At 44.3% G+C, this 57,671-nt stretch carries 53 protein-coding genes, 3 pseudogenes and 1 riboswitch (2 of these 57 running past the window's edge); of the genes and pseudogenes, 39 read left to right on the top strand and 17 right to left on the bottom strand.

Annotated elements, in window-relative coordinates; genetic code table 11:
• From K7399_RS14435 to K7399_RS14485, 11 genes are all read left to right on the top strand, one after another.
• Positions 1–210 carry the 3' end of an amidohydrolase family protein gene (locus K7399_RS14435; RefSeq protein ID WP_028976877.1) on the top strand. It extends 1,137 nt beyond the left edge of the window, so 210 of the gene's 1,347 nt are visible here — the last part of the coding sequence; the start codon falls outside the window, past its left edge; the stop codon is at positions 208–210.
• A gap of 23 nt (positions 211–233) precedes the next feature.
• Entirely contained in the window at positions 234–1,439 is a 1,206-nt protein-coding gene (locus K7399_RS14440; RefSeq protein WP_028976878.1) for an aconitase X catalytic domain-containing protein, read from the top strand.
• A complete protein-coding gene (locus K7399_RS14445; protein WP_028976879.1) occupies positions 1,436–1,843 on the top strand; it encodes an aconitase X swivel domain-containing protein in 408 nt (135 codons plus the stop codon). Before K7399_RS14440 ends, K7399_RS14445 begins: the two co-directional genes overlap by 4 nt.
• A gap of 14 nt (positions 1,844–1,857) precedes the next feature.
• Positions 1,858–2,625, top strand: coding sequence for an SDR family NAD(P)-dependent oxidoreductase (locus K7399_RS14450; RefSeq protein ID WP_128165950.1), 768 nt, complete (start codon positions 1,858–1,860; stop codon positions 2,623–2,625).
• A gap of 187 nt (positions 2,626–2,812) precedes the next feature.
• On the top strand, positions 2,813–4,090 hold the full coding sequence (gene hisD, locus K7399_RS14455) for a histidinol dehydrogenase (RefSeq protein WP_128165951.1): 1,278 nt from the start codon (positions 2,813–2,815) through the stop codon (positions 4,088–4,090).
• Positions 4,091–4,127: 37 nt separating this feature from the next.
• Positions 4,128–5,093, top strand: coding sequence for a C-terminal binding protein (locus K7399_RS14460; RefSeq protein ID WP_028983188.1), 966 nt, complete (start codon positions 4,128–4,130; stop codon positions 5,091–5,093).
• A 34-nt stretch (positions 5,094–5,127) separates the two neighbouring features.
• A complete protein-coding gene (locus K7399_RS14465) occupies positions 5,128–6,141 on the top strand; it encodes an ABC transporter substrate-binding protein (RefSeq protein ID WP_028983189.1) in 1,014 nt (337 codons plus the stop codon).
• Between the two features lie 66 nt (positions 6,142–6,207).
• Positions 6,208–8,244 (top strand): urocanate hydratase, encoded by a 2,037-nt coding sequence (locus tag K7399_RS14470; protein WP_028976884.1) that lies wholly within the window; start codon positions 6,208–6,210, stop codon positions 8,242–8,244.
• Positions 8,237–9,478 (top strand): imidazolonepropionase, encoded by a 1,242-nt coding sequence (gene hutI, locus K7399_RS14475; RefSeq protein ID WP_128165952.1) that lies wholly within the window; start codon positions 8,237–8,239, stop codon positions 9,476–9,478. Before K7399_RS14470 ends, hutI begins: the two co-directional genes overlap by 8 nt.
• A gap of 31 nt (positions 9,479–9,509) precedes the next feature.
• On the top strand, positions 9,510–10,322 hold the full coding sequence (locus tag K7399_RS14480; protein WP_172969032.1) for an ABC transporter permease: 813 nt from the start codon (positions 9,510–9,512) through the stop codon (positions 10,320–10,322).
• 15 nt (positions 10,323–10,337) lie between these two features.
• A complete protein-coding gene (locus tag K7399_RS14485; protein WP_028976887.1) occupies positions 10,338–11,129 on the top strand; it encodes an ABC transporter ATP-binding protein in 792 nt (263 codons plus the stop codon).
• 173 nt (positions 11,130–11,302) lie between these two features.
• Here the strand turns inward: K7399_RS14485 and K7399_RS14490 are convergent, their stop codons facing one another.
• The 3 genes from K7399_RS14490 to K7399_RS14500 all read right to left on the bottom strand — a co-directional run bounded on the left by K7399_RS14490 (position 11,303) and on the right by K7399_RS14500 (position 13,480).
• The gene (locus K7399_RS14490; protein ID WP_028983191.1) at positions 11,303–12,499 is read right to left on the bottom strand and encodes an Acg family FMN-binding oxidoreductase; all 1,197 of its coding nucleotides are present in this window, start codon (positions 12,497–12,499) and stop codon (positions 11,303–11,305) included.
• Positions 12,496–13,149, bottom strand: a complete 654-nt coding sequence (locus tag K7399_RS14495) for a TetR/AcrR family transcriptional regulator (RefSeq protein WP_128165953.1) — start codon at positions 13,147–13,149, stop codon at positions 12,496–12,498. The genes K7399_RS14490 and K7399_RS14495 overlap by 4 nt, the downstream gene beginning before the upstream one ends.
• A gap of 154 nt (positions 13,150–13,303) precedes the next feature.
• Positions 13,304–13,480: an aspartyl-phosphate phosphatase Spo0E family protein gene (locus K7399_RS14500; protein WP_164875448.1), complete on the bottom strand. Its 177-nt coding sequence runs from the start codon at positions 13,478–13,480 to the stop codon at positions 13,304–13,306.
• A gap of 256 nt (positions 13,481–13,736) precedes the next feature.
• Between K7399_RS14500 and sigW the strand changes: the two genes are divergently transcribed.
• The 6 genes from sigW (at position 13,737) to glmS (ending at position 20,851) form a co-directional block, all read left to right on the top strand.
• Positions 13,737–14,315 carry an RNA polymerase sigma factor SigW gene (sigW, locus tag K7399_RS14505; protein WP_128165954.1) on the top strand — a complete coding sequence of 193 codons (579 nt, stop codon included), beginning with the start codon at positions 13,737–13,739 and terminating at the stop codon, positions 14,313–14,315.
• On the top strand, positions 14,312–14,695 hold the full coding sequence (locus K7399_RS14510) for an anti-sigma factor family protein (protein ID WP_028976891.1): 384 nt from the start codon (positions 14,312–14,314) through the stop codon (positions 14,693–14,695). Before sigW ends, K7399_RS14510 begins: the two co-directional genes overlap by 4 nt.
• A gap of 162 nt (positions 14,696–14,857) precedes the next feature.
• Complete coding sequence (gene cdaA / locus K7399_RS14515) at positions 14,858–15,676, top strand: diadenylate cyclase CdaA (protein ID WP_010024497.1); 819 nt, start codon at positions 14,858–14,860, stop codon at positions 15,674–15,676.
• The gene (locus K7399_RS14520) at positions 15,669–17,027 is read left to right on the top strand and encodes a CdaR family protein (protein ID WP_164875449.1); all 1,359 of its coding nucleotides are present in this window, start codon (positions 15,669–15,671) and stop codon (positions 17,025–17,027) included. Before cdaA ends, K7399_RS14520 begins: the two co-directional genes overlap by 8 nt.
• Positions 17,028–17,137: 110 nt before the next feature.
• Positions 17,138–18,493 carry a phosphoglucosamine mutase gene (gene glmM, locus K7399_RS14525; protein WP_128165956.1) on the top strand — a complete coding sequence of 452 codons (1,356 nt, stop codon included), beginning with the start codon at positions 17,138–17,140 and terminating at the stop codon, positions 18,491–18,493.
• A 552-nt stretch (positions 18,494–19,045) separates the two neighbouring features.
• The gene (gene glmS, locus K7399_RS14530; RefSeq protein ID WP_028976893.1) at positions 19,046–20,851 is read left to right on the top strand and encodes a glutamine--fructose-6-phosphate transaminase (isomerizing); all 1,806 of its coding nucleotides are present in this window, start codon (positions 19,046–19,048) and stop codon (positions 20,849–20,851) included.
• A gap of 431 nt (positions 20,852–21,282) precedes the next feature.
• Here glmS and K7399_RS14535 read toward each other — a convergent pair whose 3' ends face one another.
• The gene (locus tag K7399_RS14535) at positions 21,283–21,801 is read right to left on the bottom strand and encodes a TetR/AcrR family transcriptional regulator (RefSeq protein WP_051575171.1); all 519 of its coding nucleotides are present in this window, start codon (positions 21,799–21,801) and stop codon (positions 21,283–21,285) included.
• Between the two features lie 180 nt (positions 21,802–21,981).
• Between K7399_RS14535 and K7399_RS14540 the strand changes: the two genes are divergently transcribed.
• Positions 21,982–23,259 (top strand): YhgE/Pip domain-containing protein, encoded by a 1,278-nt coding sequence (locus K7399_RS14540; RefSeq protein WP_028976894.1) that lies wholly within the window; start codon positions 21,982–21,984, stop codon positions 23,257–23,259.
• Between the two features lie 154 nt (positions 23,260–23,413).
• Here the strand turns inward: K7399_RS14540 and K7399_RS14545 are convergent, their stop codons facing one another.
• The 5 genes from K7399_RS14545 to K7399_RS14565 form a co-directional block, all read right to left on the bottom strand.
• The gene (locus K7399_RS14545) at positions 23,414–23,971 is read right to left on the bottom strand and encodes a hydrolase (RefSeq protein ID WP_128165957.1); all 558 of its coding nucleotides are present in this window, start codon (positions 23,969–23,971) and stop codon (positions 23,414–23,416) included.
• A 12-nt stretch (positions 23,972–23,983) separates the two neighbouring features.
• Positions 23,984–25,195, bottom strand: a complete 1,212-nt coding sequence (locus tag K7399_RS14550; protein ID WP_128165958.1) for a multidrug efflux MFS transporter — start codon at positions 25,193–25,195, stop codon at positions 23,984–23,986.
• Between the two features lie 89 nt (positions 25,196–25,284).
• Complete coding sequence (locus tag K7399_RS14555) at positions 25,285–26,109, bottom strand: AraC family transcriptional regulator (RefSeq protein WP_028983196.1); 825 nt, start codon at positions 26,107–26,109, stop codon at positions 25,285–25,287.
• Positions 26,110–26,194: 85 nt separating this feature from the next.
• Positions 26,195–27,352: a tRNA epoxyqueuosine(34) reductase QueG gene (gene queG, locus K7399_RS14560; protein ID WP_028983197.1), complete on the bottom strand. Its 1,158-nt coding sequence runs from the start codon at positions 27,350–27,352 to the stop codon at positions 26,195–26,197.
• A 180-nt stretch (positions 27,353–27,532) separates the two neighbouring features.
• The gene (locus K7399_RS14565) at positions 27,533–28,813 is read right to left on the bottom strand and encodes an MFS transporter (RefSeq protein ID WP_028976899.1); all 1,281 of its coding nucleotides are present in this window, start codon (positions 28,811–28,813) and stop codon (positions 27,533–27,535) included.
• 604 nt (positions 28,814–29,417) lie between these two features.
• Between K7399_RS14565 and K7399_RS14570 the strand changes: the two genes are divergently transcribed.
• Positions 29,418–30,296, top strand: coding sequence for a DMT family transporter (locus K7399_RS14570; protein ID WP_128165959.1), 879 nt, complete (start codon positions 29,418–29,420; stop codon positions 30,294–30,296).
• Positions 30,297–30,479: 183 nt separating this feature from the next.
• Here K7399_RS14570 and K7399_RS14575 read toward each other — a convergent pair whose 3' ends face one another.
• The gene (locus K7399_RS14575) at positions 30,480–31,730 is read right to left on the bottom strand and encodes a hypothetical protein (protein WP_223362363.1); all 1,251 of its coding nucleotides are present in this window, start codon (positions 31,728–31,730) and stop codon (positions 30,480–30,482) included.
• 231 nt (positions 31,731–31,961) lie between these two features.
• On the opposite strand from K7399_RS14575, the gene K7399_RS14580 reads away from it, so the two are divergent.
• The 12 genes and pseudogenes from K7399_RS14580 to K7399_RS14635 all read left to right on the top strand — a co-directional run bounded on the left by K7399_RS14580 (position 31,962) and on the right by K7399_RS14635 (position 39,933).
• Positions 31,962–32,669 (top strand): response regulator transcription factor, encoded by a 708-nt coding sequence (locus K7399_RS14580; protein ID WP_028983201.1) that lies wholly within the window; start codon positions 31,962–31,964, stop codon positions 32,667–32,669.
• Entirely contained in the window at positions 32,666–34,090 is a 1,425-nt protein-coding gene (locus K7399_RS14585) for a sensor histidine kinase (protein ID WP_028983202.1), read from the top strand. Before K7399_RS14580 ends, K7399_RS14585 begins: the two co-directional genes overlap by 4 nt.
• The gene (locus K7399_RS14590) at positions 34,077–34,277 is read left to right on the top strand and encodes a hypothetical protein (protein ID WP_028983203.1); all 201 of its coding nucleotides are present in this window, start codon (positions 34,077–34,079) and stop codon (positions 34,275–34,277) included. Before K7399_RS14585 ends, K7399_RS14590 begins: the two co-directional genes overlap by 14 nt.
• A gap of 267 nt (positions 34,278–34,544) precedes the next feature.
• A complete protein-coding gene (locus K7399_RS14595) occupies positions 34,545–34,721 on the top strand; it encodes a hypothetical protein (RefSeq protein ID WP_164875451.1) in 177 nt (58 codons plus the stop codon).
• An 83-nt stretch (positions 34,722–34,804) separates the two neighbouring features.
• Entirely contained in the window at positions 34,805–35,038 is a 234-nt protein-coding gene (locus tag K7399_RS14600) for a DUF2933 domain-containing protein (RefSeq protein WP_223362364.1), read from the top strand.
• 88 nt (positions 35,039–35,126) lie between these two features.
• Positions 35,127–35,711, top strand: a complete 585-nt coding sequence (locus tag K7399_RS14605; protein WP_128165962.1) for a YdhK family protein — start codon at positions 35,127–35,129, stop codon at positions 35,709–35,711.
• A gap of 213 nt (positions 35,712–35,924) precedes the next feature.
• Positions 35,925–37,025 (top strand): murein hydrolase activator EnvC family protein, encoded by a 1,101-nt coding sequence (locus tag K7399_RS14610; RefSeq protein WP_051575172.1) that lies wholly within the window; start codon positions 35,925–35,927, stop codon positions 37,023–37,025.
• Positions 37,026–37,179: 154 nt separating this feature from the next.
• Positions 37,180–37,551 carry an iron chaperone gene (locus tag K7399_RS14615; protein WP_128165963.1) on the top strand — a complete coding sequence of 124 codons (372 nt, stop codon included), beginning with the start codon at positions 37,180–37,182 and terminating at the stop codon, positions 37,549–37,551.
• Between the two features lie 284 nt (positions 37,552–37,835).
• Positions 37,836–38,084, top strand: a complete 249-nt coding sequence (locus K7399_RS14620) for a hypothetical protein (protein ID WP_028976903.1) — start codon at positions 37,836–37,838, stop codon at positions 38,082–38,084.
• Entirely contained in the window at positions 38,081–38,455 is a 375-nt protein-coding gene (locus tag K7399_RS14625; protein WP_128165964.1) for a retropepsin-like aspartic protease, read from the top strand. Before K7399_RS14620 ends, K7399_RS14625 begins: the two co-directional genes overlap by 4 nt.
• Positions 38,456–38,689: 234 nt before the next feature.
• A pseudogene (locus K7399_RS14630) lies at positions 38,690–38,932 on the top strand (hypothetical protein); the annotation flags it as partial.
• A 128-nt stretch (positions 38,933–39,060) separates the two neighbouring features.
• Positions 39,061–39,933, top strand: coding sequence for an AraC family transcriptional regulator (locus K7399_RS14635; protein ID WP_128165966.1), 873 nt, complete (start codon positions 39,061–39,063; stop codon positions 39,931–39,933).
• A 91-nt stretch (positions 39,934–40,024) separates the two neighbouring features.
• Here K7399_RS14635 and K7399_RS14640 read toward each other — a convergent pair whose 3' ends face one another.
• Both K7399_RS14640 and K7399_RS14645 read right to left on the bottom strand, forming a co-directional pair.
• Positions 40,025–41,032, bottom strand: a complete 1,008-nt coding sequence (locus K7399_RS14640; RefSeq protein WP_128165967.1) for an SDR family oxidoreductase — start codon at positions 41,030–41,032, stop codon at positions 40,025–40,027.
• Positions 41,033–41,630: 598 nt separating this feature from the next.
• Positions 41,631–42,317, bottom strand: a pseudogene (locus K7399_RS14645) (transposase); the annotation flags it as partial.
• 108 nt (positions 42,318–42,425) lie between these two features.
• Between K7399_RS14645 and K7399_RS14650 the strand changes: the two are divergent.
• A complete protein-coding gene (locus K7399_RS14650; protein ID WP_128165968.1) occupies positions 42,426–43,424 on the top strand; it encodes an IS30 family transposase in 999 nt (332 codons plus the stop codon).
• A gap of 9 nt (positions 43,425–43,433) precedes the next feature.
• Here K7399_RS14650 and K7399_RS14655 read toward each other — a convergent pair.
• Positions 43,434–44,207, bottom strand: a pseudogene (locus K7399_RS14655) (transposase); the annotation flags it as partial.
• Positions 44,208–44,554: 347 nt separating this feature from the next.
• Between K7399_RS14655 and K7399_RS14660 the strand changes: the two are divergent.
• Positions 44,555–45,844, top strand: a complete 1,290-nt coding sequence (locus tag K7399_RS14660) for an IS91 family transposase (protein WP_081791805.1) — start codon at positions 44,555–44,557, stop codon at positions 45,842–45,844.
• Positions 45,845–46,130: 286 nt separating this feature from the next.
• Here the strand turns inward: K7399_RS14660 and K7399_RS14665 are convergent, their stop codons facing one another.
• The 3 genes from K7399_RS14665 to K7399_RS14675 all read right to left on the bottom strand — a co-directional run bounded on the left by K7399_RS14665 (position 46,131) and on the right by K7399_RS14675 (position 47,879).
• On the bottom strand, positions 46,131–46,979 hold the full coding sequence (locus K7399_RS14665; protein WP_028976906.1) for a DUF1129 domain-containing protein: 849 nt from the start codon (positions 46,977–46,979) through the stop codon (positions 46,131–46,133).
• Positions 46,976–47,311, bottom strand: a complete 336-nt coding sequence (locus tag K7399_RS14670) for a PadR family transcriptional regulator (protein ID WP_028976907.1) — start codon at positions 47,309–47,311, stop codon at positions 46,976–46,978. The genes K7399_RS14665 and K7399_RS14670 overlap by 4 nt, the downstream gene beginning before the upstream one ends.
• Before the next feature lie 478 nt (positions 47,312–47,789).
• Complete coding sequence (locus K7399_RS14675) at positions 47,790–47,879, bottom strand: putative holin-like toxin (RefSeq protein WP_223362365.1); 90 nt, start codon at positions 47,877–47,879, stop codon at positions 47,790–47,792.
• A gap of 516 nt (positions 47,880–48,395) precedes the next feature.
• Between K7399_RS14675 and K7399_RS14680 the strand changes: the two genes are divergently transcribed.
• Both K7399_RS14680 and K7399_RS14685 read left to right on the top strand, forming a co-directional pair.
• Positions 48,396–48,785, top strand: coding sequence for an ArsR/SmtB family transcription factor (locus K7399_RS14680; protein ID WP_028976908.1), 390 nt, complete (start codon positions 48,396–48,398; stop codon positions 48,783–48,785).
• A gap of 18 nt (positions 48,786–48,803) precedes the next feature.
• Positions 48,804–51,206, top strand: a complete 2,403-nt coding sequence (locus K7399_RS14685; RefSeq protein ID WP_128165969.1) for a heavy metal translocating P-type ATPase — start codon at positions 48,804–48,806, stop codon at positions 51,204–51,206.
• 51 nt (positions 51,207–51,257) lie between these two features.
• On the opposite strand, the gene K7399_RS14690 is transcribed toward K7399_RS14685, so the two are convergent.
• Positions 51,258–51,950, bottom strand: a complete 693-nt coding sequence (locus K7399_RS14690) for a tyrosine-protein phosphatase (RefSeq protein ID WP_010023336.1) — start codon at positions 51,948–51,950, stop codon at positions 51,258–51,260.
• A 122-nt stretch (positions 51,951–52,072) separates the two neighbouring features.
• On the opposite strand from K7399_RS14690, the gene K7399_RS14695 reads away from it, so the two are divergent.
• The 4 genes from K7399_RS14695 to K7399_RS14710 all read left to right on the top strand — a co-directional run.
• Complete coding sequence (locus K7399_RS14695) at positions 52,073–52,579, top strand: hypothetical protein (protein ID WP_010023334.1); 507 nt, start codon at positions 52,073–52,075, stop codon at positions 52,577–52,579.
• 119 nt (positions 52,580–52,698) lie between these two features.
• A riboswitch (cyclic di-AMP (ydaO/yuaA leader) is annotated at positions 52,699–52,846 on the top strand.
• Positions 52,847–52,970: 124 nt separating this feature from the next.
• Entirely contained in the window at positions 52,971–55,022 is a 2,052-nt protein-coding gene (locus K7399_RS14700; RefSeq protein ID WP_028976911.1) for a KUP/HAK/KT family potassium transporter, read from the top strand.
• Between the two features lie 280 nt (positions 55,023–55,302).
• Positions 55,303–56,664 carry an amino acid permease gene (locus K7399_RS14705; protein WP_028976912.1) on the top strand — a complete coding sequence of 454 codons (1,362 nt, stop codon included), beginning with the start codon at positions 55,303–55,305 and terminating at the stop codon, positions 56,662–56,664.
• Between the two features lie 743 nt (positions 56,665–57,407).
• A protein-coding gene (locus tag K7399_RS14710; RefSeq protein WP_128165970.1) for a pyrroline-5-carboxylate reductase family protein crosses the window boundary here: on the top strand, positions 57,408–57,671 show its beginning. 546 nt of this gene lie beyond the right edge of the window; the window shows 264 of its 810 coding nt (coding positions 1–264); the start codon lies at positions 57,408–57,410; the stop codon falls past the right edge of the window.

The raw sequence follows: 57,671 nt of genomic DNA on the forward strand, positions 1-57,671 counted from the left end.
GATCTATCGATGCAGCCGATTTCGGATACGCATGAACAGGTACTCCCCAATATCGTTTATGCCATGCAGCCGACCGCTGTTGATTATGTTGTGGTTAATGGAAAATGCACTGTTGATCATGGCAATCTGACAATGGTGAATGAGAAACAGGTCATCCATAAAGTTCAGAATCTTATGAATGGAATTGACAAAGAAGCTTCGAAGTCATGAAAAATTTGTGAGGAGGCGATTCTATGCAGCTAACAGTTGAAGAACAAGAAATGTTGGATGGAAAATACGGCAAGGGTACACAGATTGCAATGAAAATCCAAGTTGCACTCGGCGAAGTTTTCGATGCACCGAAAATGGTCCAGGTCAGCCGGACACATGTTGCACTGAGTAATCAGGAAGCAGATCTGTGGTTTGTTGAGAAACTTGTGAATGCAGGAGCTACATGCCGGGTATCGCCAACGGTCAACCCGGGCTTTAATCTTGAATATTTTCAGTGTATTACGACCATTTCGAAGGAAGATGAACAAACAATTCGCCGAACCAGACAGGCTTATAAAGAAATAGGCGCTACACTGACTTTTGATTGTACGCCTTATCTTGAAAAGAATGTGCCACGGTTTGGTGAAATCACTGCTTTCTCTGAATCGAGTGCAACACCATTTATCAATTCGGTTTACGGTGCAAGAACAAACCGTGAATCGGCACAAAGTGCACTGTGTGCTGCGATAACCGGCAGAACGCCGCTCTACGGCTTTTTGCTTGATGAGAATCGCAAAGGGCAGGTGCTCGTCGATGTTCAAGCCGACGTGAAAAACGATTTTGATTATCAGCTGCTTGGCTATGCTGTTCCGAAGAAGCTTCAGTTTAAAACACCGGTTTTTGTCAATCTGCCGACAAATCCCTCTCCAGCAGCTTTGATGAATCTTGGTGCTCAGCTCAATACGGCAGGCAATGTACCGATGTATCATATTGTCGGAGTCACTCCTGAAGCGCGGACTATTGAAGATGCATTTCAAGGGGATGAGCCCGAACGTATCATTACGATCACACAAGAAGACTTGGATCAAGTACATGCAGAGATTACTGATCCGGTTGGGAAAATTGATTTTGCCCTATTTGGTTGTCCGCACTTCAATTTGAATCAAGTGGCACAGGTTGCAGAGTTGGTTAAAGGGAAAAAGCTTAAAGTAAAGCTTTGGATCATGACATCGTCTTTGACAAAAGAATTGGCCACGCGTATGGGCTATCTTGAAACATTGCAGGCCGCTGGCGGAGATATTGTTGATGATACCTGCATGGATCAACCATGCTGGGAATTCCTTTACGGGAAGAAAGGGGTCACTGACTCGCCGAAATGTGCTTACTACACGAAAAGACGGAATATGCAGTTTGTGATTCGGAAGGTGGAAGATTGCATTGAAGCTGCTATGAGAGGTGAAGTGTCATGAGTGAAACCTATGCATGCCATAAAGTATCTGAAGGCGTCATTGAAGGGGAAGTCCTGCTTTCAACCGACGATTTCTGTTTTTACCTTGTCGATCCGAAGACCGGTATCGTCATTGAGAAAAATCATTGTCTGGAAGGTCAGTCCATTGCCGACAAAATTCTTGTTTTTCCAAGTGGAAAAGGGAGCTCGGTTGTCCAGGCGGACGGTATGTATCAGTTGAAAATGAGTGGGAAAGGGCCGAAAGCTTTAATCATCAAATATCCGGATACGGTACTTGTTGCCAGTTCAATTATTATGGAACTGCCTGTTGTTGATCGTGTGCCGAAGGACTTCTATGAACATGTCAAGAATGGCAATCAGATCCGTGTCGATGCCGATCATGGTCAATTAACCATTCAATCCTGAACGGAGATGGGGGCATGAATGAATTATCGCTTTTTCGAATTAAAGGAAAAACAGCGCTGGTTACCGGTGCCGGAAGGGGACTTGGCAGAGGGTATGCGATTGCACTGGGACGCGCCGGATGCAAATGTATCTGTGTTGGGCGGTCGCTGGATGATCTGATTGAAACAAAACAGATCATTGAACAGGAACAGGGTGATGCGGAAGCAGTGGTTCTTGATGTCACACAGTTCAACCGACTGAAGGCAGCTGTCGATCGAATTGAGGAATGCTTCGGAGCCATCGATGTACTTGTAAATAACGCTGGAACTGAGATTGCCGAACCTTTTCTCGAGGTAACCGAGGATCATTACGATGCGATTATGGACGTCAATTTAAAAGCTGTTTTCTTTCTGACACAAGCCGCAGCAGGAAAGATGAAGACGAGAAAACAAGGCAAGATAATTAATATCGGATCACTCGGTAGTGTCATCGGCCTTCCGGGGTCATCTGTCTATTGTTCCTCGAAGGGTGCAATTACTCAGCTGACCAAAACGGCTGCGCTAGAACTCGCGCCATACGGCATACAGGTGAATGCTATTTTCCCTGGTTATTTTTTGACAGAAATGACGCAACCCTTCTTCAATGATCCTGAGCACAAAGCGTGGATTGAAAATAAAATTCCGCTTGGACGGATCGGCACGGCTGATGATCTAGTAGGAACTTTGTTGTTTCTTGCCGCACCTGCTTCTGACTATATTACCGGTCAATCGCTCAGTGTCGATGGCGGCTGGACAGCAGGATGAGAGATGAGTGACCTGTGAAGCATTAAGAAATTATGGATTAGGGATGTTCGGGTTGTTTAGGCTGATGTACTGTTTGGTGAAGCCAAACGGATTACACATATTGTTCCGATCGAGGATGCTCCGCTTTTTATGAGCCATTGTCCCAAGGTATTTCAACGATAACTATGTATGAGAGGGTCGGTCTTTAATGGAGTGGATCAAGAAAGCAGCTAAGAAAACCTATGAACGCGATCAGCAACTGATGGATTTAGTTTCCGGAATCATAAGCAATGTACGTTTGCACGGAGATCAAGAATTAATTAAGCTGGCTGAACAGTTCGATCATGTTTCGCTTGAATCGGTCAAGGTAAACGAAGAAACCATAAGTGAAGCCTATAAAAAGGTTGAACCTAAAACGCTCGATGCATTGAAATTTGCAGCAAAAAATATTCGTTTCTATGCTGAAAATCAATATCAATGTTTAAAAGCAATGGGAGGCTGCAACCCGGTTCCTGGCGTTACTCTAGGACATCGTCTAATCCCGGTAGAGCGTTGCGGAGCGTACATTCCAGGTGGGCGTTATCCGCTGCCCAGTTCTGCACTGATGTCTATACTTACAGCTAAAATTGCTGGAGTGAAAAGTGTTGCTGCCTGCTGTCCTCCGGCTAGGGACTATGGCACCATACACCCGGCTGTACTCGTAGCTATGGACATCGCCGGTGCAGATGAAATTTATGCGATCGGCGGCGCTCAGGCCATTGCGGCTTTGGCCTATGGGACGGAAACCATTCCGAAGGTCAATATGATCGTTGGCCCTGGGAACCGTTTTGTAACCGAAGCGAAACGTCAGGTACTGGGAGATGTAGGCATAGACAGTTTTGCCGGTCCGAGTGAAGTACTGATTCTTGCAGATGAAGCATCAAATCCTAATTTTGTTGCCATTGATTTGCTCGCCCAAGCGGAACATGATCCGAATACTAAGACCATCCTTGTCTGTACGGATCGGAAAATGATCGAGGCGGTGCAGCAGTCGCTTGAGAAGTATTCAGACGAGCTGTCAACCAATCGGATTGCCAGCCAGTCTTGGAAGGATAACGGTCAAATTATTCTTGCTGATCATTTAGAAGAAGCGATTGCGATTGCCAATGAGATCGCGCCGGAACATCTGGAAGTGCAAACCAGGAATGCTAAGAAAGTCAGTACTAAACTGATTAACTTCGGCTCACTCTTTATTGGCGCGAATGCTCCGGTAGCATTCGGCGACTATGTCTCAGGCACCAATCATATTTTGCCGACAATGGGTACAGCTAAATATTCGAATGGCGTTTGGGTAGGAACTTTTATTAAGACGTCATTTTATCAAGAAATCACCGAAGAGGGCTGCCTGAATTTATCTGAGGCTTGCATGCAGCTTGCAAAAGTGGAAGGCTTGCATGCGCATGGAAAGTCCGTTTCTGTTCGCTTAAAGGCGTTTGATGAAAATTAACAGAATAAAAAAACAACTAATTTGGGGAGGTGATGTCTTGAAACCGTTGATTTGGATTATTGATGAGGAATGGTCGGATTACACCATTGAACAGGAACGACTGAAACAGGCTTTTCCAAACTGTGTCATTAGGTATTCGGGAAATGATTATCAAAAGGATCTTGTAGATTTTGGTCGATATGCCGACGCGATTCTTTGTCAAGTTTATGTCACCATCGGGAAAGAGACTATTGAGAAATTGGAGCATTGCAAGATCATTGCTATTTATGGGGGAGGGTATGATCGAGTAGCGGTTGATGCAGCAAAATCCAAAGGGATAACGGTTACCTATGTTCCTGGTTACTGCGTTGAGGATGTCTCTGATTATGTGATTTCTGCCATTTACTTCTTTAACAAGAATTTGCCTTATTATTTAAAAATTGCGAATGACGGCCCGTGGGGAGCGCAAGCTGCATCCGCACTCACTCCACGCATTGCTTCATCGACGCTGTTGATTATTGGTTTTGGACGAATTGGTCAAAAGGTCGCGGAAAAGGCGCAAGCGGCTCATATCCGTGTGCTTGTTCATGATCCACGCCTGAACGGTTCGGATGCCCTTGATCATGGGGTGAGGAAAGTCACACTGCAAGAGGGGTTGTCGGAAGCAGATTATGTAACGCTGCATACGACGTATACACCTGAGACCGACGGATTGCTGTCGATGCCTGAATTTAAGCTGATGAAGCCGACTGCACATGTTATTAATACTTCACGTGGGCGTGTTCTGAATGAAGGAGATTTGATCGAGGCGGTAAAAAATAAAGACATTGCTGGGGCCATGCTGGACGTGATCGCAAACGAGCCACCGAAAGGCAGTGAAGCTGTTTTTTCCTGTCCAAATATTTACGTCACTCCGCATGTTTCCTATTTATCGATTGAATCGCTGACGACGCTCAAGGCGCGCGCGGTTGCGAATGTCATTACTGTGATAAATGGCGGACACTCTAAAGATGCAGTTATCTAAATTAATAGAATCATTTGATATTGGAGGGAATTATATGAAAAAGTTCGTTGTGCTCATTCTTGTCGGCCTCATGTCCGCAGCCTTGCTCCTTTCCGGCTGTTCCTCATCATCAAAAAGCGGGAGCAGTAAAAGCGGCAAAAATCAGTTTAAGGGAACCGTGAAGCTCGGCATTTCATCCTGGATCGGTTTCGCACCGATGTATCTTGCAGAGGAAAAAGGGTTTTTTGAGAAAAATGGTGTGAAAGTGAAGTTGCAGACCATTCAGAGTGCAAGTGATCGGCGCACCGCGATGGCTGCAAACCGAATTCAGGGCTTTTTTACAACGGTCGACACACATGTCATGACAGCAGCTGCTGATATCCCTGTTTATCAAGTATTGGCTTTGGATACGTCGAGCGGCGGTGATGGGATTGTTGCCAAGAAGGATATTAAATCGTTCGCAGACCTTAAGGGGAAAAAGGTTGCCATTGATACAAGCGGTGGGGCAAGCTATTTCTGGTTTATGTACATGCTTGATCAAAACAAGATGACGATGGATGATGTGAAGATTGTCAATATGAGTGCTGGTGACGCCGGAGCGGCTTTTGTCGGCGGTAAAGTCGATGCAGCAGTTACCTGGCAGCCCTGGCTGACCAAAGCTGAGAAAACGCCGTTTGGTCATGTTCTTCTTTCCAGTGATAAAACGCCGGGATTAATTGTCGATTCCCTCGGACTGCGTAAAGACTTTGTTGATGAAAATCCGAAACTGGTTCAAGGGATTGTGAACGCATGGTATGACGCACTGGATTATGCGAAAGCGCATCCTGATGAAGCCGACAAGATTATGGCAAAAAGTATGGGGCAGACCGTTGCAGATTTTAAAGCCACAGAACCAGATGTTACTTTCTATGATAAGGAAGGCAATATTAAATACTTTGGAACAAAGAGTGATCCAGGTTTGATTTACGATGTGACGGATAAAGCTGCAACCTTCTGGAAAAAGGTCAAGCTGATCAGTAAACAGCCGAAAGCAACGGATATGATTAACGGTGACTTTGTCGGTAAGTAAGCGATTTGATGACTCAGCCATTCCAGCGATGGACAGAATCTTTGAATAATAAAGGAGGCTTTTGGAATGCCTGTTCGACCTGATTCACATTATTCTTTATCGATTTTGGATGAAGGACAGCAGCTGCCTGATTATCCCGAATTTGTCGCCAACATTCGGCGTGCACCGGATAGAGGCTATGCGCTGAGCCCGCAGCAGACAAGCGTTGCGTTAAAGAATGCGCTGCGCTACATTCCTGAAACGTTTCATGAACAATTGATTCCAGAATTTCTTAATGAGTTGAAGATGCGCGGCCGTATTTACGGTTATCGGTTTAGACCTGCAGGCCGCATCTATGGCAAGCCAATTGATGCCTATCAAGGGAAATGTATGGAGGGCAAAGCGTTCCAAGTCATGATTGACAATAATCTTGATTTTGATGTGGCACTGTACCCGTATGAACTGGTCACCTATGGGGAGACCGGCAGCGTTTGCCAGAATTGGATGCAGTATCGTTTAATAAAAAAATATCTTGAAAGTCTGGAGGGCGATCAGACGCTGGTGCTTGAGTCCGGCCATCCACTTGGTGTTTTTAAAACTAAACCTGAGGCTCCACGCGTTATTCTGACCAATGCACTGATGGTTGGCGAATTTGACAACTTAAAGGACTGGGAGATTGCCGAGCAGATGGGGGTCGCCAATTACGGTCAGATGACGGCAGGCGGGTGGATGTATATCGGTCCGCAGGGCATTGTTCACGGTACGTATAACACGCTGCTCAATGCTGGGCGCGAAAAACTGGGGATTACAAATGAAGCAGATCTTTCCGGACATTTATTTATCAGTTCGGGCTTGGGCGGCATGAGCGGGGCTCAGCCAAAAGCAGTGGAGATTGCCAATGGAGTCGGAATTATTGCTGAAGTTGATCGGTCACGGATTGACACCCGTCTCCGTCAGGGCTGGGTAAATGCAGCATCGGATAACCTTGATGAGCTTTTTACGATAGCTAAGAAGCATTTGAATGATAGAACAGCCGTATCTATCGCCTACCACGGAAATATTGTTGACCTGCTCGATTATGTGGTTGCGCATGGCATCAAGGTAGATCTACTGTCTGATCAAACTTCTTGTCATGCCGTTTACGAGGGCGGATATTGTCCGCAGGGGCTTACATTCGATGAACGGACTACGATGCTGAGTGAAAATCGCGCGCAATTCAATCAGCTCGTTGATCAATCACTGAAACATCACTACGCCTGCATCAAAGCACTTGTTGATCAAGGCACTTATTTCTTTGATTATGGCAACTCATTTTTAAAAGCGGTTTACGATGCAGGGGTGACCGAAATATCGAAGAACGGCCGCGATGATAAAGACGGTTTTACACTCCCTTCTTATGTGGAAGACATTATGGGACCGCAGCTGTTTGATTATGGTTACGGACCGTTCCGCTGGGTTTGCCTGAGCGGAAAAGATGAAGATCTGCGAAAAACGGATCAGGCGGCGATGGCTTGTATTGATCCAAACAGACGGTATCAGGATCGTGATAATTATAATTGGATTCGCGACGCGGAGAAAAATCAGCTTGTTGTCGGGACGAAAGCGAGAATTCTGTACCAGGATGCAGAAGGACGGATTGCGATTGCACTGAAATTTAATGAGATGGTGAGAAGCCATGAGATCGGACCGGTGATGATCGGACGTGATCATCACGATGTGAGCGGGACGGATTCACCGTTTCGAGAAACGGCCAATATCAAGGACGGGAGCAACGTGATGGCGGATATGGCGGTACAATGCTTTGCAGGCAATGCCGCCCGCGGGATGAGTCTTGTTGCGCTCCACAATGGCGGCGGTGTGGGAATTGGCAAATCCATTAATGGCGGCTTCGGTTTGGTGCTTGACGGCAGCACACGTGTGGATGAAATCATTAAGCAAGCAATCCTTTGGGATGTGATGGGCGGTGTCGCACGAAGAAACTGGGCGAGAAACGAGCATTCGATGGAAACAGCCATTGCATTTAATCAGAAATACAAGGGGAAAAATTATTTGACGATCCCTTATCTGGTCGATGAAGAACTGCTTGCTAGACTGAGCGGAATTGAAGGCACGAGCAATGAATAAGCGAATCGTTCTTCATGCGTCGGAAATTGCAACGCCGACAGGGACAAAAGCGCGTGTAGGAAAGGAAATGTCCCGGATTAAGACAATAAAGGATGGTGCGATTGTCATTGAGGACGGCATGATTGTTGCCGTTGATACAAGTGATGCGATCATGTCCCGGTTTGACCTCAATCAATACACGCTCACCGATGCCTCGGGTAAAAGTGTTGTTCCAGGTTTCATTGATTCCCATACGCATTTCATTTTCGGAGGTTTCAGACCCGATGAGTTCTTAATGCGTTTGTCCGGCAAGTCCTATATGGAAATTATGAAAGCTGGAGGAGGAATTGAAAATACGGTTCAAGCAACACGTGCAGATACTTTTGAATCGCTCTATAGCAGCGGCCGTCAGCGACTGGATGGCATGGTTCGTTTGGGGATCACTACGGTTGAAGGGAAAAGCGGATACGGACTCGATATGGAAACGGAACTACGCATGCTTCGCGTGATGAAACAATTAAATGCTGACCACCCGGTTGATGTTGTGTCCACGTATCTAGGGGCACATGCGATTCCTCGCGAGTTCAAAACCGACCACCAAGCGTATATTCAGTTTATGATGGAAAAGGTCATTCCGAAAATTGCTCAGGAGCATTTAGCGGATTTCTGTGATGTCTTCTGTGAAGACGGTGTTTTCTCCATTAATGAATCGCGCCAGTTATTAAATAAGGCAAAAAAATATGGATTATTGCTGAAGATTCATGCGGATGAAATAGAATCAATGGGCGGAGCCGAACTGGCGGCTGAGGTTGGCACGGCTTCTGCTGACCATTTGCTAGAAGCCTCTGAAGCGGGAATTCGATCGCTTGCTGAAAAAGGAATTGTCGCCACGTTGCTTCCGGCAACTGCTTTTTGTTTGAATAAGCCATTCGCCGGTGCACGCAAAATGATTGATGCGGGCTGTGCGGTTGCTTTAGGCAGCGACTTTAATCCCGGCAGCTGTTTTACTTATTCTGTGCCGCTTATTTTTGCGCTTGCGGGGATTCACATGCAGATGAGCAGCGAGGAAACGCTGACCGCATTCACTTTGAATGGGGCAGCGGCATTGAAACGTTCCGATACGATCGGCACCATTGAATCCGGAAAAAGAGCTGATCTTGTTTTGCTTAGCTGTCCAAGCTACAAATATCTTATTTATCATACAGCCATGAATTGTGTCCATACAGTAATCAAGAATGGACAAGATGCGTTCTGAAGAGAATGTTGATCGGAAGGAGGCCGTGAGAATGAATAAAAATGGAAAAAAACCAGGTACATCGCTGAAAAGGTTATTTACACCAATGACAAACATCAAGCACAGTTTGTATCTAACATTAGGAGTCATCGGCTTCTTTGTTGTATTGGCAGTCTGGGGTATTCTGACGTACGGGGGGATGGTTGATCCTATATTTCTTCCTACGCCAACGGCTACCTATGGAGCTGCCGTTGATCTGTTCACACAACTGAATTTTACTCATGATATATGGGTAACCGTTCTTCGCGTGCTCGTTGGTTTTCTTTTGGCAGCTGTGATTGCGGTTCCGCTGGGCATCATGCTTGGCACCTATAAGCCGATTGAAGGATTTCTCGAGCCACTCATGTCGTTTGTCCGCTATTTGCCGGCATCTGCTTTCATTCCCCTTTTCATTCTTTGGATTGGGGTCAGCGAGTCACAAAAAATAGCAGTCATTTTTATGGGGAGTTTTCCTCAGTTAATTCTAATGGTTGCAGCGGCTACAAAAAGCGTCCAGACCGATCTCATTGATGTATCCTACACACTTGGTACATCGCGGGCAGCAGTCTTATGGCGGGTGATTTTACCGGCTAGTATGCCCAGTATTATGGACTCTTTGCGCATGGTGCTTGGCTGGGCCTGGACTTATATTATTGTTGCTGAGTTGGTGGGCGCATCTTCCGGAATCGGATATATGATTATTCAATCGCAGCGAATGCTGAAAACATCCAATATTTTTGTCGGCATCCTGATTATTGGGCTGATCGGCCTTATCTTTGATTATCTATTCAAATTTCTGTCAAAACGATTATTCCCATGGAGCTAAGGAGGATGAGCGCACATGAGTAAACCCGTTCAAAAACTCGTGATCTCAAGTCTGTCGAAAACATTTAAGCAAAAGGAACGGACAATTCAGGCGCTGAGCGAGATCAATCTTGAAGTGAGAGACAAAGAATTTGTTTCAATTCTTGGCGCATCGGGATGTGGGAAATCGACCTTGCTTCGAATTATCGGTGGGCTCGAAACACCTTCTGAAGGAACCGTGTTGATTAATGGAAGCGAGATCGTGGATCCAGGTGCTGATCGAGGGATGGTTTTTCAGTCGTACACCCTTTTTCCATGGTTAACGGTTCAAAAAAACATAGAATTCGGTATGCGTGAAAAAGGAATGCCGGCCTTAGAGCGAGCAAAGATTGCTGAAGAATATATTGAGATTGTTGGATTAAAGGGGTTTGAAAATGCATATCCTAAGGCGTTGTCTGGGGGAATGAAACAGCGCGTTGCTATTGCACGTGCACTGGCAAATGATCCTGATGTGATTTTGCTTGATGAGCCATTCGGCGCGTTGGACATGCAGACACGGAGTCTGATGCAGGAACTACTGCTAGATGTTTGGCAACGATCTCAAAAAACCGTTATTTTGGTTACTCATGATATTGATGAAGCAATTTTTATGGCTGACCGTGTTGTTGTTATGGAATCGCGCCCTGGAAAAATAAAAGAAATAATACCAATTGAATTTCCAAGACCAAGAGATTACCATATTAAAACATCCAAAAAATTTCTTGATTATAAGGCGCAGGCGGTTGAATTAATTAGAAACGAAACGTTAAAAGGCATGAATGCGCTGTAAGCAGTTCATTCGCAGAAATTAATTAACTAAGTACACTAAAAGAAACCTATGGCGGTATCCCGCTGGGCTCCATAAAAAAGAACAACGGAGACTTTGCCGATCGGGCAGAGTCTCCGTTTGTTTGCCGTTCAAGTGTTCTCTTTTGATCGTTTTCATTTAATTCCTATATGTGTTTAGTGCTTGATTAAATCGATAATGTCTCGACGCATGGATTGCGGGACGGTTTTCGTTGGTGTTCCAATGCGTACGAGCATCTGAATGGTTTGACCGTTTGGCGCGTATAAATGATGGATGTTCTGATAGGGATCGTGCATCTCCGGATATTCTTCCAATGCCTGGCTGACCGGTTGAACAGCGAGTCCGAGATGGGCGGCGGTTAGTGTCAGACGGCTGTAGATCATACCGCTTTTTACTTGGCTTGCGCGGCTGTTCTCCTCTGTTGTGATCATTGCATAGGCAGGCGTGTGATCAAGCGCGGTTCGCGTGGATTGAATCATCAAATCAGCAGAAGCTTTGTCGCTGTTCAGGAATGGAAACAGGGTGATCAAGCCTTGCATGAAGTAAAGCTTGAATCCGGATGTACCTTGCCCTTCCAAGGAAAATCCGTAACGTGTTTGGTTTTTCTGGTATTCGTTGGCCCGGAAGATTGCTGCGGCTTCATCCATCACGCGTTTGGTTTGCGCTTCAATCTCAGCGCTATCCATAGCGATTTTTCCGAGCGTTTGCACGTTCTTGCGGTCTTGGTAAACATGCGTTTCAACGTCTTGTGAATCTCCGAGCGCTTCAATCGCAAGCGTTTGTGCGGCGGTTAACTTTTTTGATTGATAAGCCTCTCGATTTGTATCGGGAATATAAATGCTATTAAAGAGCGGAGACGGTTTGGGTGCTGCTTTCTTTAATTGAATTTTGGCAACGGGCTGCACGGTCATGCTGTGCTGAAGATGGTTTTCATCATAAGTGCCTTTGGGGAACAGGGTGATGGAGACCGAAAAGCCGATGGATTGCCCGGCGACGGCAACATAGTCGAGAAAGGTACCTTGAGTGACCATCAGCTGCCGCGCTTCAGGATCGGCTTGCAGCGACATGCGTTCTGGGTCGGCGAACAAATAAAAGGTCATGGCATCCTTTTTGTCCAGCTTAATGATCCAGGGCTGCATGTTGTGCCCGTTGGCTGCGAGCAGACCGTAGGCAGCGAGGCGGATGCGCGGATCTTTAAAATTTTTGGCGTATGTTTTGTCCCAAGGCTGAAGATAGGTTTTCGTCTGGAAAAGTCCTCCGGCGGCAAACAGGACGACTAGAAAAAGGAAGAGAGTGGCGAGCAGGCAGGCAGTGAGAATCAGCATGTTTTTTTTCACACCTTCTGTTTTCATTTTAATGAACCTCCGGAATTGTTTCGGATAGAACGCATCATCAGCACAAACGCTTGGTTGATCAGGGACTCAGGTGAGATGGCATGATCGTTCTCCAAATAATTTTTCTTCAGTTTTGCTGTACGCAGCACGCCGCTCATGGATGACCAGAGGATCATCGCTGTCAGCGTGACATCTTGATCGATTTGAAGCACCCCTTCATTTTTACCTTCCTGTAAAAGGGCGGTGAACTTTCCGAGCACAACTTCCCCAAGCGCATAACATTCCTCTTTTGAGGGGTCCGGCACACTTTGCGTAAAATCAGTCGTGCGGTTTTCATAGGAGAAAATCGCTGAGAAGTACTGCGGGTACATTTTACTGAATTGGTAGAAGGTATCTGCCATATGTCTCAGGCGTTCAATGACCGATGCGGTCTGAGGGGCTTCATCAAGCAGCGCAATCAACTTTTTGTAGCCGCGGATCATAATCTCGAAGTAAATCTGTTCTTTACTGGTGAAATAGACGTAAAGGGTGCGTTTGCTGAGGTGTGCAGCAGCATGCAAATCGTCCATCGTAGCCTGTTCGTAGCCTTTTGAGAAAAAGAGTTGTTCGGCTGCATCGATAATGGTGGCTTTCTTCCGTTGCTTTTCTACCTCTCGTTTTGACGCCAATTTTTTTCCTCCCTTTGACAATCGAATGACAATCGAAAAAGTAAACTATTGGTTTACTTTTATTGAATAGAAAAAGCCTGCTCCTGTCAAGAGGAACAAGCATTGTTTGGTTAAAGAATGTGTCATTTATGGTATACTTTTAATGTCTGCAGGATTATTGGCAGACCGTTTTTGAACGTTGTTGAAACAGTCTTGCGTATTGATTGAGTAATTGGTCAAGACATTGACTGATTCCTTGAATTTTTGGCGAGGTTAGTGGCTCATCTGCTGCAGCACGTATCATCCTGGTTCTCAGGACTTCGATTTGACTGATAAGTTCTTGCTTGTCCATTGGTCCACCTCCAGGCTTTATGCTTGCTTTAGTATAAAGATTACCCCGAATTGTATATTTCAAACAAATATGATTCTCTTGCGGATGACCGCCGTATCCTTCCGTTTGATCACGAATAACAGCACAGAAATAAGGCAATGAATGAGCTGTAAGAATAAGTCGAAAGCACTCATTTTTAATCATTGCCTTGATACAACAATGAAACTTGATATAAGTATCTTGCGTAGTTAATAATGCTTCAAACAGAGAGGTAACTATGGATCAAACAGAGAAGCGACTGATTAAAAAGGTTAAAAAAAGAGATCATCAGGCTTTTGCCCTACTCGTTGAACGGTATAAAAACAGTGTGTTTGCCATCTGTCTGCGTATGGTAGGCCAGGTACAGGAAGCGGAGGATTTGTCACAGGAGGCTTTTATTCGCGCCTATAACCATATCGACCAGTATGATCAGGAGCGAAAATTTTCAACGTGGCTGTTTCGGATCGCAACGAATCTGTCGATCGACTTTTTGCGTCGCAGAAAGAACACGGTTTCTCTTGATGCGTCTGTACCGGGGACGGAGGATCTGACTTTAAACGCCATTCTCCCGGACGAAGGCGAGCATCTTGAGGAGCGCATCTTACGCAAAGAGACTGAAGCATTCGTACAGCATGAGATTGACAAACTGCCGGAGAAATACCGGTCAGCAGTGGTACTGAAATATATTGAAGATTTAAGCTTGAAGGAAATCAGTGAAATTATGGAAATTCCAGTTGGAACAGTGAAGACACGAATTCACCGTGGCCGAGAAATGCTGAGAAAAAATATGACGGTCAAGGGAGGCAAACAAACGTGAGCTGCTCAAGTGTAAAATATCTTTCATTAATGAATAAAGTATTGGATCAAGAAGCTACAGATCAAGAGAAACAGCAATTGTTTGAGCATTTGGCGAGTTGCGATACATGCCGAATTCATTTTAATGAACTTAAGGCGTCGACCGAGCTGCTTCGCCGACTTGCCCACCCGCAATTGCCGGCTGTATTTACGAAAACTGTGTTAGAACAATTGCCCCCTGAGAAACGTCACGCAATCCGGCGCTGGGGCAGCCAACATCCGGTGCTTACAACGATGGCGATTTGCGTGGTACCGATGTCACTGGTAATGATTGGTGCACGCCGGCAAGTGCGCGAAAAAAATAATTATGTTCTAATCAAAGGTTTGGGGGATCAAACCTGACCAGCTTGTTTCATTTTTTCAAAAGCGTGTCATAGATATAGAACGATTCAGTATAAAATCTGATTCGAACTTAAGATTGGATGTTTAAGTCGGAATGATCGAGTAAAACTAAGATGGTCGGTACGAATTGAGAACGATGGTTGATTTGGAGGATGAAAAGCGATGCCTTTGTGGACTCATATTAACATATTGAACTACTTAACAGACATCATCGACATTTTGATTGTCACTTATGTGATCTACAAAGTGATTATGATTATTCGAGGCACAAAGGCAGTCCAGCTGGCAAAAGGGATCCTCGTGATCGTTGCTGTGTGGTTTCTAAGCAGCTTGTTTCAACTGCGTACGCTGGAATGGATCTTGAACAATGCGATTACCTACGGATTGTTCGCGATCATTGTTATTTTTCAACCGGAGCTGCGCCGTTTGCTCGAGCAGCTTGGACGCGGACGCTTATTTTCCAGAGGGACCCAGGTTGAGGAAGAACATAAGCAAATGGCCGATGCTATTGTTAAGGCAACCTCCTATATGGCCAAGCGGCGGATCGGCGCCCTTATGTCGATTGAACGCAAGACGGGACTTAATGAATATATCGAGACAGGGATTCAGCTTAATGGGAATTTGACTTCACAACTGCTTATCAATATCTTTATCCCGAATACGCCGCTTCATGATGGCGCTGTCATTATCCGCGGTACAGAGGTTGTCGCTGCCGCCTGCTACCTGCCGCTGTCCGAGAGTCCGTTTATCTCAAAGGAACTAGGGACAAGGCATCGTGCGGCGATGGGGGTCAGCGAAGTCACCGACTCATTGACGGTCGTTGTTTCAGAAGAAACGGGCGGAATCACCGTGACCAAAAACGGCGAGATGTTCCGTGAGATTAGCGAGGAACGCTTGCAGGAAATGCTTCAACATGAGCTGGACGAGTCGGATAATCAGTCGCCGGTTCGCTGGAATTGGAGAGGAAAGCACAATGGATAAACTATTTAATAACAATTGGTTGGTTAAAATTATATCCTTTGTTCTCGCTCTAATGCTGTATGGGGTTGTTTCCGCCGGAGACGGCGGAAACGCGCCGGGATCAACAGCCAATGTGGCGGTTAACCCTACCCAGCAAACGACAGTCGTGAATGAGAAGCTGGCGATCCGCTATGATGAAAGCCAATATGTGGTCAGTGGTGCACCGCAAACAATTAATGTGCATTTGAACGGTTCCAATGAGTCGATTCTTAAAGCGAAGCTTCCGAGCACCAAAAGTGTTTACTTGGATCTGACCGGCATGAAACCTGGTACCTATGACGCTCAAGTACACACACGCGGTTTCCCCTCCGGATTAACGGTCCGCCCATCGCCAAAGACGGTTCGTGTCACCATTCAAAAAAAGACGAGCAAAGAGCTCCCGGTTGGTGTAGACGTCTTGAACAAAGATGCGTTAGCGGACGGCTACTCAATCGGCGATCCGGCGATTGACACGAAGACGGTTACCGTTACCGGTGGTGAGAATACTGTGGATTCCATTGCCTTTATCAAAGGTGTGGTCGACGTTAAAAATGCGGCGGATACCGTAGACAAAATGATCAGCCTTCATGCGTATAATAACAACGGCGATCAGGTTGATGTCACGATCAAGCCATCATCGATTCATGTCCGGGTACCGATTGAGCAGGTTTTGAAAAAATTACCTATTAAAACGGAAACAACCGGGACACCGGCAAAGGGATACGCGGTTTCCTCGGTGGAACAATCGACAAACGAAGTCGCTGTGACCGCACAGGACAGTGAAGCACTTAATCGAATTAAAGCGCTCGATCCTTTGCCTGTTTCCGTTGATGGATTGAAAAAAGATAAAACATTTTCTGTATCTGTACCGGTACCCTCTGACGCAGAGTCTGTAGATCCTGAGAAGATTGAGGTCACGGTTCATATTGAACGTGAAGACAGCGATGAAACAAGCGTCGAGTCAGAAGATCGCTCCGCTGATTCAAGTACGGCAGCAGCAAATTCAGAAAGCGCGGATTCAAGCGCCGATTCAACTTCTGATTCGAGTACGGACAAACAAACAAAAGATTTTACGAATATCCCAATTAAGGTCACTGGACTTGAGAACGGCAAAACTGCCTCTTTTGTTAAGGACGATCAGGTAGCTGTTTCTGTTTCCGGAACAGAAGACGATTTGAATCAGCTGACAAAAAATGATTTGGAAGCGGAAGTGGATCTAAGCGGCCTTGATTCAGGGACACACAAAGTACCGGTCACCGCGGTCACCGTCAACTTGTCAGATAAATATAAGATAAAGACACTTCCGGAGACCGTCAGTGTGCGTATTAGTTAACGAATAGGGTTCTTTGTGTAGGGGATGAAACACCCTTTGACAGAATTCAATCCTGAGTTTAAAATAAAGCGGCGGAATTTGGACGAGGAAAGATAGGAGCGATTGATATTATGGCAAAGTACTTTGGAACGGATGGAGTCAGAGGCATTGCAAATCTCGGTTTGACACCCGAATTGGCATTTAAGTTGGGTCGGGCCGGCGGTTACGCATTAACGAAGACGACTGAGCATCCGAAGGTTCTGGTTGGTCGGGATACGCGCATTTCCGGTTATATGCTCGAAAGTGCGCTTATTTCCGGTTTGCTCTCCATTGGCGTCGAAGTTATGCGGCTGGGAGTTGTCTCAACGCCAGGTGTCGCTTACTTAACGAAAGCCATGGATGCCAGCGCCGGTATCATGATCTCTGCATCACATAATCCGGTCGAAGACAATGGCATTAAATTTTTTGGCAGCGATGGTTTCAAGTTAAGCGACGAAGTGGAAGCGACCATTGAAACCCTGCTGGCAAAAGACAAAGATGATCTGCCTCGGCCAATTGGCGGCGATCTGGGCGTCTCCAGTGACTACTTTGAAGGTGGTCAGAAATACCTTCAATTTCTGAAGCAAACGATTCAAGAGGAAGACTTTTCAACCTTCAAGATTGCCTTGGATTGCGCGCACGGATCAACGAGTGCACTCGCACCGCATCTTTTTGCTGATTTAGAAGCAGACATTGTAACGATTGGGACATCACCGAATGGGAAGAACATTAATGCCGGTGTCGGATCAACGCATCCGGAAGCCTTGTCGGCGCTGGTCGTTGAAAAAGCAGCCGATGTTGGTTTAGCCTTTGACGGCGATGGTGACCGTTTGATTGCTGTCGATGAACTTGGCAACATCATTGACGGCGATAAGATTATGTACATCTGCGCAACGTATTTAAAATCAAAAGGACGCTTGACGAAAGATACATTAGTAACAACTGTGATGAGTAATCTTGGTTTATACAAGGCACTTCAAACACAGCAAATTGAAACGAAGCAGACGAAAGTCGGCGACCGGTATGTTATGGAAGAAATGCGTGATGGTGGTTATGTACTCGGCGGAGAGCAATCCGGACACATTATCTTCCTTGAGCATTCAACCACCGGCGACGGCATGCTGACGGCGCTTCAGCTCGTGAACATCATGAAAGTAACCGGCAAAAAGCTGTCCGAACTTGCTGCGAGTGTGAAAACCTACCCACAGAAGTTGGTCAACATCAAAGTTGCCGACAAGTTCCACGTCACTGAAAATCCTGAAGTAGCTGCGGTAATTAAGGATGTAGAAACGGATATGGCTGGTGACGGGCGCGTACTCGTACGGCCATCAGGAACAGAATCCTTGATCCGCGTTATGGCTGAAGCTCCAACTGAGGAAGCCTGCGATGCCTACGTGGAACGGATCGCGCAAAAAGTTGTTGAAGCGATCGGCGGAGAGATTCAATAACACGGATCAGCAGCAGTCAGGGTCAAGGTTGACTGAATCAACCGTATATCAGAGTGAACGTAAGGAACCAAGGCCAGCCCAGTTTTCTGAATAAAAGGTGTGAACACCATGATTTTCGCTGTGTGCGCCAATATTATTTTAAAGCGGTTACGGGACGGCCCTGTGCTGCATAGATATACCATGTAAGTTCAAAGAACTCCATGCTCAAAAAGGATTGACGCGCCTTTTTGTTTCAAGTAATATGTGGTTGTAACTCAAGAAGGAAAGTGAGGATTGGGACAACTGAATAGAAAGCGCCTGGACTATTCCAAAGGACGGAGAAAGACCGGAATAGTTGACGAGGAGGAGGTTAATCGAATCATTCGGCGGATGCCTCTCGGTATGCTTGCAACCGTGAGCACAGACCCAAAACAGGAAGGCAACTTTCTGGACAGAAGCTGTGCTGCAAGCGCATAGGCAAGAAAAATAAAAAACAAGTGGGGCAAGACTGCCCTATTCATGATGGTTATTGCATCTTAATATGCATCTTGCCTCACAAGGAGGACATTTCCTATGTGTGGTATTGTAGGTTACATTGGTAACGAAGATGCACGTGACATTTTGCTTAAGGGACTCAGCAATCTCGAATACCGCGGCTATGATTCAGCCGGCATTGCCCTGCTTAATGATGACGGTGTTCATGTATTTAAGGAAAAAGGACGGATCGCCGTTCTGCGCAATTCGGTAGATCCGGCGGTACATGCGACACTCGGCATAGGCCATACACGTTGGGCAACACACGGCCAGCCGAACAAACGCAATGCGCACCCGCACCAGAGTGCGTCCGGCCGTTTCACACTTGTTCACAACGGCGTGATCGAAAACTACGCACAGTTGAAGGCAGATTATCTGACAGGTGTCACGTTGAAAAGCGAGACAGACACGGAAGTCGTCGTTCAATTGATCGAAAAGTTTGCCGATCAAGGACTTGGCACCGAAGAAGCACTGCGGAAAACACTGAAGCTGCTCGACGGCTCTTATGCATTTGCGTTGGTTGATGCAAAGGATGACGCAACGCTGTATGTTGCAAAGAATAAAAGTCCGCTCTTAATCGGTCTTGGCGAAGGATTCAATGTTGTTGCCAGCGATGCAACGGCAATGATCCAAAAAACGAAGCGTTATGTCGAACTGATGGATGAAGAAATCGTTATTCTGAAGCGCGACAGCTATACGATTAAGGATCTTGACGGAACGGTCACAACGCGCAAGCCGTATACGGTTTCCTTTGATGCAAATGATACGGAAAAAGGCGCTTACCCGCATTATATGCTGAAGGAAATCGATGAACAGCCAGCCGTGATGCGCCGCCTGCTGCAGGAATACAGCAGCACGGACGGTAAAATCACGCTCGATCCGACGATCACGAGCGCGATCAACGATGCTGATCGAATCTACATCATTGCCTGCGGCACGAGCTACCATGCCGGACTCGCCGGTAAGCATTTACTTGAGACCGTTGCCGGTATACCAACGGAAGTGCATATTTCCAGTGAATTTTCCTATAATATGCCGCTTCTGTCGAAAAAGCCGCTATTCATCTTCATTTCCCAGAGCGGGGAGACGGCCGACAGCCGCGCTGTGCTGGTCAAAGTCAAGAAGCTCGGCTATCCGACACTGACCATGACCAACGTCGAAGGCTCTACACTGTATCGTGAAGCAGATCACAAAATGCTGCTCTTTGCCGGTCCGGAAATTGCGGTTGCTTCAACCAAAGCCTATACAGCGATGATTGCTGTTTTCGCCTTCATGTCGGTAGCTGCTGCACAAAAGAAAGGGACTAAGCTCGGCTTCGATCTCGTTCATGAACTGAGCCTTGCTGCTCAAGGCATGGAACAAATGATCGATGAGAAAGCGCAGCTCAAAGAAGTGGCACGCGAGTACCTCTCGATTACGCGCAACGCTTTCTACATCGGACGCGCGCTCGACTACTATGTCTGCATGGAAGCTGCGCTGAAGCTGAAAGAAGTCTCCTACATTCAAGCAGAAGGTTTTGCCGGCGGTGAGCTCAAGCACGGAACGATTGCGCTGATCGAAGAAGGTACACCGGTATTCGCTTATGCGACCCAGCAAAAAGTCAACAACAGCATTCGCAGCAATGTTGAAGAGGTTGCCGCACGCGGCGCCCACACGTGCATCATCAGCATGGACGGAGTCACGAATCAAAAAGGCGACCGAATCGTACTCCCGAACGTGCATCCAGTCCTAGCACCACTTGTTTGCGCCGTTCCCCTGCAGCTAATTGCGTACTACGCAGCCCTGCAGAACGAATGCGATGTCGATAAACCACGTAACCTAGCAAAATCAGTTACGGTGGAATAAAAATAGAAACAGGCAAGTACATACTCGTGTACTTGCCTGTTTTTTTGTTTTTGATAAATAGGATTGCGTTCTTAAAGAAGCAGTGGTCGCGGAGCTACGTTTCCCATACTCCGGTTTGGTAGAGCACTTCCATGGTAAGGAAGGGGTCATCTACTATGGTGGTGGGTATTGTTCACGGTAGGATCGGACAGAACTCCCCTCTTCTCACCATTACGATTTATCCATCAACTGCGTACAACCGTCTGCTTTTTTAATTATCAGTTGTACCGTCCAAAAAAAGTTCTTTACTGTACCTGATGAATAAGTTGGTAAATGAATTGAATAGTGTTGTAATATTGAACATGGCATTTTAGTCCATGTTTTTTTGTGAAGAGATGCTCACAAGAGATGTAAGTGAAAATTGATTTTCTAAAAAATTTTCGAATCAAGGTTCAGATCAATTTTTGAATGCTTCGAATAATTCCTGTTTGTCTGTCGACAGAAAAACTTTCTTCTGAATTTAAATAGTATTTACCTGTTGTGATGGCTATGTTTACAAGAATTTCAATTTCTAATGGATCGGTTACTTTTGCGTGCTTTTTCAATTGACTGACTAATAATTTAGAGAACTCCTCCTCGAAATCAAATTCTTCAGTATGAATGGTAAATAGTGCTTTTAAAAGTCGAACATTTTCTTTTTTCTTAAGAAAAGAATCGATTAAGCTGTTTAATCTTATATTTGTGCCTATCAACCGTTGATCCAACAGCAATTTATATCTTTTTAAAACCTGGACTGCTAATTTCTGAGCCAAGTCATATTTATCTAAATAATGGGCATAAAACGTTTTACGGTTTATTTGCGCCTTATTTGCAATTTCACTAACAGTTACCCTTGAAAAGCCTTCGGTAAGTGTCAATTCAACAAAAGTATCTTCAATCCATTTAATCGTTCGTTCACTACGTAAATCCATAACTTTTCCTCCATTACCTATGTTTACGAAACAATTTAATCAAAAGTGTGGCATAGATCTCAAATACGCAACTTCTGACCATTTTATTTTAAACGTTGCCGGTTAGAATAAAAAATGTCAAGCAAGGAGGTCTTAAGATCAGTCATCTACGCGACACGACCAAAAGGAGGATACTGTTAAATGAAAAACAAATTAATTTGGGTTATTCCCATTGTAGCATCTCTAATCTTAATGGTTTTATCTACGGCTTTTTATCCGGCCTATAATCCTAAAGCTAAAAATATACCTTTAGCTGTTGTTAATAATGATCATGGAGTAGAAGCTCAGGGTAGTGAAATCAATATTGGGAAACAATTAGTTGATACGATGACTTCAAGCAAAAATGGTAATAATACAATAGAATGGCATAAGATAAAGAATGAAAAAGAGTTAACTAAAGGTCTGAAAAATAAAGAATATGTCGGTGCCATTATTATTGACAAAAACTTTTCTCAAAACGCCATGAGCTACAGTCAAAGCATTATCATAAAGCAGAAGCAAGCTGAAATGAAAGAAAAGATAGACTCAGGTCAGTTAAGTAAAGAACAAATTGAAAAAATGAAAGAGCAAGTATCACAAAGCTCTGAAAATCAACTAAGTAAACCACAGAATGCGGAAATAAAGATTGTAGCAAACGAGGGCGCAAACCCACAATTAGCACAAGCTGCTACGCAGATACTAAGTGGAATGACGACTAAAATCAATGAACAAATCAGTAATCAAAACATTCAAATTTTATCAGATCATAATATTGATGTACCCGGGTCGGATATAAGGAGCTTAAAAGACCCAATCAAAGTTGATAGTCAATCCATTAATAAGATTAAAGAACATCAGGCGAGCGGTAATGCGCAAGGCGTTATGTTTACGCCCATTTGGTTAGCTTCAATGATTATATCTGTTTTGACTTTCTTCGTTTTTAGAAATAATGATAAATTATTGAGTACAAAACAGAAAAGTAAAAACGCAATCTTATTACCAATCGGAATGATTGTTTCAAGTTTTATTGGTGGATTTGTCTATGTCTACTATACAGATTGGGTTATGAGCTTCGACTTTAATCAGCCGGCTATAACTGCAGTATATATATCATTTGCTATAGTAGGATTTTCATCATTACTTGTTGGAATCATGTCTTGGATTGGGTTGGCAACAATTCCAATTTTTATCCTATTCCTATTCTTTACAATACAATCTGTAATGTTACCAAAACAAATGATTCCTGAATTTTATCAAAACTATATTGTTCCATGGAATCCATTTGGACACTATATGTCAACGTTAAGGGATATTCTGTACACAGGAGCTGACTTAACAAGTAATGGAACAATCTGGATGTTCCTCATCTTTACGATTCTAGGATTAGGATCATTGATTATAGCAACTTATGCTAAGAAGAAGAGCATCGACATTAAGTAAATACGAAACGTGTAATAATGGTATAAACCTGAAAAGTAAATAATTATTATTTGAAACAGCCGCATTTTTCAATGGAAAAATGCGGTTTCTTCTGTCTTTTGTAGTTAATAAAACGTATTATCGTTTACAGCTATATCTGAACGATAAATCACAGTTATTTCAACATCGCCAGCACTTCGTCAGTTGTTCGGACGTTACCGATTCGCGGGAAAATATGGGTGATGCAGTGATCATGTTCTTCTTTAGTTGATGCAGTCATCGCATCTTCGACAAAGATTTGCTGATAGGCGCGCGCATATGCTTCCCGCGCGGTCGTATCAACACCAATACCGGTTGAAATACCGCATAATACAAGGGTATCAATGCCGCGGCGACGCAGCTGCAAATCTAAGTCGGTTCCAAAAAAAGCGCCCCATTGCCGTTTGGTTATTCGGTAGGTCTTTTGAAAAGCATCCAGCTCAGGTACATAATGATCCCATCCATCAGGAAATCCCGATGCGGATCGATTTGCATCGGTTTGCGGAACAAACCAATCCTTTCCATCAAAGGAAGAGACGCGTACAAGTGCAACAAAGGCCCCATTTTTCGTAAATGTGTTCACCAGTTTCGTTGCCTTTTCCACAACTTGTGCACCTGTGTATGGGGCATGCTGACTGTTGACAATCCCATTCTGCAGGTCAATAACGACTAAGGCTGTCTTATCTTTATTCATTTTCATCGCTCCTTAACCTATGTGTTGTGCTCGACTGGGCTGCGCGGCGATTTGCCGATAGACGCGACAATAAACCCACAAGCCATTCACGAGCAGCAGTGCGGCAGTGACAAAAAAGACCGCACGAATACTTAACCATGCAGCAATCTGGCCGCCAAAAACCGATCCACCGAAAACACCTAAATACATCGCGGACATACTAAAACCGAATACGCGTCCGGTCAGCGCGGTGGGGGTAATTTTGCGAATCATAATATTCACGGAAGGCATTAGCCCGCCGGCCGTAAGCCCGAACAGAAATCGAAGCACGATTAATTGCCATGGCGCGGTGACAAAAGCTTGCGGGATAAAAAGCAAGCCTGCCGTAAACAGCGTAATGACCATGACCTTATGCGCGCCAATCCGATCGGACAGCTTCCCTAAGCGCGGCGCGGCGAGGATATTCGCGAGCCCTGACGCTGAAAAAGCAAGCCCGGACAGCAGGGCAAGATGGCTGCTGTTTGTCAGATGTCCCATGAATACCGTCACAATCGGCTCAACGGAATATAAGGCGATGGTCAAGATAAATGCGGTCACAAACAGGGTAACGGTCAAACTTTTTTCCGGGATTTGATGCCAAATCTCCTTGGCATGACGTACTTTTTTATCGGTACGCTGAAACGATTCCTTGACGAAGAAAAGCGTCGTAAAAAAGGAGACCATCATCAGTGCGCCGGTCATAAAAAATACATTTTGCAATCCGAAATGTTCACTAAGAAATCCGCCGATGAGCGGACCGAGCAGCGAACCGGCTATGTTGGCGGTCGAAAGTGTACCTAGCGCCCAGCCGGCATGTTCTTGATCCGTTTGCGTAGCAATCAGCGTCGTACAGGCTGTGCTGTAACCGGTGATCACGCCTTGTAAAAGGCGCAGCCCAATCAGTACAGTGACATTGGGGGCAAACCCCATGCAGCCGATCACGATTGCCATACCCAGACTAGCTCGAAGCAGCATAGGCTTTCGGCCAAACTTATCGGCCACCGATCCCCAAATGGGTGAGAAAATGGCTGACAAAATAAAGGTACTGCCAAATGCAATGCCGGACAGTTGAGCGACTGCCGCTTCCTGACCCACACCAAGATGTCTGATGTACAGCGGTAGCACCGGTGCAATTTGGCTCATGCCAATGCCTGTCGCAAACATGCCAAACCAGCAAACTACTAAATTTTTTTTCCAAATCGGCATGATCTGAGCCTCCGCGATTCAACGATAGGATGAATAATCACACCCATTAGTTTAAACACAGATCAGTGGCTGATCCATAGTTGATCCTGTTATCCATGGACATTTTTGCTGTAATAGTCGATTGGACTTATCCCTTCGGATCGTTTAAATAGCCGACTAAAATAAAATTCATCAGCAAAACCAAGCAGATGCGCAACGTCCTTGACCTTGTGATCGCCGTCAAGAAGCAGCTCCTTCGCCTTGTCGATTTTCATCTGGTTAAAATAAGAAATAACGGAGGAACCGGTGCTTTCTTTAAAGATCCTTGTTAGGTAGGTTGGTGACAATCGCATAAGCTCGGATAGTTCATTCAAGGTAATATGCTTCGATAAATTTTTTTGCATATAGTCGACAATTCGCTCCACCTTTAGCGAACTTGCGAAATTCTGATTCTGTTTCCTGACATTGTCTGCAATGGCGAGGAACAGTTGCTGTAGCAAGGTCCGTGCGGCAAAAGGGTATCCGGGTCTTTTCTGGTCCCAGCAGTCGGTCAAGCGTCGAAACGACGCTTCTACCTCGTAGGCATCCATTAATTGTTTCCCCAGTTTCTTCATCAGCTGTTTTGTGCATTCATGGATTATCCACTGATTTTGACTCCATTCCACCTCCGCGCAGCTAAAATGAACCGATAAAAAACCGCCGGGTCCCGATTCGGGTTCAAATGTATGATGGAGCCCGGGGCTGATGTAGCAAAGCATGCCTTTTTTTATTGAATAATGTCGCTTATCAACGGCGATCGTTCCGGAACCGCCAGTAAAAAGAATGAGTTCGTGGTGGGACAGTGTACGGTTTATTTTGCGCGGTGGACGCTCCTTATCATCGAATGATCGATGGTTGCAATAATGAATATGGAAAAAAAGTTGGTCGGACAACATGACCTCACCGGCTTTCCAAAGTATTGGATGGCTTCCTTAATTGGCACTTTCGGCATTTTATCTCTGTGATGCTGACGAACAGCCGTTATCCTTCTTCAGCATCCAGCTTTGCCTTGATCCACTGGTGAACTTTTTCATCCTCTTCTTTCGCAAGCAGGTCTTCGAAGGATTGAATCATATGCGCACGCATGTCCGGTTCAAGGCGATCCCACATTTGCTGAAGTGCCCAGGTGACCGTGCGCCGGATCACCGGACGCGGGTCATCGTGAAGCAAGCGAAGCAGTTCCGGTGCCGCGGCAACTTCCTTATAGTTGCCGAGTGCAACAATCGCATTGCGCTGAATCGGCTTTTTTCCTCGCCACGAACCGGAAAGTTCACCGAACGTTTCTTTAAATGCACGATTGGAAAGCGATAACAGCGGTGCGAGAAGGGGACGGGAAAGTTCCGGGTCCGGCTCCATCTCCTCATGAAAATGGCTGTCCACATCACGGTTGTACGGGCATACCTGCTGACAGGTGTCGCAGCCATAGAGTCTGTTGCCGATCGCTTTTTTGTATTCTTCCGGAAGCTCCTGTTTGGTCTGGGTAAGATATGCGATGCATTTCTGGCTGTTGAGCTGCCCGCCTTGAACCAGTGCTCCGGTTGGGCAGTGATCAATGCAGATTGTACAATCGCCGCACAGGTCGGTCGCCGGTTTGTCCGGAGGAAACGGGATATTGGTCAGCATCTCGCCAAGATAAACATAGGATCCGAATTCTTTCGTAATCAGGTTGGTGCTTTTTCCCGCCCAGCCGATGCCGGCACGTTCAGCCACTGCCCTATCTGACAGTTCCCCGGTGTCGACCATGCTTTTGAACTTAGCTCCCGGAACCGTTTCAACGAGAAATTCGCCAAGCTTTTGCATGCGGTTACGCAGAATCGTATGGTAGTCCTGTCCCCAAGAAACCCGGGCAAAAGCACCGCGGCGATGACCTTTCGTGTTTGCCGGGCGCTCGGCCATTTTCTTCGGATAGGCCATGGCGATTGAGACAATCGACTGCACGCCGTCCATGAGCAGCGACGGTTCAGTTCTTTTTTCGATATCCTTCTCCTCGAATCCGGACTGGTAACCGAGTTCCCGCTGCCGGTAGAGACGTGCCTTTAATTCCGTGAACGGATCGGCCGTTGTGAAGCCAATCTTGTCCACACCGATTTCTTTACTATATCTGATCAGCTGTTCTTTCAGCTCTTGAAAATCCGTCATTTCTATTTATATCCCTTCATTGCTTGTCACTTTAAAAAACAGCATACATGCGTTCAAAGCAGCTGATCTCATGATAACGTGATTGGCGGACGTCGGCAAATCAACGCTGAAAGCCTGCTTGAAAGTTGCGCATAAAAAAAGTTTTGCCCCCAAACATCGTGTTCGAGAACAAAACCAGTATTAGGGTGTTGCTTCTAACTTTTTCATCCAAACAACAGATAATGCACTGACAATTCCAGAGAACAAGACATAGAGTGTGAGCAACAACGGAGAGCCGCCGCCTGCCTCAAGCAGTGCAGTGGCGATGATCGGCGTAATTCCACTGGCAAAGATCCCGGAAAACTGGTAGACGAAAGACACACCGGTATAACGAACTTTCGGATCAAACAGCTCTGAAAAAAGAGCGGCCTCCGGACCGTAAACAATTGGATACAGAATCCCAAATGCAACGACAAGTGTCAGGATGATGACAATCATATTCCCCCCGGACTGTCCGAAAAGCCAAAAGGCAGGAATAGCAGAAAGGCCGACAAGCAAGCTGCCCCACAAATAGATACGGATTCTGCCGACACGATCTGAGAAGTGACCAAATAAAGGGATAAAGAAACACATGACCAACGCAGCGACGGACACACTGAGAGTCGCTGAAGATCCGGACAGTTTGACGTGATGCGTCAGATAGTCGATGGAGAACACACCCATCACATTGAAGAAAACGCCATCAATGTAACGTGCGCCCATTCCGGCAATGATCTTTTTACTATTCCCGTCTTTCCACATTTCTTTGAATGGGAGTGTGGTCTCCATATTGTTTTCTTTCACTTCTTGGAATTCCGGGGTCTCTTTAACCGAGATGCGCATCCATAGTCCGGTAACGACCAGGATTACACTGAGACCAAATGCGATTCGCCAGCCCCAGGCAAGAAATTGTGCTTGAGAAAGCAGACTGTTTAATATACCGACGACGCCGGAGGCAAGCAGCAAGCCCAAAGCCAAACCGATTTGCGGAAGGCTGGCATATAAACCGCGTTTGCGTGCCGGAGCGTATTCGTAAGTCATGAGGACGGCTCCGCCCCATTCGCCGCCCAGGCCGATTCCTTGCACCACACGAAGCAAGAGCAAAATAATCGGTGCCCAAATACCGATTTGTGCATAAGTCGGCAATAGCGCAATGAGGCATGTGCTGATCCCCATAATCATCACAGTCAGTACCAGCATTTTTTTGCGACCGAGTTTATCGCCAAAATGGCCGAAGATGATGCCACCGATCGGTCGTGCGAAAAAACCAACGGCAAAAGTTACGTAGGCAAGTAGTGTAGATAAAAACAGGTTGTCGCTGGGAAAGTAAAGATGATTAAGCACCATACTTGCCACGACACCATACAAGAAAAAGTCGTACCACTCAATCGTCGCGCCGATGATGCTGGACGCAACGACAGGTAATAATTTTGGCTGATTCAATGAAAAAACCTCCTGATTTTCTTTTTTCCTGTGTCACCTCTTGTCATGGATTCCTAAAAAGGAAAGGATAGCATGTGAAGAAAACTCACGTCAATTCATTTGCCCCAGGCTGAGGAGGGCATGAACTGAGATATAAACAGCTGGGCATGTCGATTCTAGCCAATATTAGAACAACATGGTTTGAACACCGCGACGGTCGGAACGGAGCAGAGCAATTCTTAAACACGTATTATCATTTTTATCAAAATAAAGAAGTGGACGCAAAAGAGTTTATGCGATTTACGAAAGCTTATTTCGCTATGAAAAACGATGCCATGTTCCATGGATGGTTAGCAGCCCAATAAGAAAAGCGCAAGGAACGTGCAATCTGTTCATCCGGAACGAGCGGATTGAAAAAGAGGATAGAGAGAAAATGATCAACAAAAAATACGGAGAAAAGAGTAAAATAGAATCATTCAATGATTAAAACGGCGAGGGGGTAGCGGTTATGATTTATGCACCGGCAACAGAATGTGATGTTCCTGTTCTCCGATAATTTAACGGAGAATAGTCTCCGTTAAATTCGTAATGAACGACTGAATAATTACGAAAGCGGAGAGAACAAATGAAAAAAAATAAAATTTTCGGCGCTTTATTTTTAAGCATGGCCGCCAGTATTTGGGGCGGTATGTTTGTTGTTGTTAAAGTAGTAGTCGCCTATATTCCACCCATTGAATTGGTCTGGATGCGCTACCTCATCGCTGTTGTTGTATTATTTGCCATCGGCTGCGCGCAGCATGTAGACTGGCGCGTGAAACGAAAGGATTGGCCCTTAATCCTTTTGATTGGCGTGATCGGTAATGCGCTGTCAATCGTAACGCAAGAAGCGGGTACATGGCTATCTTCTGCGCAACTGGGCTCTGTAATTACAGCCGCAACACCAACATTTATGATTCTCTTTGCAAGGTGGCTGCTCAAAGAACGATTAACTTGGGCAAAAATAGCTTCTGTGGCACTGGCAACAATTGGCGTACTTATGATTGTTGGGATCCATGCGCTTGTTGTGGGCAAATTACTTGGTGCAGCTTTTTTAATGATTGCTGCGCTAACTTGGGCGTTCATGTCGGTATTGGTCAAATTGGTTCCTGGTGACTACTCACCCGTACAGGTGACAACCCTTGCAACAGCAACGGCTCTGGTTTGCCTTTCACCGATTGTTTTATTGCAACGTTCCGCGGTGCAGTGGCACTATCTGATGCAACCCAAAATCATCCTTTGTCTGTTATATCTAGGTGTTATTTCAACGGCGGTTGCTTTTGTGATGTGGAACCGTGGGTTACGGTTAATGAATGCCACCGGTTCGGGTTTGTTTTTCGTGTTTCAGCCTTTCGTTGGGACGTTTTTAGGGTGGCTTATTTTAGGCGAAGCAATAGGATTTGGTTTTTGGGCGGGTGTGCTCCTCATTTCAGCCAGTATCTGGATCACTATCCGCTATTCAGATTGATCTTTAGTTTCTAAATCTAGTAATGATGAGGTAAGGACGGATGATTTTTGATCCGTCCTTTTCTATTGATCCATTAATCAATTTTACGTCCATTTGTCATTAAATTGTTATCGAATCATGTCTTGTTGTGTCACATTAAGTTGTGAGGATCATGATGTGAGATTAAGACCAGCGAAACAAAGGTTATACCGATTTTGCAATCGGATCAAGAATACTGATATTTGTACCAAATTTACACATGGCGTCACAGTCGCATTGTAAGTCGGAAAATAAAAGGTATGACATGATGGATTTTAAGGACTGTTCTTTAACGAACGATGGGCGCATTAACTGTGCTTTGATTTCTTTTTCACGTTTGTCGGGTGCAACAAGAAAAAGTTTGCACGGTTGCCCGACAGATAGCGATAGATCATAAAGTCGGAGAATGCCCGAATAAATTGAGGTGCTCTTCTCCACTTCAAATCCGCTGATAATTTCATTATTCTGATTCAGCCAGAGCACATCGATCAGTGAAACAGTATCAAAAACGCTTTTCTTCAAATGGGTGAGCGGCAGCACGGAGAGCGAGTATTCGCCAAGTTTTTTACCGTTAAATTCTCGTCTATGGTCATTTTGGGCAATCCACACGTGATAGCCCAGCGATTGTCCCAATCGTGCTAAATGGTACTGCATTTCACTGTGTGCATTTTCCTCAATTTGATCATCAAGAACTTGATGATGCCTTTTCTTCAAAACCTTTACCCGCTTTTCATTTTCTGCAGCCAGAACCGCGTTGACATTTTCGAGCAGGATGAGCCGGCCCGATCCGATTTCAAACAGTAGACCGGCAAAAGCACCTAAGTCTTTGGACAGGCATACTTGTCGGTTTGTCGCTAGAATGTCCTCTCGCATTTCAAGATAAGCCATCCAGGAACCAAGCTTAATCTTTTTATGGAATAGTGCATTGAATCCGCGAACGATCGCTGTATTAAAAGGTGGAAACAAGGTGGGGTGAAGAAAGTAAATAATGTTGGCAACTGCCGGTCCTAAGCCTTTAATTTTTAATTGATCAAGTTTTACGATTTCGTCAAATACCTGTTTTTCATTCTTGGCATGCAGACAGGCATTAAGAAATCGTCCGAAAGCGAGTTGATTTTCCGGATTTTCATAGATGTCTGGGATTCGGAGCTTCGGTTTCCAGAAAAACGGATGTGCCGCGCCTTCAAAAACTTGTTTTTGTTCCGATATTGCCGTAATGACGGTCTCTAAGCTTGATCCTTTAAAATCGTTGCCGAAGGTTTCATTTTCAATGTCACTGATGACCTTTTTAAGGCCCTTCTTGATTGTGCGGAAGGCCTTAAGCCGATCCTCGTTGTTCATAAACCACGTATGATAGACCGATTCCGAATCGTGTATGTACGCACCGATGAGCTTATCTAGTTCTGGATGTGCCAATGGGCATCCCCCTATTCATGTTTATGCATCTATTATAATCTAAAGAGATCCATGCGGCGTACCGTTTCGTTAGATAGCCATTGATCTTTTATTCGATCACTATTTTGAGTAAAAGGAGGCAGGCTATTATTTATAAGCAAACAGAAACAACACAATGATTGATTAAAATAAGAGAATAAACCAAAGTCGTCTGTACATTGACTTGCTGTATGATGAAGAAAGGTGGTCTCTGTGAAAAAATTACAAGTTTTAGTAGTTGATGACGATTGGAAACTGCGTAATTTGCTGCGCATCTATTTAGTAAAAGAAGGTTTTGGCATGGTTGAGGCAGTAGATGGCAATGAGGCATTGATGAAATTAGAAAATCAATCCTTTGATCTTGTAGTCCTTGATGTGATGATGCCTCAAATGGATGGCTGGCAGGTGTGCCAATGGATACGTGAAAAACGGTCCGTTCCTATTCTGATGCTCACTGCTTTAGGTACAACAAAGGATAAAGTTCAAGGACTTGGACTCGGTGCTGATGATTATTTAACCAAACCGTTTGATCCGGAGGAATTGATTGCTCGTGTTCATGCGCTGATTCGCCGAGCATCAGCCGTCTCATTATCACAAGCAGGGCATCATGTGCTGGACTTTCCTGATTTGACGATCGATAGCGATGGACGTCAAGTGTGCATCTATGACCAGCCGATTGAATTGACGAATAAAGAGTTTGATCTGTTTTCTATGCTTGCAGAAAACAGCGGCAGAGTCTTGTCTCGCGAACAGTTAATTGAGAAAATATGGGGCTATGAATTCGAGGGAGACACGCGCGTTGTTGATCTTCATATAAAAAATATCAGGGAAAAGCTGAAAGATGCTGGATTATCCTATAGCCCAATTCAGACTGCATGGGGAGTCGGTTATAAATTTAATCCTAAGGACAGACAAGCATGACGTTCAATCGAATAGGGCTGAAGCTGGGTACGGCGATTATGGCGCTGATGATCGTGATCCTGATCTGTTTAGGTCTTGCAGTGGACCGATTGTTTACTAACTTCTATGATACGCAAATGCGGGAGGACACTCGGGACATCGCCGATCACTTGATCAAAATGATTGACACAAGGAAGTCGGCTTCGATCTCGATGATCCGGACCTTTGCCGAATTCTCGAATGTGAGCATCTACTGGATGAATGCGGATGGACGCATTTTAGCAGTTGAAGGTAAAAAATATCGATCGGTCCCACTGTTTATTCGAGGATCTGAGAACAGGAGTCTTCTTACTGGTGAAGAGGATGTATTTCGCTATCAGGATCAACAGGGAAACCGCTTTTATGTGGCCGGTAAATCAATCGGATCCGGAAACACACCCCAATCCACTATTTATGTCGTCTCTTCCATGAAAAAAATGGATACATCCCTCGCTCATTTACGCGGCCTGTTGCTCTTATCTGGAATAGGGGCCTTTCTGCTGGCGATTGGTTTGATCTGGATGATGAGCAACATGTTGTCACGTCCGTTGCTTCAAATGCAAAAAATGACGAAAAAAATGGCCGAAGGAAATTTAGGTACACGTCTCACAGTGAAAAGTCGTGATGAAATCGGTGCTCTTGGCCGTGCCATAAATGATTTGGCAGCTCGCTTGCAGCGCTATCGAGATTCTAGACAAGCCTTTTTCTCAACTATTTCGCATGAACTTCGCACGCCGGTCACCTATTTGAAAGGCTACGCTAAAGCGCTGAATGATGGACTGGTCGATTCAGACAACGAACGAAAACAGTATCTCTCAATTATTTATCAAGAATCCATTCGACTAGAACATTTGATTCGCGATTTGTTTGATTTGTCAAAAATGGAGGAGGGTCAAATCAAATTAGATATTGAGCTTTTGGATTTAAAAGAACTTATGGAAACCGCGCTTCAAAAAGTAAAATTGAAAGCGGAAGAGAAAAAGATCAGAGTTCAGGCGGAGCTGACTGATGGGGTACCACTTGTTTCGGGAGATCGTAAACGAACGGAACAGATTTTATTAAATCTGTTGGAAAATGCGATCCGCTATTCAGAGCGCGGAATGGTTGTTGCCAGATTGGCTAGTGATAAACAGAATGTGGTTATCGCTATATCGGACAACGGGATCGGTATACCTAAAGAAGAACTACCCTATATTTTTGAACGCTTTTATCGAGTGGAGAAATCCCGTGCGCGTGAATACGGCGGTACGGGTTTGGGTTTATCCATCGTTAAAAAATACATTGAACTGCAGGGCGGCACGGTTAAAGTGGAAAGTCAGTTAGGCGCAGGGACAACGTTTACACTGTTGTTCCCTCGTGGAAAAGGGCAGGGAAAGGATGAACGTTCTTATGAGAAAAAGTGATTGGTTTTTTTCGCTGATGTTCATCACGTTGGGCCTCACCTGCCTGTTCTTTTCCGCCAATGCATTTGGTCATGAGCGGTTCATTACTTTAGGAAAAACCTTTTTTAGTGTTTGCATGTGGATGATTTGCCCGCTGATGATCGGCGTGGGTGTCTACTTATGGTTACACTATAGAAATAAGGATTAATGTACTTATTTTGCCTTTTTCACAGGATAAGAAAGGACAAGATTTTGCCTCGTCTTCAAGCCAATAGACCCGTGGCTTGACCGAGAATCAGAGCGGAGGTACTCCGGCGCCGGCGGGAGAGCGAGCAATCGGGAGCGTACACAAAAACTAGGATGGTTTAAGTACCAAGCACAGCTTGTTTTTTTTCACAAATGACGTGTTTTCTACATGGTTTCCACACATTTTTTTCCTACAATGATCAATGTAGAACGAGAGGAGGAAGATTCGATGGATTGGTCATGGTTAGCTTTACTTGTGTGTCCACTCATGATGCTGCCGCTGATGCTCATGATGATGAAGGGAAGTCACTCAGAACCACACACGTCATCGGATGAATTCAAGCGTTTAAAAAAACAAAATAGTCTATTGCGGGAAGAACTGCGACAGTTAAAAAGCAAGAATTAATCCTTGAAAAGAATCAGGAGGGATGTTGAGTGTCTTGCTGTGGAGGTCATGATCGTAAAAGTCATCAACAGGATAACCATAACTTGGAAAAGAGAACAATAAATCACCAAGAGTCGCCGAATCACAGTCATCGGTTCATGATGCTGTTTTGCTTGATTATTCCGATTGCAGTCATTACCGGCTTTTTCTTTTCGGGTGGTTTTTCTTCGGGAGCTGGAGCTGTTTTTATATTGTTGGCAGCGCTCATTTGTCCGCTCATGCATCTGTTCATGATGCTAAATAGGATGAAAAAAGGGCAGAAGCAGCACCACGCATAATCTTGATGAAGTGCTGAGGGGCCAAACTTCACGGAATCTACACATTGACCAGATATTCTTAGTGTAAAAGATTCTGAGGAGGCGAATCATGAGAGGAAAAAAAGTATGGCTCGGTGCGGTTTCGCTGATTTTGATGTTTACGCTAGCTGCATGTTCTGCCAATAATGGGTGGGCTGGCTCGCAGGAAAGCACCGGATCTAATCGTATGGATGGGCATTCGGATTCAAGCATGGCTATGGGGATGCATTCTGGATCAAGTAACCTTCCTAAAGGGTTAAAATCGGCAAAGCATCCGACTTTTAGAGTAGGTAGCAAGGCAATCATTGACGCAAGCCATATGGCGGGGATGGATGGTGCGGAAGCGACAATAGTTGGTGCCTATGCTACCGTTGTTTATTCCGTGTCGTATACCCCGACAACAGGCGGAAAACGAGTGATGAATCATAAGTGGGTCATCCAGGAAGAAATAAAGAATGCCGGAGATCAGCCGCTTGAACCGGGAGATACAGTAACGCTGCTGGCAGACCATATGAAAGGAATGAAGCGTGCAAAAGTCGTAGTTGACACAGCTAAGAAAGCAACGGTTTACATGGTTGATTACACATCAACAAATGGTGGAGGGAAAGTAACCAATCATAAGTGGGTCACCGAGGATGAACTCTCTTCTCATTAATGATTAATAAAATTTTTTTGGTGTGCACGTTTCATAAAGCAGTCCTTTAAGTCGCTTTCGACAAATAGGCTGCTTTTGTTTTGTAATGAATTTGTTATCGAATCATGTCTTGTTGTGTCACATTAAGTTGTTAAGATGACAACAAAAGATCCTGCTGAGGGTATTCGCCTGAAGCGATATAAATAGAGAATACGACTAGAGGGGAAAGGGATCATGAATCGGAACTACATACATACCGCAGTAGCACTGGTGCTGGTGCTTTCCTTAATCATGGGCTACAGCGTTCATGATGTCCATGCATCAGATCAGCAGATTTCAGAGAATCAGCAACAACAAGATGGACTCATCAATCAACTGAAACAGACCGACCGTCACGTGAAAAAGATCAAAGCAGATGTAACTGAAAAACAGGAAAATCTCGCAGAAAGTCGTGAAAAATCAAAGTGGATGAAAGTAGAAATTGAGCGGCTGAACGCGCAGATCGACAGCAGAGACAAATTGTTAAAGAAACGGTTTCGCGCCATGTATTTAAATGGCGGGAACATGAACTATATCGACGTGCTTCTCGGATCAGAAAGCTTTGGCGATTTCATTGATCGGATGTTCGCCTTAAAGACAATCTCGGATAACGATCAAAAATTACTAACCGCGCAAAAGCAAGATCAGGCGAATCGTGCCGCGCAACAAGAAGAACTCGCTAAGGAACAGAAACAACTCGAGAATGGTTTAACTGAATTAAATGATTTGAAAGAGGAGCTTCTTAAAAAGGAAGCGGATCAGCGCAATCAATTGACGTTATTGAAAAAAGAAGCATCGAAAATTAAAGAAAAAGAAATGGAAAAAGATGAAGAAAAAGATGTTTCAGAAGCGCAAACGCATGCCTTAGCTAGTGAAAACGTCTCTGACAGTGATGCAGCATTTATCAAACCGGCGCAAGGCTATATTTCTTCTGGATTCGGCAAACGTTCCTTTGATAACAGTTTCCATCCGGGCATTGACATCGCAAACAGTGAAGGAACGCCGGTACAAGCAGCTGCCGACGGCGTTGTGTTCAGAGCCTATCATTCGTCCAGCTATGGAAATGCGGTCATGATTTCGCATAAATTCAAAGGAAAATTGTTTACAACGGTTTATGCTCACTTAAGCAGTTACGAAGTTGCAACAGGCGAACGCGTTGCGAAAGGTCAAGTCATTGGCAAAATGGGCAATACCGGAGAATCGTTCGGCTCACATCTGCACTTCGAACTGTATGAAGGCCAATGGAATCCACCGCCACATAATGGTGCCATTGATCCGATGAAGTTTATACAGTAAAAGGATTTGGAAGAAACGAGAGGGATCTTTTCATTCCTCTCGTTTTTCGTTACTCAAATTCAAAGTAAAGAGACGCAGGATCATTGATCTAACAACGTATGGGTTTGAGGATCTTTCCTGAAGGGTATAATTTAGTTTTTAGGAGGGGAACAACATGAACGTTTTCGCAGATTATTTAGCGCGTATTGATAATCTTCAGCATCGAGATCGGACGGAAGAAATTTTGATCTGGGTGACTAAAAAATTCCCACAATTCGTGTCGGCCATTAAATGGAATCAGCCGATGTTCACCGATCACGGCACCTATATTATCGGATTTAGTGTAGCCAAAAACCATCTGGCTTTTGCGCCTGAACAGGTAGGGATTATTCATTTTTCTAATGAAATTGTGCAGGTCGGCTATGATTACACCAAGCAGTTGGTACGTATTCCGTGGGATTGTCCGGTGGATTTCTCGTTACTTGAAAAAATGATCGCGTTCAATATTTCAGATAAAGCGGATTGTTCAACTTTTTGGCGGAAATAAAAAATCGGATGATTAAGAATTAACACCACGAGTATCAATTTGATCAAACAATTTTCTGAAACAACATACCTTGATGAAATTGTATCAATTCAAGCATGAAATCTATGGGTACTTAATGGAATAGCTGAACGAGTATATAATTTTTCTTTCATCGCTTCTCATTTCAATGGCGGGATTCGTCTTAATGCTATTGCGAAAACGTCTTTATGTGCATTTATCAGAACGAATAATTTAAGTTATAATAGGAGTGTGCTCGGGTAAAAGAAAACAAGGAGTGATAGAGAATGAAATGGGAAGAAGTTCGTAAATTATACCCAAATCAATATGTAAAACTCAATATCCTTGACTTTTACTTAGAAAACGATAAAAAGATTGTAACGGATGTTGCATTAATTAATCTTATTGAAGATTCTCAATTAGCTACAAGAGAGTTACTTAAATCAAAAGGTGATACCATTGTTTATCATACAGGGTCCGAAAAAATCGTTATTGAAGTGAGAATCCCTACTGGTTTAAGAGGTATGAGATTATGAAGTTAGAATTAGTGAATCATTTGCTTGCAGTCAAAATGACGATTTCTTATAAAGGAAAATCGAAAAAAATAGATAAGCTTGTTGTTGATACTGGAGCAGCTCATACTCTTATCTCATCCGACATTGTTAATGAAATAGGAATTTACTTTGAAAATGGAGATTCTCTAGTAAGTGCATACGGAATTGGCGGCGAAGAATATTCGTTCCGAAAACCAGTTGATATTATTAAACTAGGTACACACAAAATACCAGAAATAAAGCTAGATTTTGGAAATTTAGATGATTGGGGTATCAATGGTCTCATAGGACTTGATATCTTAATGAATGGGAAATGTATCATTGATTTAGAAAGATTAGAATTAGATTGTTAATATAAGTCTGGAGATAGGTGGAAACGTTCTTAAAATCACATCCATCAACATCACGTACTGTTATCAGTTGCTGCGTTCATAGAGTCCTCTTCTCATTCATTCGAGTCCTCAATAAAATTATTCATCTGTCTCACCATCTTTCAGTAATTCACTCAAGGTATACTTAATTAATGTAATCGAAACAGAATCCCCATACAATGAATGATAGTTCAACGGAAGAATGCCGTTAATGTCGTAGTTAAATGTTATTTGGCTGTTGCGCCTGAACAGGTAGGGATTATTCATTTTTCTGATGAAATTGTGCAAGCCGGCTATGATCACACCAAGCAGTTAGTATGTATCTCGTGGGACCAGCCGGTTAATTTCTCATTGCTGGACAAAATGATCGAATTCAATATTTCGGATAAGGCGGACTGTTGTAACCGTCAAGTAGTTTTGAACACTTTTCTCTTTGAAAATTCTAGCCTATTTCCGTAGGGTCAATGATTACGAAACAAATTTCTATCCAAGGACATGCCATGTACACCCGATAATAACCGTCTCCTTTTCATCGGGTATCGGTTCACGATCGTTATTATAATGAATGCATGAAGGAGGAACTAGCGGTGCTGAAAAGTATGAACGAGGCGTTAGATTACATTGAATCACAATTAAATGGCGAGATCGAGGACAACAAATTGGAGAGAATAACAGGAACTTCTGTTTATCATTTTCGAAGAATGTTTTCATTTCTTTCAGGGATGACCTTAGGTGAATATATCCGTAATCGAAAATTATCTAACGCCACGTTTGACCTGCTGCATGAAGGAATGAGTGTCACAGATACAGCATTCAAATATGGTTATGCATCTGTTGATGGATTTTCGCGTGCCTTTCGGGACTGGTCGGGCATTAGTCCTTCAGAGGTTAAAAAGAAAAACATGCTTAAAGCATTTCCAAAGCTCTCCTTTCAGTTAACCATACGAGGAGGAATAAATATGGATTATCGAATCGAGAATAAGGATCCATTTAAGATTGTTGGGGTGAAGAAGAGAGTTCCCATTCAATTTGAAGGCGAAAATCCGGAAATTATAAAGTTAGCTAAAAGTATTACACCGGAACAAAGAAAACAGCTGCACAGCTACGCAAATATGGAACCAAATCAGGTTGTGAATGCCTCCTATAATTTAGATGATGGATGCATGGAGGAAAAAGGCAGTCTTGATCATATGATTGGCTGCTTAACGACAAAAGAGTCAAGTTTTGATGAGTTTGACGTAGTTGAAGTCCCATCTCTAACTTGGGCGATATTTTCATCTAAAGGTGAATTTCCCAAGGCCATGCAAGAAACCTGGGCGAAAATAGCTTCAGAGTGGCTTCCCTCTTCAGATTATGAATTAGTTGATGCTCCAAACATTTCATTTTCAGGGGATCTGTCTGACAGAAATAATGTTTATAGTGAAATTTGGTTCGCGGTGAAGAAGAAAGGGAAAATTTAAGCTGTTCATCCCTGCCACTGACTCATCTCGGTATTAAAAAACGAGAGAACGGATTCCTTTTCCCTCGTCTTTAATAGATAATTTTTTAAAGTTAGGAATGTGTGGATTCTCCACCATCTACATGAAGCACTTGCCCAGTAACATGCCGGGAATCATCGGATGCTAAATAAACAAAGGTAGGGGCGACTTCGAAGGGTTGAGCCATGCGATTAAATAAATTCGATCCGTGCAAGGCATTTTCATCGGAAGAAAAGCTCGCCGGAATAAGTGGCGTCCAAACACGACCAGGTGCGATCGCGTTGACACGAATCTGACGTTTGGCAAGGTTTTTTGCTAAAGAACGGGTCCAGCCAACAATGGCAGCCTTTGTAGCTGAATAATCAATTAACAACGGTTCACCTGCGTAGGCGACAACTGAGGCAGTTCCAATAATTGAACTGCCTCCTTTTAAATAGGGGAGCGCAGCTCTTGTCGTATAAAAATGAGAATAAATATTCAGTTTAAAGGTTTCATCAAATTGTTCGTCCGTAATAGCCATAAGATCATTTTGCTGAAACTGAATCCCGACATGATTACATAATACATCGAGCCTGCCAAAGGTTTTCATTGTTTCATGTACAATGTGCTCACATTGTTCTTTTTTTCGAAGATCGCCTGGTAGTAGAAGACATCTTTGGCCAAACGCCTCAATTCTTCTTTTTGTTCGATTGGCGTCTTCGTGCTCATCTAAATAAGCAATCGCAACATTTGCCTTTTCCTTTGCAAAAGCAATCGCTGCTGCTGCCCCCATTCCACTGTCACCACCAGTAATAAGAGCCACTTTGTTTTTTAATTTTCCACTCCCTTTATAATGCGGGTTTTCAATAATGGGTTTTGGAACCATTAAATGCTCAAGCCCAGGTTGCCTCAATTGTCTTTGCTCGGGTTGAGTCAAGGGGACCTCTTCATAGCGAGTAATTTTTCCATACGCCGGATAAAGTGGATACGGATCTTGCTTTTTATTGTCTTCAAACCATTTTTGATAAGCACGAATTTGCTCAAGTTCTTCCTTAGATAATGATTGATGATGCTGTGGGTTATGCTCATTTTGATTATTCATAACGAATGCCTCCTCCATTTCATAGGCTATGATTAGCCATCTTCTGATGTGAAGAAAAGCTGGCTGCCTGTTCACAAACGAAGGAGGTGACAACAAGATGCGCATTGAATTTATGCCTCAGGTCACACGGTTATTGGAAAATGTGAACGCTGAATTAAAGATGGATTATTTACAGTATAGCTGGCCCACCCCAACTATTGTTGTTAGACCCCCTTACTACAGCCATCCTGTCTATAAGCCCTATTATCCAAACCTATAATGCGATCGATCAGTGGGAACTTTCTGCCCCGTTAGGTGGGGGAAGATACAGTGAATTTTCGAAAAACCCGTTTAATCATCATTAATCCAAAACTGGGCTGAATCCATAGGGATTTAGTCTTTTTTAACAGGTAAAGAAAGTACATGATTTTGTCCTGTTTTCAAGCCAATAGACCAGTGTCTTGGCCAAGAATCAAAGCGGAGGGGCGAGACGCCTGCGGGAACAGCGTGAAGCCGCTGAAAAACTGTCGATTTTTTGATCTGAGAATTCTGGTTGGCGCAAAAAAGGACCACTTTTCGTCTGCGTTTTGACGAAAAGTGGTCCTTTTTCCCTTTTTTTTTATCTTTTTTCGTTGAGGATCTTCAGAATCCGCTTGAGATTGACTGCGAAGATCGTGGTCGCTCCTTGAATCTCCATTCCAAACAGACCCGCAGATGATGCTGTATCATACCCGTGTCTGTTTTTTAACTCACTGTTCTTCGCTTCTATTTTATAACGCGTTTTTGCCAGTGATTTAAATTGTTCCGTATTTTGAAATGCTTTCTGTTCTTTATGTTCTGTGGATTTAATCGTAACGTAATAAGACTTCGTTTTTGATCCTTCCTGATAACACCCCTCACGCATGGAACATACTTGGCATTTCGTTACATCGAACATATATCTTACACGCGGATTGACCTTTTTCGTTCCTTGTCTTCCATCGTATTTCTTTTTAAAAGCCATATGCCCTGCCGGGCAGACAAACATACCCGCATCTTTATTAAACTCAAATGCTTTTTTGCGCGTGCCTTGTGATACCACAGGGTGTAATTTTGAAACCAAAGCTATATGATTTGTTTTTGTATAGGTAATATTATCTTTTTCTGAGTAAGCCGTATCGCCAATGACCGTATCAATGGTCATCCCTGACTCCTTACTTTTTTCGATTAAAGGCTCCAGATAGTTTCCATCGCTCTTTTCGCCTGTCGTAATGACGGCCGCTGTAATAATACGTTCATCGCTCATCGCCAGATGTGTTTTATAACCTTGAATTTACACTTTAAGTGCAACACTTAGAAAATTAAAAGGACCCATCGCTGAGTCTTCCTGTACAATAGAATTGCGACAAACTATTGAAGACAGGGGACATAAACGATGAGCCACTATCACCATCTTAATTCATATGAACGAGAAATCATACTTAAAAATGTTGTTTTGGGTCGCCCCATTCGTTCGATTGCCACCCAATTAGGAAGACCTCCATCCACAATCAGTCGTGAATTGAAACGAAATCAACAGGGTGATGGTACTTACTCGTCCGTACAGGCCGAGGAAAAGTACCATGCACGACGCGAAGGATGTTGCCGCCAACCTCTACTGGCTAATCCGGAACTTCACGACTTGATTCAGCGGCTTATTCTTGATCACCAGTGGTCTCCCGAACAGATCGATCAGCGGCTTAAACAGGATCATTCTCCTTGGAAGATCAGTTATACGACCATCTATCGTGGGATTGAAGCGCATCTCCTGGATGAGCCTAATCATCAACCTGGGCAACGTGGGATTGCTCGTCGCCTGCGACACCGAGGAAAATCACGCCACGGCAAAGGTTATGAAGAACGTCGTGGCAAAATCAACTACAGTCATTCCATTGATGAACGACCGCCTGAGGCTAATGAACGTCGCGTCATTGGCCACTGGGAAGCAGATACGGTCGTTGGAAAAATTGGATCCGAATGTCTGGTAACCCTTGTTGATCGAAAGACACGCTTACTCATTGCCGCAAAGGCCGCGAAGAAAACCGCTAAATGCGTGAAAGAGAAATTAATTGAACTGTTCTCCCCATTGCCTCGACATCAGCGGCTGACCGTAACTCCCGATCGTGGCAAAGAATTTGCTTGGTATGACCAAGTCGCTAAGGCATGCGGCATGACTTTTTATTTTCCCAATCCACACGCGCCTTGGCAGCGAGGAAGTAACGAAAACACTAATGGACTACTAAGAGAATATTTCCCTAAAGGACATGACTTTCGCCAGGACAGCGATGCGTCCATCGCACATGCTGTGAACGAATTAAATCACCGACCTCGCAAATGTTTGGGCTGGAAGACTCCTTTTGAGGTCTTTTATAATCAGGCGTTGCACTTAGTTTGACAATTCAAGACCAAAAAAAGAAGAATCTTTTGTTTTATGTCCGATCCGAGCATCGGGATCATTCGAAGGGTTCATATGTTCCTTAAAATCTTCGACACTCTCTTTGAGGACATTTAACTTTTCTTTAACCGCAGGCAGCGCGGTGATTTGCGGTTCGGTTTCAAGGGTGGAAATGAGTTGATGACAGTAATCTAATTCCTCGTTGATTTCGTTAGATGTATTCTTTTCTGGAAATTTTGGTTTCATGGATGCATCCAATTGATAGACGGCTTTGCGAACATTTTTAGATTTCTCTCGTAGAAATTCGATCGGTGATTTTTGGTTATAACGCGCTTTTGTATGGGTGGCATCAACAATAAGCGTTTTACTTTTAATAATTCCTTTTTCAAGCGCAATCTCAACGGTTTTCCCAATAAGCAGATCTAACAATTTAACGTCCTGAAGACGTTGCCTACGAAAATGCGTTAACGAACTTGAATCAATGACGTCCTCCTCAGGGGCCATGTTGAGGAAATATTTAAACGACAGGTCATATTTAGAACGCTCGACTAAATCGTTATCTGATAAATCATGAATCGTCTTTAATAATAAATATTTGAACATTCGAATTGGAGAGATCGCTTTACGCCCATTATCAAGACAATATTTTGTTTTCAATTCATCATAAATGAATGAAAAGTCCACGAGTTCATTGATTTGACGAAGCATATTATCTTTTGGGACAACAAGATCGTAGAGTGCTGCATAAGGGCTAAGGTTGAGTGTTTCTTGATTTGAGAGCATTGAGTTACCACCTATATACGTTGATAGCTCCATTATAAAGGAAAAGGGCCGTTGAATGTTTGATGAATCAAACATTCAACGGCCCAATGAATAGGTTGGACTTTTTCAGTGGCCTCAACAGCGTGCCAGCGAGACCCCGCAGATTCCTGGCCTGTCTGAGGAGGCTCGCGGTGCGCCCGCGGCAAGCGAGTAATCGAAGCGATGATTCAGCACCGAAAAGACACGAATCCATCACACATGGCTGGAGGTTAAGGACCGGGTGCTTTTTGCCCGGTTTTTCTTACAGGAAAAGAAAGTATATGATTTTGGGGGTATCGCAGTGAATATGACTGTGATACCTTTTATTTATGAAACCTAATATTCTTAAACGTATCTTCTTCGATCATCATAGACATTGGGAAGCTTTTAGGAAAAAGTATCAGGGACAGATACGCCCAATTGTCATCAAAGAAGTGGAGAAATTTAAGGATTGTGGAAACCTTAAAAAGGGATTTAAATTGCTGGTTTGTGAAGGTTGTCATGATGTTCGAAAAGTACCTTTTCGATGCAAAGGACGTTTTTGTACCACGTGTTCTATTGGAGAGAGCGAAGAATGGAGCAGACTGCTTGCGGAAGATGTGCTACAAGTCAATCATAGACATGTCATTTTCACTATTGATGAAGGTTTACGTGATGTTTTCCTTTTACACCGGCACTTACTAAAGCCTTTAATGGACGAGGCCGCAAGGCTTATCAAAAACTTTTTTCAGAAGAAAGCGAAAGTGACTCCCGGCATTATTGCTGGTCTCCATACATTTGGATCTCAGCTCAATTTTAATCCGCATGTTCACATGCTTGTGAGTATGGGTGGAATCACTCGCAAAGGAGAATGGAAGTCCTATGACTTCATTCCGTTTAAGATGCTTCGGAAACAGTGGCAGACGGTGGTGCTAAAACTTATTCGTAAACATTTGACTGCGAAAGAGAAGGAGAACGTTCAGCCTCTATTACAGAAAGCTTATTTACAAAATGGAGAAGGTTTCTATGTTCATGCCCCAAGACAACGAGGCCATGTGAAAGAACAACTCCGTTATATTGGTCGCTATATCCGCCGTCCAGCAATTGGACTGAATCGCATCGAAGACTACGATGGTCACAACGTGACCTTTACGTACAAGGACAAAAGAGACAATCAGGAAAAGCGTTTGACGCTTACAGTTGAAGCCTTTATTGCACGTTTGATCCGTCATATCCCTGACGAGCAGTTTAAAACGATCCGGCATTATGGCATGTATTCTAGAAAAAATAAAAAATTAAGCAAAAAGTTATTAATGGCATGGCAAAAAGTAACAAAGCGCTGGGTCATCAAGGTAAATAAAGTTCTGCGCAGACGTACATGGAGAGAACGGACGATCGCAACTGGCAATAAAGATCCTCATATTTGTCCTAAATGCGGTAACTATTATGAATACAAGGGAGAAGTCTGCCTTGAAGAAGGCAGGTTAGTCATCAAAGTAGCCCTAGGAAGAACGGCAAGAGAGTATCTAGAGGAGGAGATTCGTTATCTCAACCAAAAAACGACGCAAATCGGTCAAAAAGAAAATCGTGCAAAAAACAAACAAAAAAACCGTACGGTTTTTTTGCCTATCGTGTCATGAGAAAGAAGAAATCCCTACACAAATTGTACGAGAAATGGATCTTATGGATGGTGGAGATTCGATCATTCCCCCTCGGTTTTCATGTGAACAATGTGGAGGAGAAATGTATCCTGAATACTACAAAGGGGTTCACGGCCAGGAATACAGAATTAAAGATTATCTCTAAACAAAAAAGGACCGGGCGTATTTTGCCCGGTTTTTCTTATTTTCTAATCAATATGGGAAACTGGGGCACGATTATTTTAATCAAACGTTTGATTATACGCTGCAAATAATAGGGAATAGGCTACTCTTTTTCCGCCCTTATGTTGACATAGGTGATCACCCAATTGAGAATGAGTCCGAACCCGATGCAAACAACTGCAGTGATGCGTCCATTGCGGCTAGCCAACCAGTCTTCCGTTAGCGGCAGTCTGGAAAGGATTCCAATCAGACCCATAATATAGACTGGAGGCAGAAATGACCACCAGATTTTTCTGTCTTCCTTGTTGCGACGTAGGGCCGCGATCGTTAGCCCGACGAGCAAAATCGTGATCATCAGAATGCCGACCGGGCTCGCTAAATAGAGCGTAAGCAGGGGAGGCGTCAGGACATGTATCAAGACAAATAAGCCGATAATGAGCATGCAAGCCAACCAGAGAACTAGGAACGACAGTACTTTGCTCTTAACTATTTTTGCATAAATACTTCTGTGCAGGACATGAAAAACAATCCCAACAACGATGAAACTCAACAAGCCATTCAGCATGAGCACAAGAAAATTGATGCCTTTTCCGGGAAGAGTCAAGGCGTTCAGAAGCTCAAAAAATGAGCTGATACCGAAAATTATTCCGGTCAGTTTCATAATTTCTTTCCAGCTGGCCTTGCCAAGATTATGGATCAACGCATCGGCGGCTTTCTGAGGACTTTTTCCAAAAAATGCTTCGGCCGATTGTCCGTCATGTTGCGCAGAAAGGATATCCTGCAAAATCTGCATTAAGAGACTTTCAACTTCGTGATCATCATAAAATAATCCGGCAGTACGGATATACGTAAGCAAATCCTCATAATACGTTTTGTTCTCTCCCATCAGTTCTTCACGCAACTGATTATTCAGCTTCACCATGGCTTCAACGGTAGGCGTATGCTTACTCATGGTCGTCTGCCTCCTTTTATACGAATTAGATGATTGACATTGGATACAAGCTGTTCCCATTGGTTCATAAATTCCCGGCAATGATTCATTCCTTCAGAAGTGATCTGATAATACTTTCGATCCGGACCATCCGGCGAAGGCTTCATTCTGCTTAAAAGATAATCCTTCTTTTCCAACTTCTGTAATAGTGGATAAACGGTTCCGGCTGTAATTTCTGTAAAGCCGTAGTTTCTTAATGTCTGAACCAGTTCATAACCGTATACTTCATCCTCTGAGACAATGAGAAGGACGCACCCTTCAAGAACACCTTTTAACAATTGCGTTTGTTTCACAGGATCACACCTGACTTCACCTATAATGTAATACCTACTAGTGTTGTTTTTATTGTAGAGGAAACCGGCTATTTTGTAAAGCATAATAGATGATCCATTAGCTATAACCTGAATGTGAAATCGGCAGTGGATGACATTGTGAGCAAACCATAGGCTGTTGTCGTTAATTGTTGCTGTGGAATATTTGTGTTCAATTGACCCTGGGAAACCAAAACGAGAATCGTTTCATAAAGCATCGTAACGAATTACGCCAGGCATTTACTAAGTTTTAGATCAAATCAAGAAGAACTACTAAAAGCAAAAATCAATACCCATGTTAATTACTGCAAAAATGCGTATAATGTAATTAATAACAAAGCAAAATAAATCCGTTGGTGTGAGCACACCAACGGAAGAGTGACAGCAAAAATCGCTAAGCGATCATAGCGCTGCATGAATCATGAAAAGGTAATTCACACAGGCTGGCAAACCGGGTGGATTACTTTTTTGTTTTATCTTTAAACGACAGTATCATGATAATCAGTATGCTGAAACTGATCATCAAGCTTATTGCCTGATATGTCGTCATGAGCGCGCCCCCTTTCTCCCGAAGCGTCGGATTCACCGAACACCAACAGAAGCAGCAGAGCAGCGCTCCCACCCAGTTCATTTTGTTGTCTCTGCTATTATAGCTTGGATCTATTACTACTATTTGTTATCTTCTGCTCGACTTTAATAGACTTTTGAAATTCAAATTTTTTATCTAACTTTTGCACTTATATGGATCAAAAAACACCTGCGAATCTTTATCCTTATTGGACTTTTGGCTGTTTCTACTTGTAAAAAAGTAATAGTGTATTTTGTTCTTTTTAACACTGCCTAAAAGTCTCCACAAGTCTTTTCAACGTTCATCTCATGAATGAGCTATTTTTATATGTATACTACGATGTGATGGAAACCTTTTATTATATGGTCATTTTTGTAATCGCTTTAATTTTTTATCTTATCGCTGTTCCCAAGCATTAAACAGTCAAGCGATTGTTTGACTGTTTTCCATCCACGGCATATACTATAGTCAAATGATTATTTGATTGAGGTGAATCGAATGAGTCAGCAACAGGATGTCTGTGAAGTGACCTGTATTCATAAAGACAAGGTGATGCGCCTTAGGAAGGAGCTGGACGGCAGTCGTTCGGATCGTGTTTCCGACCTTTTTAAATTATTGGCGGATCAAACGCGGGTGACGATTGTTCATGCGTTGGCGCTTGAGAAGGAGTTATGTGTCTGTGACGTTTGTGCGGTAGTTGGCTGCTCCAAGGCAACGGCATCGCACCATTTGCGGTTGTTGAAAAAATGGGGGATTGCCAAGTCGCGCAAAGAGGGAAAGTTTGTTTATTATGCTTTGAATGATGAGGCTGTCCGGCAGTTGGTCAAACTTACGTTTTTACATGAAAGATCAAAAGAAGGCCAAGCCGATCAGGAACTGGCTGAATAAGAAAAGAGCTGCGTGAGCATGAGAATGATAAAATTAACCCCCGTCCATTCTGCAAAGCATTGTACCTGTACAAAATGCAGTCATCAAGAGCGGCATGAATGTGTTCAGAACCAATGTACCTGCTGCGCGTGCTATGAAACAGAGGGCAGTCTTGCTGTGAAAGCGGCTGACTGTTCGTGCTGCAGTTCAGATGAAGAGAGCGAAGACCATTGCTCAGAGGATGACGATGATTGCTGCCGGAATGAGAAACATCATGAAGATGACTGTTGTGACGATGATTGCTGCCAGGACGAGAAGCATGAAGAAAACGAGCCGCACAATGAGGATAAAGAAAGCTATAAGATCGAGGGAATGGATTGCGGAGCATGTGCAAAAACGATTGAAAAACATTTGAAGCAATTCCCGGAAGTCCAAGATGTGACGGTGAATTTTTCGTCGGGGAAAATGTCCATTACGCATACGCTTACGGCTGAACGTATCCAAAAAGAAGTAAGCAAACTCGGCTATCAGGCAATGTCTGAAAAGCAAAACGGATCGGGAACGCCTCAGCGTACGCACGCGAATAAATCACTTTGGGAAATCGTGCTTTCCGGGGCAAGCATCGCTGCTGGATTTGCTTTATCATTCACCGCGCTTCCTGATCTTTTACAAAATCTCTTATTTGCGGTTGCGTTGATCATTAGTGGTCGTCAGCCTGTGCGAGGTGCCTATTATGCGTTAAAGAGCCGTTCACTTGATATGAATGTTTTAATGTCCGCGGCGGTTATCGGTGCGGTCGGCATTAATCAATGGTTCGAGGCAGCTACAGTCGTTTGGCTGTTTGCATTGGGCGCTGTATTAGAGAACCGATCAGTCGAAAAGACGCGGCGTTCCATTGGCGATTTAATGACGGTCGCGCCTTCAACGGCATGGATTAAGTTTGGAAATCAACTCGTGAAAAAAGGAGTTGGGGAAGTCGCGGTAGGCGAGATTATGGTTGTGAAACCGGGTGAGCGAATTCCACTCGATGGTACGGTCATGCGCGGCGAGTCAAGTGTGGATCAGGCGCCGATTACAGGAGAATCAATTCCCGTTGACAAAAACCAGGGCGACTCCGTTTTTGCCGGTACGCTTAATGAAAACGGGACGCTTGAATGCCAAGTGACACAACCTTTTTCAAATACGGCCATCGCGCGAATCATTCAAATGGTCGAGGAAGCGCAAGAGAAGCAATCCCCGACGCAAACATTTGTCGAACGTTTTGCCCGAATTTATACGCCCATTGTATTTAGTCTTGCACTTGTTCTGATGATCGTCCCGCCTTTGTTTGGCTTAGGCTCATGGAGTATATGGTTCTATCGTGGACTGGAATTGCTTGTCGTTGCGTGCCCGTGTGCCTTGGTGATCTCAACGCCTGTAGCGATCATCTCAGCAATTGGCAATGCTGCCAAACAAGGCGTTTTGCTAAAAGGCGGCGCTTTTTTGGAGAAAGCCGGTCATATCGAAGCAATTGCGTTTGACAAAACCGGCACGATTACCGAAGGGAGACCAACCGTCTCGCAGGTTCTTCCCTTTACTGGGAGCGAGACGAAACTGCTCGCGCTTGCGAAGACGCTTGAGGACTACTCTACGCATCCAATTGCGCGTTGCCTATCGGACTATGCAAATGAGAAAAAAGTACTTGCACTTGCCGGTGAAGCGTTTAAAAATATCCCGGGCAAAGGCGTTCAGGCGAACGTAGCAGGTACCATTTATTATGCCGGAAGTCAAAAATGGTTCCGTGAAAAAAAAGTCGGTACTCTGGATCAATATGCACAGGTACAAGCATTCGAGAAAGCCGGTCAGACGATCGTTATGATTGGAACGGATCGGGCATTAATTGGTGTGATTGCTGTATCGGATACCATTCGTCCGACAACCGTTGCGGCGATGGATCAGTTGAAAAAAATCGGCGTTCGTGAATTGGTGATGCTGACAGGTGATCACCACACAACGGCACAACAAGTGGCCGATGAAGCAGGCATTACCCGATTTTTTGCTGACCTGCTTCCTGAAGATAAAGTCAAGTCAATTCATGAACTGCAAGGCTCCGGTTTGAAAACGGCCATGGTTGGTGATGGCATTAATGACGCCCCGGCTCTTGCCAACGCAGATCTTGGCATTGCCATGGGCGGTGCGGGAACGGATACAGCCATGGAAACGGCCGATATCGTTCTCATGGCCGATAACTTACAAAAGCTGCCCTTCACCATAGCCTTAAGTCGGAAATCGTTAAGGATTATTAAACAAAATATTGTCTTTGCTCTGATCGTCAAGGCGGCTGCACTGTGTTTGATTTTTCCAGGCTGGCTGACGCTTTGGCTCGCCGTATTCAGTGATACCGGGGCCGCGTTACTCGTCATCCTCAATAGTCTGCGTTTGTTTCAACATAAGGCTCAGTGAAACGACCGATACAAAGAACGAGAGAATGCGTTTCTCTCGTTCTTTTCTGTCTTAAAACAGCTTATTTTTTAAAGTTGTAATCGTTTCATGTTGCAAGCCTACTTTTTGAAGATAGTTGTCGATCGTTCCGTAGGTCTTAAAAAAGTGGTTCAGCGTCTTTTCCATATATGCCATGTCGGAGCGGCCGGTGAAATCGGGAAGTTCCGGATGTTCCTGCAGCAATTTGCGTATGCGCTGTCGCAAATAGGTGTAGGAGACTTGATAGTCCGCGAGGATGTCACTGACGCTCACACCGGCTATGAGCAGCAGCAGTGCGGCGACAACACCGGTGCGGTCTTTGCCGACGTAACAGTGGATGAAAACGGAGCCTTTTTGCTGAGCAATAATGCCGAGAATTCGCTTGACCGCTGGAAAATCAGCCAGCATTTCTGCGTACAGCAAAGGAACCTCGGCTTTCGAGGCCGGGTTGCGATTGCCAAAGGCGAATGGGCAATGGAAGTAGGCAAAATCAGCAGATTGTTCAAAAGCGCTTGGCATCCGCTCCGTTTCCGGTTTTGAACGGAAGTCGAGTGCAGTTGTGATGCCTAGATCCTTCAATAATGCAAGATCTTCTTGGGTAAATGCTTCGGGTGCATCGCTGCGGATGATTTTTCCGAATGCGGTTGTCCTGCCGTCCTTCGCTCGATAACCGCCCAAATCGCGCGTGTTGACCGTGCAGGAGAGGTGAATTCGTCGTGTTGGCATAGGTGCACCTCACTGATTTTATTCAAAGCTAAGCATTACAATTCCTTTCTCATTATAACATGCGGGGACCCGTTCAAGGGCCTATGTTACAATAGCTGTTAGACAAAATTGGAGGTTTTTTCATGAAAAAAATAACGAAACTGATCGTCTGTATGGCACTCACCGCTTCGCTGATGGGATGCGGGCAAGAGCGTGCAGGTGATCAAACGAAGGGTAAATCCTCCAACTCAATATCAGCGGATGTACAGTTAAATCAAGACGGTGCAACCCAAGCGTCATCCTCAGATGCAGGCGCATCATCCAGCCAAACCGCTTCCGAAACCAGTTCGGCTTCAACAGCAAGTGAATCAGAATCGGCTAGCTCGACGTCTTCTGCGGCAGACGTCTCGACTGCAAGTTCATCATTTGTTGCCAATACAGATGAAGCCATTCAGGTGCTGAAAACCCATCTGAAAGAAGGACAGGACTCAGATATAAGTTTTAATGCGCTCGGTAAAGATAAGAAAAAAGATTCAACGGGATTTTATTACCTTATTCGTGAAGAATCAAAGGAACTTGTAGAAAGAGGCGGATCGGGCACGGTAGGTATTTACCGGGTTTATGAAGATGGGAGCTACGCAGTCAACTAATGGCTTGCTTGACCCTACGTCATGCCTTGCGATCGGACGCTCGAAAGGGCCACATCCGCTGCATTGTACTTCTTTACATCATCAACAGTCAAGCGTATAATAACCTCGAAAATTAAATCATTCTTTATTCGCTGAATCCGTCAGGAGCGGGGGAACCAACTTTGTGATGCTGGGCATCACTTGGGGTGAATCCTTCAATGTAAGGACGGGCTACTCTCATGGCCCGAATCCGACAGCTAACCTCGTAAGCGTTAAGAGAGAGGGTGTGAACGCATGATCGAAATAAAACGTCGACCATAGAGTTGATCCTCTGTGGTCTTTTTGTCGTCCCATTTTTTAATAAACGGCCCGTGATTACAGAAAAAATTTTTGTGAGGAGATCAACACGATCATGGCGAATAAAATGAACCGGCACCTGTCGCTTGGCGGGATGCTGGTGACTTTGGGGATTGTTTATGGAGACATTGGAACGTCGCCGCTCTATGTGATGCAGGCGATTCTATCGGATGCTGAAGGAATACGGCATGCCGTACCCGACTATATCATCGGCTCGGTTTCGCTGATTTTCTGGACGTTAATGATTATTACAACGGTAAAATATGTGATCATTGCTATGCGTGCAGATAATAATCATGAAGGCGGTATTTTTGCATTATATGCATTAATTCGCAATCGAGCACGTTGGCTGATTTTTCCGGCACTCATCGGTGGGGCAGCACTTCTAGCCGATGGGACCTTAACCCCAGCTGTGTCGGTAACCTCAGCGATTGAGGGATTGAAAGGACAGCATATCGGTTCTTTTGAATTCAGTGAGAATCAGCTTGTTGTGGTTCTCGTGGTTACAGCAATTTTATTAGGGGTTTTCTTGATTCAGCATTTTGGAACGGCCGCGATTGGACGCTCATTTGGACCGATTATGCTTCTATGGTTTGTCTTTATCGGTGCCACGGGTTTTATCAATATGCTGAGTCATTTAGAAATTTTAAAAGCACTATCCCCATATTATGCCGTTCAATTTCTCTTTAGTCCGGCAAATAAAGCGGGTGTTTTTATTCTCGGCAGTGTCTTTCTGGCAACGACCGGGGCGGAGGCGCTTTATTCGGATATGGGTCATGTGGGTCGGAAAAATATTTATGGAAGCTGGCCTTTTGTTTCGCTGATGCTGATGCTGAGCTATATGGGACAAGGTGCGTGGGTGATCGGCCATTATCAGAATCCGGCCTATCGTCATTTACTTGATGTGAATCCTTTCTATGAGATGTTGCCGGATCATCTGCGTTTTGTAGCGATCGCGCTGGCGACTTTTGCCGCAATCATTGCTTCTCAAGCGTTGATTACCGGCAGTTACACCTTGGTCAATGAAGCGATTGGTTTGAAATTTTTGCCGCGAATGGTGATCAAGCACCCAAGTACGGTACGCAGTCAGATTTACATTTCAGCCGTCAACGGGTTTCTATGTGTCGTTACGCTTAGTATTGTCTGGTTGTTCCAAACGTCGCGGCATATGGAAGCAGCTTATGGTCTATCGATCACCATAACGATGTTGATGACTACGATCCTTTTGTTTGTTTTTGTGAGAGATCGGTTCAATCAGACCCTTGCCTTGTGCATGGCTTTATTCTTTGGCTCGATTGAGACGCTGTTTTTACTTGCAAGTCTCGTCAAGTTTGTCCATGGAGGCTATTTAACGCTCCTGATCACACTATTGATTCTTGCGGTTATGGTGGTCTGGTATTTCGGCAATAAGCTGCGTGAGAATTATGAAAAGACAAGTGAAAATGTTTCGTTGATGGACTATCGAAAGCAATTGATTCAACTCAGCAATGATCATGCGGAACCGATCTATGCAACGAATTTAGTTTACATGACCAAAGTCGGCCCGGGCTACAGCATTAAACGAAAGGTGCTGTATTCCATTCTGGACAAACGACCGAAACGGGCGAAGGTCTATTGGTTCGTTACGGTTAATGAAACGGATGCGCCATATAGGAGTCAGTACACCATCGATATGCTGGGGACACGTAATATCATTAATGTACAGCTCTACCTGGGCTTTAAAAATTCGCAGCATGTGAATGTCTATATTCGCCAAATTATCAACGATTTGATTGATCAAAAGATTATCGACACGCAATATCCAAAATACACAACACTCAAGAATCGCCGTGTCGGAGATTTTAAGTTTGTCGTTACGACCGAGCAATTGATGGACCTGGCGACCGATCCAAAAATGAATCGTTTGAATCGTTTTCTGATCGGAGGGCGCATTTTTCTGCAAAACATCACGACTTCTCCAGCGATTTGGTACGGTTTGAAATTCAGCGAAGTAGTTGAAGAACCGATTCCGCTGATGCTTTATGATCCGGAAGTATTGCGCTTACAGCAAAAAGGAGTTCGGCATGCAGTGAAAGACATGACCAACCCATCAACAAAGAAGCAATAAAAGGGCTTTATGCTGTATGAAACGGGGACGATTTGTTCAGAACGTTATCCCATCATTTCGCATTGACAGCGAATGGGGCGGCCTGTATAGTAAAGCATTATGTGAATGTGCATAGAAAACATGAGAAGAGCAGCCATAAAGAGAAGTACAATTTCTAGAGAAATTCATCAATGTGTGACGCTCGTATGGCTTTGAAAGAGAATTGAATAAGACCTGTCGTCTCGCGCGAGATGATGGGCCTTTTTCTATGTACTCAAGAAAATCAGGAGGGTACCCATAGATGAGCAGTACGCAAGAACAATTAAAACGCACGATGACCGCACGCCATATTATGATGATGGCGCTGGGTGGAGCAATCGGTGCCGGTCTGTTTAAAGGGAGCGGTGCAGCGATTGATTTAGCCGGTCCGGCTGTCGTGCTCACTTATTTGGTCGGCGGAATCATTTTACTATTTGTTATGCAAGGGCTTGCTGAACTGGCAGTGAATAATAAACAGGCAAGAACGTTTCGTGATTTGGTTCAACCATTGCTCGGCGGCTATGCCGCCCACTTCCTTGACTGGATTTATTGGAAAATGTGGGTGCTGAATATCGCGGCAGAATCAGTGGTTGCCGCCCTGTTTATTCAATATTGGCTGCCGACTGTGCCGATTTGGGTAATTGCGTTAACGGTTTCGGCCATTGTGACACTGATCAATCTGTTTTCAGTTAAACTTTTTGCTGAAACGGAGTACTGGCTTGCGCTATTGAAAATTAGTGTCATTGTGCTGTTTATTATCTTAGGATTGGTTATTTTGTTCGTATCTTTTCATGGGCATCAAGCCGTGGGGTTTGCTAATCTGACTCGGTACGGCGGCTTTTTCCCAAATGGAATGCACGGTTTGGTTGCAGCGATGCTTGTCGTTATTTACTCGTACGGCGGTACGGAAATGATCGGGGTAACCTTGGCTGAGGCAAAGAACCCTGAAAAGGTGATCCCGGAGGCCGCCCGTGGAACACTGGTGCGTATTATTGCTTTTTATATCCTGCCCTTTTTCATTATTGTCAGCCTTATCCCTTGGAATCAGGTTAATGGTGTTCCGGAAAGCCCGTTCGTAACCGTATTTAAATTGATCGGCATCCCTTATGCCAACCATATAATGAATGCGATCATTTTATTGGCGATCATTTCTTCGATGAATTCCGGGCTTTATGCCTCGTCGCGTGTGCTCTATACACAGGCGCTGGATGGACGTGTGCCGAGGTTGTTTGCCAAGGTATCGAAAAGACGTGTGCCGGTGTATGCGATCTTAGCCTGTGCCTCCTCTTTGTATATTGGCGTGCTGACCTCGCTGTTCATCGGCAGCAAAACATTCAATTATTTAATGGGATCGCTTGGCTATACCGTCTTGTTCATCTGGATCATTATTGCCTTGGCCCATATAAAGTCGCGCAGCCCTTTGAACAAACAGAGCAATGGCACGCGTACATTTCCTTATGCAACTTGGTTTGCGTTACTGGCGCTGCTTGCCATCCTGATCGGTGTGCTCGCGACAACCGCTCTGATTATGACGGTCATTACTGCAATCATTTACGCGATCATTACTGTGACTTACTTCAGATCAAAGGCGCAGCTTACAGCCGAATCCATTGCCCCAGAATAAGAACAGCGGCGCATAGATGACTGACGCCTGAGTATTTTGCAAGATGAATAGAAGTGAAAAAGTGCGCGGCAACATGTGTTGTTACGCACTTTTTTTACTAAGCACAGTTTGGTTTTTCTCATTCAAATAGAGTCGCGCGCAAAAGCGAGAATCATGTCAGATTTCAGATCGTCGAAAAATATTTTTCGTCATCAATCCCCTTATTTCTCGGTATTCATTGCTACATTTATCGATTTTGTACCAACTGCAAAAGGAAAATGAATTGACAACTTTAAAGCATACTATTACTATTGGGTATATAGTTTTTATCGTTTATCTTGTTTCGTTGGGGGCGAACTTAAGGTGAAATTAGTGCAAATGATGTCGATGTGTTGCGATGAACTCATGTGTATGAATGTAAATGATTTTGTACGGCGTTTATCCATGTGCACCGAATCGACTGAATCTAATTTCACTTAACAGTCAGCCCTTTACGAGTGAATGAGTATTTCGATTACAAAGTATGGATCAATACGTCGTCTTTAAGCCCAATAAGCTTTAAGACGATTTTTTTGTACAAAATGGAAGAAGGAGATTGAAACTGATGATTTGAAATACTTATAATCTTCGAAAAATAATTGGCTGTTTTGATCGCATTTGCTTTACAATAGTTAAAATAGACGATTATTTTTTGGGGGATCCTATAAGATTGAGCGTACATGAGTTGACATTTTCAGAAAGGCTACAAATTGGGGGAAAAGAACATGACAAAATCTTTGTATGCGATAGGCGGCGGGCAAATGGTCGAGGCGATCATTCGTGCGTCATTAAAGAATCAGGCAATTTCAGCGGATACAACACAGGTTGTAGATATTAGCTCGAATCGAGTGCGCTACTTAGAGGAAAGCTACCACGTGACTGCAGACACAGAATTTCGACCTGAGGCGTTAGAAACTGCGGATGTTGTGCTATTGGGCGTTCGCCCGCAGGATGATTGGTCGGAAATTGCCAAACAGATTGGCGCGAGC

Source organism: Sporolactobacillus terrae (assembly GCF_019930545.1).
GTDB classification, from domain to species: domain Bacteria; phylum Bacillota; class Bacilli; order Bacillales; family Sporolactobacillaceae; genus Sporolactobacillus; species Sporolactobacillus terrae.

What these genes read in the sequence shown, in the direction of transcription:
- hutI (WP_128165952.1), top strand. Translation starts at nt 8,237, where the DNA reads ATGAATAAGCGAATCGTTCTTCATGCGTCGGAAATTGCAACGCCGACA.
- K7399_RS14585 (WP_028983202.1), top strand. Translation starts at nt 32,666, where the DNA reads ATGACGTTCAATCGAATAGGGCTGAAGCTGGGTACGGCGATTATGGCG.
- K7399_RS14675 (WP_223362365.1), bottom strand. Translation starts at nt 47,879, where the DNA reads ATGACGACATATCAGGCAATAAGCTTGATGATCAGTTTCAGCATACTG.
- K7399_RS14665 (WP_028976906.1), bottom strand. Translation starts at nt 46,979, where the DNA reads ATGAGTAAGCATACGCCTACCGTTGAAGCCATGGTGAAGCTGAATAAT.
- K7399_RS14590 (WP_028983203.1), top strand. Translation starts at nt 34,077, where the DNA reads ATGAGAAAAAGTGATTGGTTTTTTTCGCTGATGTTCATCACGTTGGGC.
- K7399_RS14650 (WP_128165968.1), top strand. Translation starts at nt 42,426, where the DNA reads ATGAGCCACTATCACCATCTTAATTCATATGAACGAGAAATCATACTT.
- sigW (WP_128165954.1), top strand. Translation starts at nt 13,737, where the DNA reads ATGGATCAAACAGAGAAGCGACTGATTAAAAAGGTTAAAAAAAGAGAT.
- K7399_RS14520 (WP_164875449.1), top strand. Translation starts at nt 15,669, where the DNA reads ATGGATAAACTATTTAATAACAATTGGTTGGTTAAAATTATATCCTTT.
- K7399_RS14440 (WP_028976878.1), top strand. Translation starts at nt 234, where the DNA reads ATGCAGCTAACAGTTGAAGAACAAGAAATGTTGGATGGAAAATACGGC.
- hisD (WP_128165951.1), top strand. Translation starts at nt 2,813, where the DNA reads ATGGAGTGGATCAAGAAAGCAGCTAAGAAAACCTATGAACGCGATCAG.
- K7399_RS14620 (WP_028976903.1), top strand. Translation starts at nt 37,836, where the DNA reads ATGAAATGGGAAGAAGTTCGTAAATTATACCCAAATCAATATGTAAAA.
- K7399_RS14595 (WP_164875451.1), top strand. Translation starts at nt 34,545, where the DNA reads ATGGATTGGTCATGGTTAGCTTTACTTGTGTGTCCACTCATGATGCTG.
- K7399_RS14685 (WP_128165969.1), top strand. Translation starts at nt 48,804, where the DNA reads ATGAGAATGATAAAATTAACCCCCGTCCATTCTGCAAAGCATTGTACC.
- K7399_RS14540 (WP_028976894.1), top strand. Translation starts at nt 21,982, where the DNA reads ATGAAAAACAAATTAATTTGGGTTATTCCCATTGTAGCATCTCTAATC.
- K7399_RS14490 (WP_028983191.1), bottom strand. Translation starts at nt 12,499, where the DNA reads ATGAAAACAGAAGGTGTGAAAAAAAACATGCTGATTCTCACTGCCTGC.
- K7399_RS14640 (WP_128165967.1), bottom strand. Translation starts at nt 41,032, where the DNA reads ATGAATAATCAAAATGAGCATAACCCACAGCATCATCAATCATTATCT.
- K7399_RS14605 (WP_128165962.1), top strand. Translation starts at nt 35,127, where the DNA reads ATGAGAGGAAAAAAAGTATGGCTCGGTGCGGTTTCGCTGATTTTGATG.
- K7399_RS14545 (WP_128165957.1), bottom strand. Translation starts at nt 23,971, where the DNA reads ATGAATAAAGATAAGACAGCCTTAGTCGTTATTGACCTGCAGAATGGG.
- K7399_RS14705 (WP_028976912.1), top strand. Translation starts at nt 55,303, where the DNA reads ATGAGCAGTACGCAAGAACAATTAAAACGCACGATGACCGCACGCCAT.
- K7399_RS14610 (WP_051575172.1), top strand. Translation starts at nt 35,925, where the DNA reads ATGAATCGGAACTACATACATACCGCAGTAGCACTGGTGCTGGTGCTT.
- K7399_RS14700 (WP_028976911.1), top strand. Translation starts at nt 52,971, where the DNA reads ATGGCGAATAAAATGAACCGGCACCTGTCGCTTGGCGGGATGCTGGTG.
- K7399_RS14555 (WP_028983196.1), bottom strand. Translation starts at nt 26,109, where the DNA reads ATGTTGTCCGACCAACTTTTTTTCCATATTCATTATTGCAACCATCGA.
- K7399_RS14470 (WP_028976884.1), top strand. Translation starts at nt 6,208, where the DNA reads ATGCCTGTTCGACCTGATTCACATTATTCTTTATCGATTTTGGATGAA.
- K7399_RS14480 (WP_172969032.1), top strand. Translation starts at nt 9,510, where the DNA reads ATGAATAAAAATGGAAAAAAACCAGGTACATCGCTGAAAAGGTTATTT.
- K7399_RS14535 (WP_051575171.1), bottom strand. Translation starts at nt 21,801, where the DNA reads ATGGATTTACGTAGTGAACGAACGATTAAATGGATTGAAGATACTTTT.
- K7399_RS14445 (WP_028976879.1), top strand. Translation starts at nt 1,436, where the DNA reads ATGAGTGAAACCTATGCATGCCATAAAGTATCTGAAGGCGTCATTGAA.
- K7399_RS14625 (WP_128165964.1), top strand. Translation starts at nt 38,081, where the DNA reads ATGAAGTTAGAATTAGTGAATCATTTGCTTGCAGTCAAAATGACGATT.
- K7399_RS14680 (WP_028976908.1), top strand. Translation starts at nt 48,396, where the DNA reads ATGAGTCAGCAACAGGATGTCTGTGAAGTGACCTGTATTCATAAAGAC.
- queG (WP_028983197.1), bottom strand. Translation starts at nt 27,352, where the DNA reads ATGACGGATTTTCAAGAGCTGAAAGAACAGCTGATCAGATATAGTAAA.
- glmM (WP_128165956.1), top strand. Translation starts at nt 17,138, where the DNA reads ATGGCAAAGTACTTTGGAACGGATGGAGTCAGAGGCATTGCAAATCTC.
- glmS (WP_028976893.1), top strand. Translation starts at nt 19,046, where the DNA reads ATGTGTGGTATTGTAGGTTACATTGGTAACGAAGATGCACGTGACATT.
- K7399_RS14550 (WP_128165958.1), bottom strand. Translation starts at nt 25,195, where the DNA reads ATGCCGATTTGGAAAAAAAATTTAGTAGTTTGCTGGTTTGGCATGTTT.
- K7399_RS14500 (WP_164875448.1), bottom strand. Translation starts at nt 13,480, where the DNA reads ATGGACAAGCAAGAACTTATCAGTCAAATCGAAGTCCTGAGAACCAGG.
- K7399_RS14570 (WP_128165959.1), top strand. Translation starts at nt 29,418, where the DNA reads ATGAAAAAAAATAAAATTTTCGGCGCTTTATTTTTAAGCATGGCCGCC.
- K7399_RS14690 (WP_010023336.1), bottom strand. Translation starts at nt 51,950, where the DNA reads ATGCCAACACGACGAATTCACCTCTCCTGCACGGTCAACACGCGCGAT.
- cdaA (WP_010024497.1), top strand. Translation starts at nt 14,858, where the DNA reads ATGCCTTTGTGGACTCATATTAACATATTGAACTACTTAACAGACATC.
- K7399_RS14660 (WP_081791805.1), top strand. Translation starts at nt 44,555, where the DNA reads ATGAAACCTAATATTCTTAAACGTATCTTCTTCGATCATCATAGACAT.
- K7399_RS14615 (WP_128165963.1), top strand. Translation starts at nt 37,180, where the DNA reads ATGAACGTTTTCGCAGATTATTTAGCGCGTATTGATAATCTTCAGCAT.
- K7399_RS14465 (WP_028983189.1), top strand. Translation starts at nt 5,128, where the DNA reads ATGAAAAAGTTCGTTGTGCTCATTCTTGTCGGCCTCATGTCCGCAGCC.
- K7399_RS14450 (WP_128165950.1), top strand. Translation starts at nt 1,858, where the DNA reads ATGAATGAATTATCGCTTTTTCGAATTAAAGGAAAAACAGCGCTGGTT.
- K7399_RS14485 (WP_028976887.1), top strand. Translation starts at nt 10,338, where the DNA reads ATGAGTAAACCCGTTCAAAAACTCGTGATCTCAAGTCTGTCGAAAACA.
- K7399_RS14695 (WP_010023334.1), top strand. Translation starts at nt 52,073, where the DNA reads ATGAAAAAAATAACGAAACTGATCGTCTGTATGGCACTCACCGCTTCG.